Below are 57,671 nucleotides of genomic sequence, written 5' to 3'. Positions count from 1 at the left end.
GCGTTGTGGCACACGGCCCGGCTGGCCCGCAAGGTCGGCCCGGTCGACGTGGTCCACGCCTGCAACCCGCCCGACCTGCTGTTCCTGCCGGCCCTGTGGCTGAAGCGGCGCGGCGCACGGTTCGTCTTCGACCAGCACGACCTGATACCCGAGCTGTACCTCTCCCGGTTCGACCGCGGCAAGGACCTGCTCTACCGCGCCGTGTGCGCGCTGGAACGGCTGACCTACCGGACCGCGGATGTCGTGCTCGCCACGAACGAGAGCTACCGGGAGGTCGCGGTGCGCCGTGGCGGCCGGCGGCCGGCGGACGTTTTCGTGGTGCGCAGCGCGCCCGACATCGAACGCTTCCAACCGGTGCCGCCCGAACCGGAGTTGAAGCGCGGCAAGCCTCATCTGCTGTGCTACCTCGGCGTCATGGGGCCGCAGGACGGCGTCGACTACGCCTTGCGGGCTCTGGCGAAGCTGCGCGACGAGCTGGGGCGGACGGACTGGCATGCGGTCTTCGTCGGCGGCGGTGACACCTTCGACGCGATGGTGGAGCTGTCCCGGCGGCTCGGGCTCGCGGAGCAGGTGCAGTTCACCGGGCGCGTTCCGGACGCCGACCTGGTGCGGTACCTGTCCACCGCGGACGTGTGCCTCTCCCCCGACCCGCGCAATCCGCTCAACGACGTGTCGACCATGAACAAGGTCCTGGAGTACATGGTGATGGGCCGGCCGATCGTCTCGTTCGACCTGCGGGAGGCGAGGGTCTCCGCCGGTGACGCCGCCGTCTACGCGCCCGCCAACGACGAGGCCGAGTTCGCCAGGCTCGTCGCGCTGTTGCTGGACGATCCGGAGCGGCGGGCCCGGATGGGCAAGGTCGGCCAGGAGCGGATCAGCGGGCGGCTTTCCTGGCGGAACTCGCAGGCGTCGCTGCTCGCCGCCTACGCCGCCGCCTGCCGTGACCACACTCCGGTGTCGGCGGGCCACCCGGTCCGGACAGGGAAGAGGCCGGGCCGTTGAGCGAGGACATACGCCTGGTCACGATCGGGCGGATCTTCCGTCGGCGCTGGCGGCTTCTCATCATCGTCGCGGTACTGGGCGCGCTCGTCGGCTACGGCGCCTCCCTGCTGTTCCCGCCGAGTTACACGACGTCGACCTCGGTACTGCTGGCGGGGCAGTGGGAGGAGCGCGAGCTGCTGACCCAGGCGGAGATCGCGGCCAGTTCGGCGGTGGTCGACCGGGCGGCCGCCACGCTCGGCTGGACCGGCGTCAGCGGCAGCGAGCTGCGGGATCGGGTGAGCGCCACGGCCACCGACGGGAACATCATCCAGATCTCGGGGACGGCCGACACCCCGGAGCGCGCACAGCGGCTCTCCGACCAGGTGGCCCGGCAGTTCGTCACCTTCGCCGCGCGGATCGCGGGCGACGGCAGCGCACCCGACGCGGCGGCGGGACCCGAGGCACTGCGGCAGAAGGTGCTGCAGACCGACCGCCGCATCACCGACCTGGCCAACGCGGCCGATCCGGGGAAGACCGTGGAGGGCGTGCAGGCCCGCACCGACCTGGAGAAGCTGCGCGCCGCGCTGCAGGACGCCGTGAAGAAGCTGGAGGCCAACCCGGCGACCAACAAGGCCGGCCTGGTCGTCATGGGGCCGGCGGCCCGGCCGACCGGCGAGGCACCGCCGACGAGGGCGCAGCTCATCGCCGCCGGGGCGCTACTGTTCCTCCTGCTCGCGGTCATCGGCCATCTCGCCGCCGCACGGGTGAACCGCCGGCCGCGCACCGAAGCGGAGATCGCCGCGGCGCTGGGCTCGGTGCTGCTGGGCACCGTCGACGTGCCCGGTGAACATCCCGCGCACCGGCCCGAAGGCCGTGGCCCGCGGGCCCGGATCCGCCGGCTGCTGGGCGTCGACACCCGGTGGGACGTACCGGCCCCGCGGATGTCCGGCGACGAGGCCGGCAGGCGGCTCCGCTACCGGCGGGTGTGCGCGCGCCTCCGGGACCAACTTCCGCTCCCCCGGCGGCTGTTGCTGGTCGTACCCGACGGCGACGAGATCGCCCGGCGGGCCGCCGAGCAGCTCGTCGCCGAGGCCGGGAGCGACCCCGTGCTGCGGGTGGTGGGGGTTTCGGTGGACCGGCCGATGGTGCCGGACCGCGGCGCCGAGTCCGGTGCCCTGGTCGTGCTCAGCGCGGGCAGCTGGAGCGCGGGGGAGCTCACCGGCATCGCCGAGGCGTGTGCGGACGGCAGGCAGGAGGTCGTCGGCATCGTCGTCGCCGGCCCGGTCCGGGCCCGTCCGGCGCGTCCTGTCGGCGAACCTCCGCAGCACGCCAGGCAGGCGATCGCGGTCGGCGGCGACGCGGGGGGAGGTGCGGTGTGACGACGAGCACGACTTCGGAGTCGTCGGCCGCCGCTCCGCTGCTGGACCTGCCGGCGCTGGTGGTGGCGGTGCGCAGGCGCCGACGCCTGTGGTGCTCCCTGGCGCTGCTGGGACTGCTGGTCGGCGCGGCGGTGGCGGTCCTGTTGCAGCCGCGGCCGAGCGCGGTGACCAAGGTGCTGGTCGCACATCAGGAGGACCAGCCGAACGACACCGGAACACTGATCCGCACCGACGTCGAGCTGCTGGGGACCACGCGGATCGCCGGCCAGGCCCTGCACTCCCTCAAGTCACCGGAAAAACCCGAGGACTTCATGCCGGACTACCGGGGTACCGGCGTGACCAACAACCTGCTGCAGATCGATGTGACCGGTGACAGCGACGCACAGGCGGCGGCCCGGGCCAAGGCGCTGGCCGACGCGTTCATCGCGGACCATGTGAAGCGGATGCGGGAAGCCGCGCAGGCCGAGTCCAAGGCCCTGCTCGACCAGCGCGACCGCATGCGGGACGAACTCGCCCAGGTCAACAAGGAGATCGGGGACCGCCCGCCGGCGAGCGGCCCGAAGGCGTCGGCGAGCATCGAGGCGCTCTTCGCCCGCCGGGCCGAACTCACCTCGCGGATCGCCGACTTCGACCAGCGCGCAGCGGACGCGCGCACCGGCACGCCCAGGGTCGTCTCCGGCACCCAGATCGTCGACGCCCCGCGCGCGGTGCGGCATTCCCTGCCCAAGGCCGTCGGCACCAACGCCGCGATCGGCCTCGTCGTCGGGCTCGTCCTCGGGCTCGCGGTGGCCGCGGTCGGCGTGGTGGTGGCGGACCGCCCCGTGCTGCGCCGGGACATCGCGGCGGACCTGGGCGCCTCGGTCATCGCGGAGCTGCCGCGCCGGTCGGGCAGGCGGTGGCAGCGCCGACGGACCCGGGCGGCACGCGAACGGCTCACCGCGTCCCTGGCCCGCACCGTGCGCTGCTCGGCGGAACCGGTGTCGCTGCTGGAACTGGGCTGTGCGCGCAGCACGAGCCTGCTCGCCCTGGACCTCGCCGGGGCACTGGCGGCGGACGGGCCGGTGGTCATCGTCGACGGTCTGCCCGGCCCGCAGCTCGCGGGCCGCCGCGAGCGGCCAGGAGACCCGGCCGTGGTCAGCGGCGAGCGTGCCGCGGCCGTGTCACCCGAGGTGCGCCGGCTCGGCGTGGGCTCTGTCGCGCCCGGCACGGCGTGGACCGACCTCCAGTACCTCGGCACCCGGACCGTGCTCGTCGTGCGTGCCGGGCACGGCAGCGCCGCATGGCTGCACACCGTGGCGCGGCAGCTCGCGGACCAGCACATTCCGGTGGTCGGTGTGGTGCTGATCGACCCCGATCCGCGGGACCGGACCGACGGCACGCTGTGGGACGGGCTACACATCGCACTGCGGGGCCACAGCGAGCGGCCGGCCCGGCAGAGCGGAGGGGGTACCTCCCACGCCGTTCAGGCAGTGGGGGAGGGCCGGCTGCGGACGGAGCGGCGGCCGATGTGGGCCGCGCAAGTCCCGGACAGCGACCAGGAGGCACGGTAGGAATGTGTGGCATCGCAGGCACGTACCGATGGCCGGACGGGAAGGTCGTGACCGACCGGCTCACCGATACCCTCGCCCACCGCGGTCCGGACGGGGCGGGCCGGTACAGCCATCCCGCCGGTGACGGCGAAGTGCACCTCGGGCACCGCCGGTTGGCCATCATCGACCTGTCCGGGACCGGCGCCCAGCCGATGGTCTCGGACGGCCTCGCCCTGACCTACAACGGCGAGCTGTACAACGCGCCGGATCTGCGGGCCGAGTTGGCGGCCGCCGGGGTGCGCTTCCGCGGTACCTCCGACACCGAGGTGGTGCTGGAGTCCTGGCGGCGCTGGGGCACCGACTGCCTGCCCCGGCTGCGCGGCATGTTCGCGTTCGGGATCTTCGACGAGCGGACCGGTGAACTGGTGCTCGCACGGGACCAGTTGGGCATCAAGCCGCTGTTCCTGCTGCGGCGCGGCACGGGGCTGGTGTTCGCGTCCGAGCTCAAGGCGCTCGCCACCGCGACCGGCGGCAAGCTGGAGGTGGACGACGCGGCGCTGGTGGCCTCGCTGCTCTACTACTGGGTGCCGGACTCCCGGTGCGCCTACCGCGAGGCCGAGAAGCTGCCGCCGGGAAGCTGGTTGCGGATCAGGCCCGACGGCGAGGTGCGGCGCGGCCGCTACTGGAACCTCAAGGACGTCGCCCACGAGGCCCGGGGCAGCGCACCGCCGGACCTGGCCGCCGTCGTCGAGGAGTCGACCCGACGCCATCTGCTCTCCGACGTACCCGTGGCGACCTTCCTCTCCGGCGGCCTCGACTCCAGTTACCTGACCGCGCTGGCGGCCCGCGACCGGCCCGGGATCTCCGCTTACACGATCGGGTTCCGCGCCGAGGACGCCAGGTTCGAGGCGATGCCGGACGACCTGCGCTATGCCCGGCAGGTGGCCGAGCGGTTCGGCGTCGACCTGCACGAGATCGAGATCGCTCCGAACGTGCTCGATCTGCTGCCGCGGATGACGTACCACCTGGACGAGCCGATCGGCGACCCCGCCGCGATCAACACGTTCCTGATCTGTACGGCCGCCCGGGAGGCCGGGATCAAGGTGATGCTTTCGGGGATGGGTGCCGACGAGCTGTTCGCCGGTTACCGCAAGCACCTGGCCAACCTGCTCGCGCTGCGCTATCAGCGGGTCCCGCGGCCCCTGCGGCGCGGGGTGTCCGCGGCCGTGGACCGGCTGCCGGTCGCCACGGCCCGCCGGGGGTACCGGTCGGTGCGCTTCGCGAAGCGGTTCCTCTCCTTCGCCGAGCTGCCGGAGGAGACCGCGTTCCGGCGCAGCTACACCATGTACGACCGGGACGAGCTGCTCGCCCTGGTCGATCCGGACCTGGCCGGGACGGTCGAGGACGTGCTGACCGAGCACGCGGACGTCTACCAGGACAACGACCTCGACGACTTCGTCAACCGCATGTGCCTGGGCGACGCCCGGATGTTCCTGCCGGGCCTGAACCTCACGTACACGGACCGGTCGAGCATGGCCGCGTCGACCGAGGTGCGGGTGCCGTATGTGGACGTCGAGGTGGTGCGGGCGGCGTTCGCCGTGCCCGGTGATCGCAAGATCGTCGGACGGCAGGGCAAGGCCGTCCTCAAGGAGGCGGCCGCCTCGGTGCTGCCCCGGGAGATCGTGTACCGGCCCAAGGGCCTGTTCAGCGCCCCGCTGCGGGCCTGGATGAGCCGGGATCTGGCTCCGCTGGTGCGCGAGGTGGTCAACGACGGCGAGCTCGTACGTTCCGGTTTCCTGCGCCGCGACGCACTGGCGCGGCTGGTGGCCGAGGACGCAGCCGGGCAGCGGGACTACTCCAAGCATCTGTGGCACGTACTGACCCTTGAGTACTGGTATCGCGACGCGACCTCTGGGTCCGGTCAGAGCGCTCGGTGAACGGCTGAGGAATTCAGAGGAGTTCGGGTGAAACAGGTTGTGCAGAACTACAAGAGCGGCGAGCTGGCGGTGCTCGACGTGCCGGTGCCGGGGTGCAAGCCGGGGGGTGTGCTGGTCCGCAGCGCCTACTCGCTGATCTCCACCGGCACCGAGCTGATGAAGGTGTCCGAGGCCGGTATGTCGATGCTGGGCAAGGCCCGCTCGCGTCCTGACCAGGTCGCCAAGGTCATGCAGAGCGTGGCCACCAACGGGCTGCCCGCCACCTACCGCAAGGTGATGGGAAAGCTGGACTCCTACACGCCGCTGGGCTACTCGCTGTGCGGGGTGGTCGAGCAGGTCGGCGCCGGGATCGATGACGTGAAGGTCGGCGACCTGGTGGCCTGCGCCGGCAACGAGCACGCGTTGCACGCCGAGCTGAACTGGGTGCCGAAGAACCTCTACGCCCCGGTGCCGGACGGCCTCGCGCCGCGGCACGCGGCCTTCGGCACCGTCGGGTCGATCGCGCTGCAGGGCGTCCGCCGCGGCGAGCCGCACCTCGGCGACGTGGCGCTGGTCATCGGCCTCGGGCTGATCGGGCAGCTGGTGGTGCAGCTGCTGGCCGCCTCGGGAGTCCGCGTCGTCGGGGTCGATCCCGACCCGGTGCGCTGCGAGCTGGCCGAGCGGCTGGGCGCCGCGGCCTGCGGCGACCCCGCGTCCGCGGCCGTGGAGGCCGCCGTCGCCGAGATCACCGGCGGTCACGGCGTGGACCAGGTGTATCTGGCCGCCGGCGGCGGCAGCAACCAGCCCGTCGAACTGGCCGCCCGGCTGAGCCGGGACCGCGGCCGGGTCGTCGACATCGGCAAGTGCCGCCTGGACCTGCCCTGGAACGCGTACTACGAGAAGGAGCTCGACGTCCGGTTCTCGCGCTCGTACGGCCCCGGGCGCTACGACCCGGAGTACGAGATCGAGGGGCGCGACTACCCGATCGGCTATGTGCGCTGGACCGAGCGCCGCAACCTGGCCTGCTTCCTCGATCTCCTCACCCGCGGCAGCGTCGACGTGGAGCCCCTGGTCTCCCACATCGCCGACTTCGAGGACGCCGTCGAGACGTACCGGCGCCTGAAGGACGGCGAGTTGAAGGCCGTGGCCGTGCTGTTCCGGTATCCCGAACAAGGGGTGGAGGCAGCAGCTCCGGCGGTGGCCGTGCCCACGGTGGCTGTGTCCACCAAAAGCAGGAAGCCGAGTCCGGCCCGGGCCGCCAGCACGCCGGTGCGCCTGGCGTTCGTCGGCGCGGGGAACTACGCGACGTCGATGTTGCTGCCGCACCTGGCACAACGCGACGGCGTCGAGTTGTCGACGGTCGTCACCACGACGGCGCTGTCCGCGGCCAACGCACAGCGGAAGTTCGGCTTCGCCGAGGCGACCACCGATCTCGACGCCGTGCTCGGCGACACGTCCATCGACGCGGTGTTCGTGGTCACCCGGCACAGCTCGCACGCCGAACTGACCCGACGGGCGCTCATCGCCGGCAAGACGGTCTTCGTGGAGAAGCCGCTGGCCCTCACCGAGGACGAGCTGGCGGGTGTGCTCGCGGCGGTGGAGGAGTCCGGCAACGACCGGCTGCAGGTGGGCTTCAACCGCCGGTTCGCGCCGCTGCTGAACGAGGCCAGGAAGCGGTTCGGCGCCCGGACCGGCCCGGCGAGCCTCCGCTACCTGGTCAACGCGGGACGGCTGCAGCACGGCAGCTGGTATCTCCAACAGGGCACCGAGGGCTCGCGGTTCGCCGGCGAGGGCGGGCACTTCATCGACACGGCGAGCTGGCTGCTGGACGCCGACCCCGTGTCGGTGTACGCCACCGGCTCGTCCGGCAACGAGGACCTGCAGGTCGTACTGCGCTACCCGGACGGGTCCACCGCCACCATCAGTTACGTCACCACGGGCCCCGCCGGCCTCCCCAAGGAGACCCTCGACCTCGTCGCGGACGGGAAGGCACTGCGGCTCGACGACTTCGTCCGGGCTTCGGTGTATTTCGAAAAGAGCACAGCCGGCCGTAAGAAGTGGGTCAGTTCGCGGTTGCCCAAGGCCCGGGACAAGGGCCAGAACGCCGAACTGGCCGCGTTCATCAAGGCCGTGCGGACCGGCGGGCCGATGCCTGTGCCGCTGGAGTCGCTGGTCGCCACGACTGCGGCGACCCTCGCCGTGCAGGCGGGCCTGGCCGGCGGTGCCCCGGTGACGTTGGCGAGCGCGCGATGACCATGAGCGCGGGCTGGTACCTGCGACGCCTCTCCCGGATGGGACCGCAGGAGATCGCCGGCCGGGTGGGCGACACCGTACGCAGGCGGCGATGGCGGTCGGCGCGGCCGCACTGCCCGAGTGTGGCCGGCGCCCGGTTCACAGCGGTCCTGCCCGCCGGGACGATCGCCGCGCTGCCTCCGGACGCCGCGAAACGTCTCCTCGCCGAGGCGGACCGGCTGATGGACGGGCACGCCGAGTATTTCGGGGTGGTCCGCGACGACCTGGCCGACCCGGACTGGTGGCGCGACCCGAAGACCGGACGCCGGGCTCCGGGGGGCTACGCCTTCGACGTGCCGTACCGGAACGAGGACGCGGTCGGGGACATCAAGCAGATCTGGGAGCCGTCCCGGCATCAGTACCTCACCCAGCTCGCCGCCGCCTACGCGCTCACCGGGAACGAGCGGTACGCCGAGCGCGTGGCCGAGCACCTGCGGTCGTGGTGGGCGGCCAACCCACCGCTGCGCGGCGTGCACTGGATCAGCGGTATCGAGCTGGGCATCCGGCTGCTGTCCTGGGTGTGGATCCGCCGGCTGCTCGACGGCTGGCCGGGCGCGGCCGGGCTGTTCGAGGGCAACCCGGTGGCGCGGAACCAGATCTGGCACCACCAGCGCTGGCTGGCGGCCTTCCCCAGCCGGGGGTCGTCGGCGAATAACCACGTCATCGCCGAGGCCGCCGGGCAGTTCGCCGCGGCCTGTGCGTTCGGGTGGTTCCCCTCCTCGGCGCGCTGGCGAGCCGGCGCGCTGCGGTCGCTGGAGCGGCAGCTGCGCGGCAACACCTTCGGCTCCGGCCTCAACCGCGAGCTGGCCACCGAGTACCACGGACTCGTCCTGGAGTTGGGCCTGGCCGCGGTGGCCGAGGCGGATGCCGCGGGGGTGCCGGTCCCGGCGACGATCCGGCTGGTGCTGCTGCGGATGACCGACGCGCTCGCGGCCGTCGTGGACGACCGGCTACGGCCACCGCGCCAGGGGGACGCGGACGACGGACACGGTCTGGTCGTGGACGGTGCGGGCACCGACCGCTGGGCCTCGCTGCTGGCCACCGGGGACGCCGTGTTCGGGCGGCTCGCCTGGTGGCCCACGGTGACCGGCACCGATGTGCGCACCCCGCTGCTGGCCGCGCTCATCCGGCCGTACGCGAAGGCCGTGCCCCGCCCCGCGAGTCGACCGGCGCACTTCGCCGACGCGGGGCTCACCATCCTGCGCGGTCCGGGGAAGATCTGGTGCCGCTGCGACGGTGGTCCGCACGGCTTCCTGGCCATCGCCGCGCATGCCCACGCGGACGCGCTGTCCGTGGAGGTCCGGCACGACGGGGTCGACGTGCTCGCCGACCCGGGGACGTTCTGCTACCACGGGCAGCCCGAGTGGCGGCAGTACTTCCGGTCGACCCTCGGCCACAACACCCTGCGGCTGAACGGCGGTGACCAGTCCGCCTCCGGCGGCCCGTTCCTGTGGACCCGGCATGCCCGCAGCCGCGTCCTGGTCGCGGAGACGTCCGGTGCCTCCGACGGGGGGACGGCCCGCTGGTGTGCCGAGCACGACGGCTATCAGCCTTCCGTGCACCGCCGCCGGGTGGAACTGGCGGCCGCGAGCTCGGAGTTGCGGGTCGTCGACGAGGTGCGCGGCCCGCGCCGGGCCGTACAGCTGGCGTTCCACCTCGGTCCGGCGATCGCCGCGGACCTGACGGGCAACCGGGCGGTGCTCACCTGGACCCGGGACGGCGAGGACCGCTCCGCGGTGCTCGACCTGCCCGGGCAGCTGTCCTGGCGGGCGCATCGCGGCGAGACCGACCCGCCACTGGGCTGGTACTCCCCCGGCTTCGGGCGCAAGGAACCCTCGACAACGCTGGTCGGCACCGCCCTCCTCGGACAGCACAGCGCCGATGGCACGGAGGGGTTCACCACCGTGCTCAGGTTCCGGGGCTAGGGGGGCGCGTGGGGATCAGGAGGCGGCTCTGGGCGTCGGCGGCGGCACCGCTGGCGCTGGCCCTGCTGGCGGCGACCGGCTGTGACAGCACGTCGGACGCCGCGGCACGGCCGACTGCCGCGCAGTCCACGTCCGGGGCGCCGGCCACGCCCGTGGCCCGGGTGTGCGCCAGGCCCGCGGCGGGGCCGGCGACGGCGCCGGCGGGCGCGGTGACGGTCGACCCCGCGGTCGTCGGTGACCTGGCGGCGAAGACCAAGAGCAGCCCGCCGAACACCACGTTCTGGCTTCGGCCGGGTCGGCACCGGCTCGATCCGGACCGCTATGCCCAGGTCATCCCCAAGGAGGGCGACCGCTACCTCGGTGCGCCGGGCGCGGTGCTCGACGGCGGGAAGACCAACCAGTACGCGTTCGGCGGCACCGCTGCCCATGTCACCCTCCGCTACCTGACCGTGCAGGGTTTCGTCGCGCCGCAGAACGAGGGCGTGGTCAACCACGATTCGGCCGACGGGTGGGTGATCGAACACGCGACGATCCAGGACAACGCGGCCGCCGGGCTGATGGCCGGTTCCCGCCAGCAGGTCCGCGCCAGCTGCCTGCGCGACAACGGTCAGTACGGCATGAACGCGTACAAGCCCGAAGGCCGGATCAGCGGTCTGGTGGTCGAGGGCAACGAGATCACGGGCAACAACACCGGCGACTGGGAGCGGCGGAAGCCGGGCTGCGGCTGCACCGGAGGCGTCAAGTTCTGGGCCGTCAACGGCGCCGACGTACGCGGCAACTGGGTGCACGACAACCGCGGCACCGGGTTGTGGGCAGACACCAACGACAACGACTTCCGCATCGAGGACAACGTGCTGGAGGCCAACGACGGTGCCGCGCTGATCTACGAGGCCAGCTACAACGCGGTCATCCGGAAGAACACGATCCGGCGGAACAACTGGGTCGAGGGCCGCAGATACGCCGACCGTGAGGACAGCTTCCCGCTCGCGACCCTCTACCTGTCGGAGTCCGGCGGCGAACCACGGATCCCCGCCCGCACGGACGAGATCGAGATCTACCGGAACGTCCTGGAGAACAACTGGAACGGGATCACCCTGTGGGAGAACGCCGACCGGTTCTGCAACAGCCCGGCCAACACCTCGTCCGGTGACTGCACATTGCTGGTGCGGCACCCCGACCGCTGCGTGCGGCCGGCGATCGCCTCCGCACCGCTCTACGCCGACTGCCGGTGGAAGACCCAGCGGGTGGACATCCACGACAACCGCTTCGTGCTGGACAAGTCCGTCGTCGACTGCACGGTGAAGTGCGACCGCATGGCGGTGCTGGCCAACTACGGAACCTATCCGGACTGGTCGCCGTACCAGGGCGAGCGGGTGGCCGAGGCGATCACCGGCAGGCAGCGCAACCGCTGGCACGACAACGTCTACGTCGGCCCGTGGAAGTTCGTCGCCCACGACCCGAGCCAGGTGCTCGACTTCGGGCAGTGGCAGGGCACGCCGTACCAGCAGGACGCGGGCAGCACCTTCCGCGCACGGGACGGTGGTTGAGATGGGCGCGCACCACACGTCGAAGATCGTCGGAACGGTCTGGGGGCTGCTGGTCCTCAACACCCTCGGCTCCGCCGGGGCGAAGACCATCATTCCGCTGCCCCGCTCCCTCATCCAGATGGTCACCATGGGCGCGCTGGTCGCCGCGTTCGCGCTGGCGCTCGCGGTCAATCTGCGGCTGCGTATCCGGGCCAGCGCCTATCTGTTCCTGCTGACCCTGCTGCTGACGGCGAGCGTGATCTCCAGCGCGAACCTGGAGTCCGGGTTCGGCGCGCTGTTCCGCTGCGTCCGGCTGGCTCTTTTCGTCGGCACGCTGTGGCTGCTCAGCCGCTGGTGGGACGGCGGCCCTACGTTCGTGCGGCACCACATCCGGATGTACTTCGCGGTGCTCGGGTCGGTGGCCGCCGGTCTGGCCGTCTCACCGGGCGCGGCCCTGCCCGATCTCTACGGCGGGCGGCTGGTCGGCGCGTTGTGGCCGCTCACGCCCCCGCAGATCGGACAGTACGCCGCGGTGATCACCGGGCTCACCGTGCTGCTCGTACTGGGCCGCCGGACCGACCGGGCCGGCGCGGCGGTGATCATCGTGCCGTCACTCGTCCTGCTCGCGCTGACCCACACCCGCACCGCCACGCTCGGCCTGCTCATCGGGCTGGCGCTGGCGATCGGCTCGCTCCTCCTGACCAGCGCCGCCGCCCGCCGGTTCTTCACCTGGGCGGTGCTGTGCGCCGCGGTGGCCGCGGTGGGGTTCAGCTCCGCGCTGCAGACGTGGTTCCTGCGCGGACAGGACCAGGAGAACCTCACCAGCCTCACCGGCCGGGCCAAGGTCTGGGACGCCCTGCTGGCAGCGCCCCGGACGATCTCGGAGCAGCTGTTCGGCGTGGGCCTGGGCGACAAGTCGTTCGGCGGGCTGCCGATCGACAACAGCTGGCTGGCCGTTTATCACGAGCAGGGTCTGATCGGCGTCGCCCTGGTGGCGGCGGTCCTCATCGTGCTGGGCGGCGTGGCGTTGCTGCGGCCACCGTCGCTGCCGAGGGCCTGCGCGATCTTCCTGATCAGCTACTGCGCGATCGCGTCGTACACCGAGGCCGGGCTGGGCGACGCCTCGCCGTATCTGCTGCATCTCGCCCTGGCCGCCTCGCTGTTGGCGGCACCCGCCGCGACCACGCCCCGGCCGGCGCCCGAAGTCCCCCGACGACGTATCCCGCGCTGGGCCCGGGATCGGGAGGTGATCTGAGCATGCACGTCCTCGTGGTGCACAACCGCTACTCCTCGGCGCAGCCGAGCGGGGAGAACAACGTCGTCGACCAGGAGGTGGAGCTGCTGCGCGCGGCCGGCCACCGGGTCGAGGTGTTCGAGCGGCGCAGCGACGACATCGCCGCCCGGTCCCTGCCGGGCAAGGCCGCGGTACCGCTGCTGGTGCCGTGGAACCCGGCGGTCCGCGCGGAACTCGCCGCCCGGCTCCGCACCGAACGGCCGGACATCGTCCACGTCCACAACGTCTTCCCGCTCCTGTCGCCCGCCGTACTGGCCGCCTGCGCCGACGCCGGCGTACCCGCCGTCGCCACGCTGCACAACTACACCCAGGTCTGCCCGCCGGGCACCTTGCAGCGCGACGGGCGGCCCTGCACCGAGTGCGTCGGAACTAAGGCACCGCTGCCCGCCGTCCGACACGGCTGCTACCGCAGCTCCCGGCTGGCGACGGTGCCGCTCGCGGTCAGTCTGTCGGTCAACCGGCGGCGGTGGTGGTCCGGCGTGGCCCGGTTCTTCTGCATCTCCGCGGCACAGCGCGACGTCCTGGTGCGGGCCGGCATGCCCCCCGAGCGGCTGGCGGTGAAGCACAACTTCGTGCCGGATCCGGACGCCGTCCGAGTGGGCGCCGGCGAGCATCTGCTCTATCTCGGCCGCCTCGCGGAGGCCAAGGGCGTGCGGCTGCTCATGGCCGCGTGGGACGAGATCGCCGCGAGCGGCGGGGTGGGCGTGCCGCTCGTGGTCGCCGGCGCGGGGCCGCTGGAGCGCGAGGTGACCGCCTGGGCGGCGGGCCGGGACGACGTGCGCTACGTCGGCCTGTACGACCCGGCGGAGTGCCGGCAGGCCGTCGCGCGGTCGGTCGCCGTGGTGGCGCCCTCGACGTGGCTGGAGGCGTTCGGCCTGGTGGTCGTGGAGGCGATGGCGGCCGGGGTCCCGGCCGTCGCCGCCGGTCATGGCGCCTTCGTCGAACTCGTCGAGGACGGGGTGACCGGACTGCTGCACCGGCCGGGCGAGTCCGCTTCGCTCGCGTCCTGCATACGCCGGATCGCGGCCGAGCCGGCCCGCAACCGGGAGATGGGCCAGGCGGCCCGGCGCCGTTACGAGCAGGGTTTCAGCCCGGCCGTCGGGCTGGAGCGCCTGGTGGAGGGGTACCGCACCGCGATCGCGGGGCGGTTGGAATCAATGGGGACGGAATCCATGGGGACGGAATCAATGGGGGGCACCACATGACACGATGCCGACTCTGCGGCTCGGCGGCGCTGGCGAGCGTCGTCGATCTGGGGGCGACCCCGCCGTGTGAGAGCTTTCTCGCCGCGGACCAACTGGACCGGCCGGAGCCGGCGTACCCGCTGCACCTGCGGGTCTGCACCGACTGCTGGCTGGCGCAGATCCCGCCGCTGATCACGCCGGAGGAGACGTTCCAGGAGTACGCGTACTTCTCCTCGTACTCGACCTCCTGGGTGGAGCATGCGCGCACGTTCGTCGCCGACGCCGTACAGCGGGTGGGGCTCGGCGCCAAAGGCTCCGACGCCTTCGTGGTCGAGGTGGCGAGCAACGACGGATACCTGCTGAAGCACGTGGTGGACCGGGGGATCCGCTGCCTCGGCATCGAGCCGTCGGTGAACGTCGGCGCCGCGGCGCGGGACGCGGGGGTGCCCACGCTCACGGAGTTCCTGAGCCCGGACACCGGCTCGGCCGTCCGTGCCGAGCACGGCCCGGCGGACCTGGTCGTGGCCAACAACGTGTACGCGCACATCCCCGACGTGGTCGGGTTCACCCGGGGGCTGCGCGCCCTGGTCGCCGACGACGGCTGGGTCTCCATCGAGGTCCAGCACCTGCTGACCCTGATCGAGGAGAACCAGTACGACACGATCTACCACGAGCACTTCCAGTACTACACGGTCGCGTCCGCGACCCGGGCGCTGGCCGGCGGCGGACTCGTGCTCGTGGACGTCGAGTTGCTGCCCACGCACGGCGGCTCGATCCGGCTGTGGGCCCGGCCGGCCGAGGTGGCCGGGGAGCCGACGCAGCAGGTGGCCGACATCCTGGCCCGCGAGAAGGCCGCAGGGCTCCAAGAGCTGTCCGGATACGCCGAGTTCGCGGCCCGGGTGGCCAAGGTGCGCCGGGACCTGCTGAAGTTCCTCATCGAGGCGGCCGAGCAGGGGAAGACGGTCGTCGGCTACGGCGCCCCGGGCAAGGGCAACACCCTGCTCAACCACTGCGGCATCCGGTCCGACCTGCTCGCGTACACGGTCGACCGCAACCCGTACAAGCACGGCAGGTTCACCCCGGGCACCCGCATCCCGATCCTGCCGCCCGAGCGGATCGCCGCCGACAAGCCGGACTACGTCCTCGTCCTCCCGTGGAACCTGCGGGCGGAGCTGACCGAGCAGCTGTCCTACGTGCACGACTGGGGCGGCCGCCTGGTCTTCCCCATCCCGGAACTGAGCATTGTCGAGGTCACGTCGTGAATGAGGTAGCAGCATGAAGGTCGTACTGTTCTGCGGCGGCTACGGGATGCGGATGCGCAGCGGCGCCACCGACGACGTGCCCAAGCCGATGGCGATGGTCGGCCCGCGCCCGCTGATCTGGCATGTCATGCGCTACTACGCGCACTTCGGGCACCGGGAGTTCATCCTGTGCCTGGGCTACGGGGCGCACCACATCAAGAACTTCTTTCTCAACTACGAGGAGACGACGTCCAACGACTTCGTGCTGAGGGGCGGGCGGACCGAGCTGCTGTCCACCGACATCTCGGACTGGACGATCACGTTCGCGCAGACCGGCATCGAGTCGCCGATCGGGGAGCGGCTGCGTCGGGTGCGTCACCATCTGGACGGCGACGAGATGTTCCTCGCCAACTACGCCGATGTGCTCACCGATGCGCCGCTGCCCGAGATGATCGACCGGTTCGCGCAGCGCGACGCGGGTGCGTCGATGATGGTCGTGCCGCCCCAATCCTCCTTCCACTGCGTCGAGTTGGGTGAGGAGGGGCTGGTCGGCGGCATCACCGCGGTGAGCGAACTGCCGCTGTGGGAGAACGGCGGCTACTTCGTGCTCCGCCAGGAGGTCTTCGACCACATCCCGGAGAACGGGGACCTGGTCGCCGACGGATGCGCCCAACTCGCCAAGCAGGGACGGCTGGTGGCCCACCAGCACCGCGGCTTCTGGAAGCCGACCGACACCGTGAAGGAGCGGGCCGCGCTCGACGCCGCCTACGCCCGGGGTGACCGCCCGTGGGCCGTGTGGGAACGGGACCGCGTAGGGGCGAACGTCGGGGTGAGCGCGTGATCCGGCTCGGCTACCGGCCCCTGAAGAGCATTGTCGCGGTGGGCGCGCACTGCGACGACATCGCCATCGGCGCGGGCGGCACCCTGCTGTCGATGTGCCGCGCGCGGCCGGGGCTACGCGTCGACGCCCTGGTGCTCTCCGGCGGCGGCACCGAACGGGAGCAGGAGGAGGAAGCCGCGCTCGCCGCCTTCTGCCCCGGAGCCGAACTCCGCCTCACCGTACTGAAGTTGCCCGATGGCCGGATGCCCGTGCACTGGGACGAGGCCAAGGCCGCCGTCGAGGAGCTGCGGGAGCGGACCGACCCCGACTTGATCCTCGCCCCGCGCACCGACGACGCGCACCAGGACCACCGCGGCCTGGCGCAGCTCATACCCACCGCGTTCCGCGACCACCTCGTCCTCGGCTACGAGATCGTCAAGTGGGACGGCGACCTCGGCCGGATGGCCGCCTACCAGCCGCTGTCGCCGGAGGCCGCCGAGGAGAAGGTGCGGCTGCTGCAGGAGCACTACGCCTCGCAGCGGCACCGGCCCTGGTACGACCGGGAAGCCTTCCTCGGCCTCGCCCGGATCCGCGGCATCGAATGCCAGACGCGCTACGCCGAGGCGTTCGCCGTCACCAAACTCACGCTCGATCTGGGCACTTTCCACCTGGGGGGTTGAACCTTGCGCGTACTGCTGACCGGACACCAGGGCTACCTGGGCACCGTGATGGCCCCGGTACTCACGGCCGCCGGACACGAGGTCGTCGGCCTGGACGCCGGCCTGTTCACCGACTGCGTCCTCGGCCCGGCGCCCGCCGACCCTCCGGGACACCGGGTGGACCTGCGCGACGTCACGGCCGAACACGTGGCCGGGGTGGACGCCGTGATCCACCTGGCCGCCCTGTCCAACGACCCGCTGGGATCGCTGGCGCCGCAGCTCACCTACGACATCAACCACCACGCGTCCGTGCGGCTGGCCCGGCTGGCCCGCGAAGCCGGAGTACGACGCTTCCTCTACGCGTCGACCTGCTCCGTTTACGGCGCCGCCGGGGGCGACGAGTTGGTGACCGAGGACGCCCCGCTGCGCCCGGTGACCCCGTACGCGGAGTCCAAAGTGCGGGTGGAGGACGACCTGCACGCCCTGGCCGACGACGACTTCACCCCGGTGTACATGCGCAACGCCACCGCCTTCGGCTACTCGCCCCGGCTGCGCGCCGACATCGTGCTGAACAACCTGGTGGGCCATGCGCTGCTGTCCGGCGAGGTGCTGGTGCTCTCCGACGGCACCCCCTGGCGCCCGCTGGTGCATGCCGCCGACATCGCCCGGGCCTTCGCGGCCGCGCTGACCGCGCCGCGGGAGGCGGTGCACGACCGGGCGTTCAACATCGGCAGCGAGACCAACAACGTAACGGTCGCCGAGATCGCCGGGCAGGTCGCCGAGGCGGTGTCCGGTGCGAAGGTGCGGATCACCGGCGAGAGCGGTGCCGATCCGCGCTCGTACCGGGTGGACTTCTCCGCTTTCCGCGCCGCGATCCCCGACTTCGACTGCGAGTGGACGGTGAAGCGGGGCGCGCTCGAACTCGCCGACGCCTACCGGAAGTTCGGGCTCACCCGGGAGGACTTCGAGCAGCGCTTCACCCGGCTGGCCGTGCTGCGCGCGGCGTCCGAGGCCGGTGCCGTCGACGACACCCTGCGGTGGCGCCCGTGACCGCGCTCGGCGAGGAGATGTACGCACTGGTGGAGCGGATGTACCCGCTCTGCCGGAGCATCACCGGCGACGGTGTGCGCGCCACCCTGGACATCGTCGGCGAGTACGTCCCGCTGCAGGTGCACGAGGTGCCGACCGGGACCCGGGTACTCGACTGGACGGTCCCGCAGGAGTGGAACATCCGGGACGCGTACATCGCCGACACCGCGGGCAACCGGGTCGTCGACTTCGCCGCGTCCAGCCTGCACGTGCTCGGCTACAGCGTGCCGGTGTCGGCGACCATGCCGCTGGCCGCGCTGCGCGCACACCTGCACACCCTGCCGGACCACCCGAAGTGGGTTCCGTACCACACCAGTTACTACCAGCCGGAGTGGGGGTTCTGCCTGGCCCAGGAGACCCTGGACGCGCTGCCGGACGGCGAGTACGAGGTGTGCGTCGACTCCACACTCGCCGACGGCCACCTCACCTACGCCGAACACGTGGTTCCCGGGCAGGTCGCCGACGAGGTGATCGTCTCGTGCCACGTCTGCCACCCGTCGCTGGCCAACGACAACCTGGCCGGCATCGCGGTGGCGACGTTCCTGGCCCGGACGCTGGCGGAGCAAACCCCGTACTACACCTACCGGTTCCTCTTCGCGCCCGGCACCATCGGCGCGATCACCTGGCTGGCCCGCAACGCGGAGCGGATCGAGCAGGTGAAGCACGGCCTGGTGCTGGCCTGCGCCGGCGACCCGGGACAACTGACGTACAAAGAGAGCAGGCGCGGCGACGCGGAGATCGACCGGGTGCTGCGGCATGTGCTGGCCGCCTCCGGACGACCGCACCGCGTCGCCGAGTTCACTCCGTACGGCTACGACGAGCGGCAGTTCTGCTCGCCCGGGTTCGATCTGGGAGTGGGCTCGCTCAGCCGGACGCCGTACGCCGGCTACCCCGAGTACCACACCTCGGCGGACAACCTGGACTTCGTCTCCCCGGAGGCGATGGCGGACACGCTCGCCGTCTGCCGCGAGGCGTTCACCGTGCTGGACCGCAACCGGCGGTACGTCAACCTCAGCCCCTACGGCGAACCGCAGCTGGGCCGGCGGGGGTTGTACGACGCGCTCGGCGGCCGCAGCGACACCAAGCAGGCCCAGATGGCCATGCTCTGGGTGCTCAGCCTCTCCGACGGGGAGCACAGTCTGCTGGATGTCGCCGAGCGGTCCGGGCTGCCGTTCGACACCGTCGCCGCCGCGGCCGGCGCCCTGCACGGCGCCGGACTGATCAAGGCATGACGCGGATGACCACCGAGGGGGAGAAGACGAAGACGACAGCATCGGCGGCCGGGGCCGGGCACGCCCGGTCGTCCGCCAGGCGGGCCGTAGCCGGCCGGCTGTCCTGGGGACTGGCCGACCAGGCGGCCTCCAGCATGACCAACTTCGCGGTGGGGATCTATGTGGCCCGCTCGCTGGGGGTGGCCGCGTTCGGCGTGTTCAGCCTGGCCTGGGTGACCTACGGCGTGGTGCTCAACGTCTCCCGCGGGCTGGCCACCGACCCGCTCGTGGTGCGCTTCAGCGGCGTGCCGGATGCGTCCTGGCGGGCGGCGGTGGCCCGGTCATCGGGTACCGCGCTCGGCCTCGGTGCCGCCCTCGGCGCGGCGTGCCTGGTGGTCGGGCTGGGTCTCGGCGGCCCCGTGGGGCCCGCGTTCGCCTGCCTCGGCGTCGTGCTGCCGGCACTGCTGCTGCAGGATGCCTGGCGCTTCGCGTTCTTCGCCGCCGGCACCGGGCGAAAGGCGTTCGTCAACGACCTCGTGTGGGGCGTCGCGCTCGTCCCGGCCATGGTGGTCGCGGCCCGCGTGGGCAGCGTGGCCGCTTTCGTCCTCGCCTGGGGCGCGTCCGCCGCGGTGGCCGCGGGGTACGGCTGCCTGCAGTCCGGCATCCGGCCCCGGATGGCCCGGGCGCGCGGGTGGCTTCGCGAGCAGCGTGACCTCGGCTACCGGTACCTGGTCGAGAACGTCAGTCTCAGCGGCGCGAGCCAGCTGCGGGCGTACGGGCTCGGCGCGATCGTCGGGGTCGGTGCGGTGGGTGCGGTGCGGGGCGCGGAGCTTCTGCTCGGCCCGTTCCTCGCGCTGCTGATGGGGCTGTCGCTGGTCACCGTCGCGGAGGCGGCACGGGTGCTGCGGCAGGCCCCGCACCGGCTGGGTGCCTTCTGCCTCCTGCTGGGCGGCGGGCAGGCCATCGCGGCGCTGCTCTGGGGCGGGGCGCTGCTGCTGGTGCCGGACGGGCTCGGCGAGCTGGTGCTCGGCGGCGTCTGGCCCGCCGCCTCGGCCCTCGTCGTACCGGTCACGCTCGGCGTCGCGGGCGCCGGCCTCGGTACCGGTGCGGCGGCCGGGCTGCGCGCGCTCGCCGCGGCCCGGCGCAGCCTGCGCTGCCAGCTGTTCGCCTCCGCCTGCTATGTCGGCGGCGGGCTCGGCGGGGCGGCCGTGGCCGGCACGGCCGGCTCGGCCTGGGGCGTCGCCACCGCGACCATCTGCGGCTCGGCGGTGTGGTGGCTGCAGCTGCGGTCCGCCCTGCGCGAGCGCCAACACCACCCGATCCCCGAAGAAGCGAGGACGCCATGACCGCCCACCCCCGACTGAGCATCGGCCTGCCCGTCTACAACGGCGAGGAGTACCTCGCCGAGGCGCTCGACGCCCTGCTCGGCCAGACCTACGAGGACTTCGAGCTGGTCATCTCCGACAACGCCTCGGCCGACGGGACCCAGGACATCTGCCGCACGTACGCCGCACAGGACTCCCGTATCCGCTACCTCCGCCTGCCCCGCAACATCGGCGCCACACCGAACCACAACCGCGTCCTCGCCGAGGCCCGGGGCGAGTTGTTCAAGTGGGCCTCGCACGACGACCTCTACGGCCGCGACCTGCTGCGCCGCTGCGTCGAGGCGCTGGACGAGCGGCCGGACGTGATCCTCGCCCACACCGACCAGGCCGTCATCGACGGCGACGGCCAGGTCACCGTCCCGTACACGTACACGCTCGCCACCGACTCACCGCACGCACCGGAGCGTTTCCGCAGCCTGCTGTTCGAGCCGGGCGGCGACGACTTCTACGGGGTGCTGCGCACCGAGGTGCTGCGCCGCGTGAAGCCGATGGACAGCTACCACCACGCGGACCGCACCTACGTCGCCGAGATCACCCTGCACGGCCGCTTCCACCAGGTCCCCGAGCTGCTGTACTTCCGCCGCGACCACCCCACCCGGGCCGAACGCGCCAACCCGTCCAAGCGCTCCCGGTGCGTCAACCTGGATCCGCGCCGGGCCGGGCCGCTGCACCCGACGCCCCGGCTGCTCGCCGAGTACGTCTGGGGCTTCGCCTCGGCAATCCGGCGGGCGCCGTTGTACCCGGCCGAACGGCGCGCGTGCTACGGCCACTTGGCCGCCTGGATGACCAGCCGGGTCCGTCCTGGCGCCGGTGAGCGGGTCGAGGACCGTGCCCCGGTCGACCCGGCCCTGCTCACCGTCTCCGTCGACGCCCTCGTCGCCGGCCGTGAAGGGCGTACGGCATGAACAGGGCGCCACGGGTAGGGGTGTTCGGGCTGCTCGGCTCCGGCAACCTCGGCAACGACGGGTCGCTCCAGGCCCTCCTCGGGTATCTGCGCGCCGAGCACCCGGACGCGGTCGTGGACGCGCTGTGCGGGGGACCCGAGGCGGTGACGGCGCGATTCGGGATCCCCGCGACACGACTGCACTGGAACCGCGGCGAGTACCGGACGGCGTCACGGGCGGGCGCGATGACGACCAAGGGCCTCGGCAAACTCGTCGACGCGTTCCGCACCGCCGCCTGGGTGCGCCGGCACGACGTGGTGATCGTGCCGGGCATGGGCGTCCTGGAGGCCACCCTGCCGCTGCGGCCGTGGGGCTTCCCGTACGCGCTGTTCCTGCTCTGCGCGAGCGGCCGCCTGCTCGGCACCCGGGTCGCGCTGGTCAGCGTGGGAGCGGCCGGGATCCGCAACCGGCCGACCCGGGCCCTGGTGCGCTGGTCGGCGCGGCTCGCCGCGTACCGCTCGTACCGCGACGCGCAATCCCGGGACGCGATGCGGCAGATGGGCGTGGACACGACGCGCGACAAGGTCTACCCGGACCTCGCGTTCGCCCTGCCGACACCGGAAGCGCAGAAGAAGCCCGACTCCCCAGGCCCTGTCTGCGTCGGCGTCATGGACTTCCACGGCAGCAACGACGACCGCGCCCGCGCCGACGAGATCCACCGCCGTTACCTGGATGGGACCATCCGGTTCGTGCGCACCCTCGTCGAGGAGGGCAGGCCGGTCCGGCTGCTCACCGGCGACGACTGTGATGCGGCGGTGGTCGACGCGATCCGCGACGCGGTGGACTCGCCGCTGGTCACCGCCGCCGAACCGACGTCCCTGGCCGACCTGATGACGGAGATGGCGGCCGCCGACTCCGTCGTGGCGGTCCGCTACCACAACCTGATCTGCGCCGTGCGGACCGGCACCCCGGTGCTCGCCCTCTGCTATGCGGCCAAGAGCGACGCGCTCATGGACCGGATGGGCCTCGGCGCGTACTGCCACCCGGCCCGCGAGGTCGACGCCGACCGGCTCCTGGAACAGTTCCGGACGCTGGAGAAGCGCGCGCCCGAACTGCGGCAGACCCTCGCCGGGCGGAACGCGCTCGCCGACCGTCAACTCCAGGCCCAGTTCGCCGAGTTGACCGCCGTCCTGTTCCCTGAGGAGACCCGATGAAAGCGACCGAAGTCCCGGCCATCTCCGGCGCGTTCCTCTTCGAGCCGACGCCGTACGCCGACGAACGCGGCTTCTTCTGCCGCACCTTCGACGCCGACGTGGTCCGCTCGGTGGGCCTCGACCCGCACGCCTTCGTCCAGGACAGCGTGTCCCGCTCGGTCCGGGGCGTGCTGCGCGGCCTGCACCTGCGCTCCGGCGCCGGCGAGGCCAAGCTGGTGCGCTGCTCGTACGGGAGGATCTTCGACGTCGTCGTGGACCTGCGCCCGGACTCGCCGACCTACCTGGGCCGGGCCTTCTTCGAGCTGTCCGGCGAGACGCAGACGACCCTGTACGTCCCGGCGGGGTGCGCACACGGCTTCCAGGCGCTGACCGACACCGCCGACACCTCGTACCGGATCGACCGCCCGCACGATCCGGCCGAGGACGTGACGATCGCCTTCGACGACCCGGAGCTCGCCATTCCCTGGCCGCTGCCGGTCACCTCGATGTCCCAGCGGGACCGGGAGGCGCCGAGCCTCGCCAAGGTCCTTCAGCACACAGAGAGTTGAGGTCAGCGTGGACACCGAAGAGTTCCGACTGCCCCGGTCGCGGACGACGAACGAGCGGCTGCACGCCCTGATTCCCGGGGGCGCGCACACCTACGCCAAAGGCGACGACCAGTACCCCGAGAACCTCGCCCCGGTCATCAGCCACGGCCACGGTGCCCACGTATGGGACATCGACGGCAACCGCTACATCGAGTACGGCTCCGGCCTGCGGTCGGTCAGCCTCGGCCACGCCCACCCACGCGTGATCGAGGCGGTGCGGCGGCAACTCGACCGCGGCAGCAACTTCGTCAGGCCGTCCATCGTGGAGGTGGCGGCCGCGGAACGCTTCCTGGCCACGGTGCCCACCGCCGAGATGGTGAAGTTCGCGAAGAACGGCTCCGACGCCACCACCGCCGCGGTGCGCCTCGCCCGCGCCGCCACCGGGCGCCCGCGGGTGGCCCTCTGCGCCGACCATCCGTTCTTCTCGACCGACGACTGGTTCATCGCCACCACGCCGATGTCCGCCGGCATTCCGGCGGCGACCACCGACCTCACCGTGGCGTTCCCCTACGGAGACCTCGCCGCCACCGAGGAGTTGCTCACCCGCTACCAGGACGAGGTCGCCTGCCTGATCCTCGAACCCGCCACCCACACCGAGCCCCCGCCCGGGTACCTCGCGGGCCTGCGCGAGCTCGCCGACCGGCACGGCTGCGTACTGATCTTCGACGAGATGATCACCGGCTTCCGCTGGTCCGAGGCCGGCGCCCAGGGCCTTTACGGCGTCGTCCCCGACCTCTCCACGTTCGGCAAGGCGCTGGGCAACGGGTTCGCCGTCTCCGCGCTGGCCGGGCGCCGCGACCTGATGGAGCGGGGCGGGCTGCGTCACTCCCGCGACCGGGTGTTCCTGCTGTCCACCACGCACGGTGCGGAAACGCACTCGCTGGCCGCCGCGATGGCCGTACAGACCACCTACGCCGAGGAGGGCGTCACCGCGCAACTGCACGCCCTGGGCGAGCGGTTGGCCGACGGTGTCCGCGCCGCGGCGGGCGGCATGGGCGTCGGCGAGCACCTCGTTGTCCGGGGCCGGGCCAGCAACCTGGTCTTCGCCACCCTCGACGAGAACCGGCAGCCGTCGCAGGAGTACCGCACCCTGTTCCTGCGCCGGCTCCTCGCGGGCGGGGTGCTGGCCCCGTCGTTCGTGGTGAGCAGCGCGCTTGACGACGCCGACATCGACCACACCGTCGAAGTAGTGGCCCAGGCATGTGCGGTGTACCGGAAGGCACTGGACGCCGGTGACCCCACCCCCTGGCTGGCCGGGCGACCGGTGAAGCCGGTGTTCCGCCGCCTGGCATGACGTGACGTGACGTCACACGTAACGTCACACCTGACTTGACGTGACGTCCGCGGTGGTCCCGTCGACCAGCCACGCGGTCGCCGGTACCACCGCCAGCGCGGTGCACCAGCCGCCGAGGACGTCGGTCGGGTAGTGCGCGCCCAGGGCGACCTGCGCCCAGCCCATGGCGGCGCCGGCAACCAGCGCCGCACCGAGCACGAGTAGCGTGCCGGCCGTCCTGCCGAGGCCGAGCCGGCCGGTCGCGAGCAGCGCCACCACGAGGGCGACCGCGGTGAGGAAGGCGGTGTGGCCGCTCGGATAGGACAGGTTGCCGTCGCCGTGGATGGTGCGCCCCACCAGGTGCTTGAGCAGCGTCGCCGCGCCCGCCGACATGCCGACGCCGGCCACGGCGAACACCGCCGCGCGAGGACACCGAAGCAGCAGGCAGCCCGTCACGATGGCCACGACGAGCACCACCGCTCCTCCGGGCTCCCCCAAGAAGTCCATGGCCAGGGCGCCGTACCGCCACGGCGGCCGCACACCGTCCACCGCCGGCTGGATCCACCCGTCCACCATCCCGGGCTTGCCGTCACCGGCATACAGGACCCCGACCACGACGACCACCAGCGCGGCGAGCACCGCAATCAGCCCGAGCCGCGCGCGCAGGTCCCTTCCGGCCAGGCGATCCACCGCGAGCCCCCTGTCGTGTCCGACCGTGTTCGATCATGTCCGCCCCACCCTCAGGACAGTTGGGGGTGAGTATCCCAGGACGCGGCGGCGTCGGGGACGGCTCGGGCTCAGTAGCCGCCCAGGAGCACCCGTACCCTGCGCAGGGCTTCGGGGCCGGCGGTGCTGTGCCAGCGGGACGGGTCCGCGGGCGGGACGGCCTTCGACGCGCTCGTCGGCCCCAGGTCCAGACCGGCGCTCCCTCGGACCAGCAGCGGCCGGCCGACCGACACCACGGGCACCTGCACGGTTCGGCCGGTCCAGGTCACCTCGGTGTGAACGCCTGGAGCACCCGGGTCAGTTCCTCTGCGTTGCCCGGTCTGGTGGGCCAGGACGTCACGTACCTACCGTCCACGCCTCGCACCAGGTGCCGTCGTCGGGCCTGCGTACCTGGACCGCATGAACGAAGGGCGCCAGCTCGGGCAGCGTGTCGTCGACCTGAGAGGGAATCATGCGCCATGGTGCTTGAAGGCGTCCTTGCCCTTCTCCATTGCCTGGCGTGCCCGGGCCCTGGCCTTTTCGGCCTTGCCCTTGAGTTCCAGGCTCTTGTCGCCGGTGGCCTTTCCGGTGGCTTCCTTGGTCTTTCCCGTGACCGTCCTGCTGACGCTCTTGGCCTTCTTGCCGATGCCCATGGCTGCGCTCCTTGCGGGCTCGGCCGATCCCTTGCGGTTCGGCCGCCCTCCCTGGAATCCTCCGGGAGAGATATAGCCGAATTGTCTCATTTGCCCTGGCGTCATGCCCAGCCTTGCCTGGCGTCATGCCCAGCGCATGGAACGGGACGGCCGGCTCCGCACAACGTCGATAACTGTCTGCCACGAGCCGAGGACGGCCCGGAGCCGGCGCCCGCGTGCAGTGCACCGCGCGGACCCCGTACGGTCGAAGGGTGACCGAAGGAGGTCGAAGAGCGCCAGCCCGGCCGCGCTCGTGGACCAGGTACGCGTGGCCGAGCCTTCCGGCGCACCGGTTCCCCAAGTCCTGGCCACACCAGGTCACTTCGAGCAGGCCAACGAGCCGGTCACCACCGAGAGGTTGGCGCAGGCGGTGCCACCGCGCCCGCCGGGCGTTCGTCCGGTCGTGGCTATCTGCGTGCCGAGGTGTTACGGCCGCATGTGTTCGGGAACGCGTGGGGCGGGCGCGCCGGGTCGGCCGGGCGCCCACCGGCACACGGAGGCGGAGGCGTATGGGACACGACGGAGATGTCATCGCCGAGCTGACTTCCGACCACAGGGAGGTCGAAGCGCTCTTCTCGCGGTTCGAGGACACGCCACCCGGCAGCGACGACCGCAAACGCCTCGCGGACGAGATCACGATCGAGCTGGTGCGGCACGCGGTGGCGGAGGAAGAACACCTGTATCCGGCGGTGCGCCAGCACCTTGAGGGCGGTGCCGCCCTGGCCGACCGGGAGATCGCCGGCCATGAGCGGATCGAACGGCTCCTGAAGGAGCTGGAGGGCCGCGAACCCGATGACCTGGACTTCGGCCGGCTCATGGTGAAGCTGCGGACCGAGGTGACCGCGCATGTGCGCGACGAGGAGCAGAGCCTGTTCCCGCAGCTCCGGGAGGGTGTCCACTCCTTCATCCTGGAAAGCCTGGGCAGAAAGGTCCGGGAGGCGAAGAAGAGCGCGCCCACCCGGCCGCACCCGTCGGCGCCGAGCATCCCGCCGGCCAACAAGCTGCTCGCCCCGGGACTGGGCCTGGTGGACCGGGTCCGGGACTTCCTCACCGGACGCGGCCAGGGGCAGCCATGAGCGGCCCGGAGAACGCCTCGGCGGAGCCCGGGGAGGGGCTGCGGTACGACGCCACGCCGTATCTGCCCCGGCGCGGAGGGCTACCGGCCCATCGGCGTGCCGCGGCGGACTGCCAGGGCTGTCCGCTGTTCCGGAACGCCTCGCAGACCGTCTTCGGCGAGGGCAGCACCTCGGCACGCATCATGCTCGTCGGTGAGCAGCCGGGCGACCAGGAGGACCGGCAGGGGAAGCCGTTCGTCGGGCCGGCCGGCGGCCTGCTGCGGAAGGCGTTGCGGGAGGCGGGCCTGGACGAGGACCAGGCGTACTTCACCAACGCCGTCAAGCACTTCAAGTTCTCCGCGGCGACGCGGGGCAAGCGCCGCATCCACAAGCCGCCCAGCCTGCGGGAGATGACCGCCTGCCGGCCCTGGCTGACCGCCGAACTGCGGCTGGTCGCCCCCGAGGTGGTGGTGGCCCTCGGGGCGACCGCGGGCAGGGCGCTGCTCGGCCCGTCGTTCCGGGTGACGAAGGATCGGGGCATCCTGATCCCCCTCGCTCAGGAGAGCGCCCCCGGGGGCAAGGCCGCACCGGGCGCGGCTGCCGACGGCCAGGCACATGTGGTCGCCACGCTCCACCCGGCGGCGATCCTGCGTGCCGAGGACCGCGAGGCGCCGTATGCGGGGCTGGTGTCGGATCTGCGGGTGGCGGTCGGGGCGCTGGAACGGGACTCCTGACGGACGGACGCGGGATACCTGTACAGACGTCGTCGCCGGACGTTCTTCGGTGGCCGGATGCCGTCGCGGAGGCCATGGTGGAAGGTGGCGGCCGGCGGCTGCCCGCCGTGGTGACGAGCCGGCGACGGGCGAGGTGTACGGCGCGCGACGCCGCACGGGTTCTACGGAGCCGGGTCCCGGACCCGGCTCCGGGTTTCCTCACCGCGTACGGGAAGGACACCACATGGCACGGAACGGCGCTCCCCACTCCTCCCCCTCCCCCGCAGGGTTCGACAGCGCCCGCACGGCCGCGCTGGTCCGGGCGCTGCGTGAACGGGTGGGCGGCGAGGTGCGCTTCGACGCCGGCAGCCGTGGGGCGTACAGCACCGACGCGTCGAACTACCGCCAGGTGCCGATCGGTGTGGTGGTGCCCCGCAGCGTCGAGGCCGGTGCCGCGGCCGTCGGTGTCTGCGCCGAGTTCGGTGCGCCGGTGCTCTCCCGTGGTGGTGGGACGAGCCTGGCGGGGCAGTGCACCGACACTGCTGTCGTCATCGACTGGACGAAGTACTGCGACCGCCTGGTGTCGCTCGATGCGGAGCGGCGGCGCTGTGTGGTCGAGCCCGGCATCGTCCTGGACGATCTCAACCGCCAACTCGGCGGCGAGCGGCTGAAGTTCGGGCCGAAGCCGGCCATCCCCGGGGACGAACGGGCGGTGCTGCTCTGGCCCGACACCTTCACCAACCACTTCCACCCGGGCATCGCACGGGCGGCGGTGCGGCTGCTGGAGGACGCCGGGTTCCGGGTGGCGGTCCCCGTCCGCCCGGTGTGCTGCGGACTGACCTGGATCTCGACGGGCCAACTCGCCACCGCCGCCCACGTGTTGCAGCGGACGGTGGAGGTGCTGCGGCCCTGGATCGCGGCCGGTACGCCGGTCATCGGGCTGGAGCCGTCCTGTACGGCGGTGTTCCGGTCCGACGCGCCGGATCTGTTCCCCGAGGACCTGGACGTCGAGCGACTGGCCGGGCTGTTCCGGACGCCGGCCGAGCAGCTCGTCGGGCACGCCCCGGAGGGCTGGCGGCCGCCCGCGCCGAACCGGCGGGCGACAGTGCAGACACACTGCCATCAGCACGCGGTGCTCAAGGACGACGCCGACCGGGAGCTGATGCGGCGGGCCGGCCTGGACGCGGAGGTGCTCGACGCCGGATGCTGCGGCCTGGCCGGCAACTTCGGCTTCGAACGGGGTCATCAGGAACTGTCCATGGATATCGGCGAGTTGGGTGTCCTGCCCGCCGTCCGCAGGACTCCGCCACCGGACCTGGTGCTGGCCGAGGCACTGGCCCTGAGGCTGGACGGGCCGCTGCCGGCGGACCACCCGGAGCGTGCCGTCGACCGGCCGGCGGTGCCGGCCCGCGATGCCCGGCTGGCCGGCTGTGCGGTGGCCGCGCTGGGCGTCCTGGGCGGTGCCGCCGCCGGCGCCGTACTGCGTCATCGAGGTTCCGCCGCCCGCGCCCCGGCAGGCAAAGGCCGCAGCGTCCGCTGCCCCTGACCCATAGGAAAGAGGAAGCACCGTGTCGATGAAGGTCTCCGACTACATCCTCCGGCGCCTGCGCGACTGGGGCGTCGAGCACGTCTTCGCCTACCCCGGCGACGGCATCAACGGGCTGCTCGCCGCCTGGGAACGGGCCAACGACAACCCACGGTTCATCCAGGCCAGGCACGAGGAGATGGCCGCGTTCCAGGCGGTCGGGTACGCCAAGTTCTCCGGCCGGATCGGGGTCTGCGCGGCGACGTCCGGGCCGGGTGCGATCCATCTGCTCAACGGCCTCTACGACGCCAAGCTGGACCATGTGCCCGTGGTGGCGATCGTCGGCCAGACCAACCGCAGCGCCATGGGCGGCTCCTACCAGCAGGAGGTCGATCTGCAGAGCCTGTACAAGGACGTCGCCTCGGACTTCTGCGACACGGTGATGGTGCCCGAGCAGCTGCCGAACGCCATCGACCGCGCCATGCGCACCGCGTACGGGCGGCGTTCGGTCACCGCGGTCATCGTCCCCGCGGACGTCCAGGAGCTGGACTACTCGCCGCCGACGCACGCGTTCAAGATGGTCCCCTCCAGCCTGGGCCTGTCCTCCTACGCGCCGGTGCCGGCGGACCGCGAGCTGTCCCGCGCGGCGGACGTCCTCAACGCGGGCCACAGGGTGGCCATGCTGATCGGCCAGGGCGCGCGCGGCGCCCGCGACCAGGTCGAGGAGGCCGCGTACCTGCTCGGGGCCGGTGTCGCCAAGGCACTGCTGGGCAAGGACGTGCTGCCCGACGACCTGCCGTATGTCACCGGGGCGATCGGGCTGCTGGGGACCCGGCCCTCGTACGAGATGATGCGGGACTGCGACACCCTGCTCGTGGTGGGTTCCAGCTTCCCCTACACGCAGTTCATGCCGGATCTGGACCAGGCAAGGGCGGTGCAGATCGACATCGATCCGCACATGGTGGGGATGCGCTACCCGTTCGAGGTCAATCTCGTCGGTGACGCCGCGCAGACCCTCAAGCACCTGCTGCCGCTGATCAGGCACAAGCAGCACGGCAGTTGGCGCCGGAAGATCGAGAAGGACACCGCGCGGTGGTGGGAGGTGATGGAGCGCCGGGCCGCCGTCGCGGCGGATCCGATCAACCCCGAGTATGTGGTCCATGCGCTGGACGCGCTGCTGCCGGACGACGTCATCCTGACCGCGGACTCCGGGTCGGCCGCGAACTGGTACGCCCGCCATCTGCGGATGCGCGGCCGGATGCGCGGTTCGCTGTCCGGGACGCTGGCGACGATGGGCCCGGGGGTGCCGTACGCGATCGGGGCGAAGTTCGCCCACCCGGGCCGGCCGGCGCTGGCTCTGGTCGGGGACGGCGCGATGCAGATGAACGGCCTGGCCGAACTCGTCACGGTGGCGAAGTACTGGCAGGAATGGGCGGACCCCAGGCTGATCGTCGCGGTCCTGAACAACCTCGACCTCAACCAGGTGACGTGGGAGATGCGGGCCATGTCCGGCGCTCCCCAGTTCCTGGCCTCCCAGTCACTGCCCGACGTGCCCTACGCCGACTTCGCGCGGTCCATCGGCCTGGAAGGCGTCCGGGTGGAGGAGCCCGGCGGGGTGGAGTCCGCCTGGCGCCGGGCACTGCACGCCGACCGGCCGTTCGTCATCGACTTCCGCACCGACCCCGCCGTCCCGCCCATCCCGCCGCACGCCAGTCTCGACCAGATCGAGGCCGCGGCGGCCGCCGTCCTCAAGGGGGACAGCGACCGCGTCGCGATGGTCAGGCAGGGGTTCAAGGCAAAGGTGCAGGAGATGCTGCCCGGGCACCACCACCGCGGCTCCTGACCGGGGATCCGGCATGCCCGCTCCCCGGACCGGGGCCTCGGAGCCGCTGGTGGACAAGGTGACCACCGCCGTCTACACCGTCCCCACCGACGCCCCGGAGGCCGACGGCACCCTTGCCTGGGACTCCCCACCCTGGTGGTGGTGCACGTCCGCGCCGGCACCACCACCGGGCTGGGCTACACCTACGGCGCACCGGCCACGGCACACGGCGGGCGGAGCCGCCCGGACCGTGAACAAGGAGCGGGCCCGCTCCGGCGAATCCCGCACGGCGAGCCGGGTCTCCACCCAGGGCCCCAAGTCCGCCCCGCAGCGCGGCGGCGAACGCTCGCACCGCGGCGCCCAGGGGCCGACCAGGGACCAGCTCTACGAGGAGGCGAAGAAGCGCCACATCGAGGGCCGCTCGTCGATGAACAAGGACGAACTGCGCAGGGCCCTCGGCCGCTGGTCCGGGGGGCGCCTGCCGTCCGGCCGTGCCTTGCCCCCGTTCTGCGTAATGCCCGGCGTCCGGCGAACGGCCAGGCAGGGTGCGGTGGAGCGAGCACCGCCGGTGTGCCATGGACCGCAGCGCCGAGGAGGGCCGGACATGCTGTTCCGGAGGACGACGGAAAGGGTGGAGCACAAGGCCCGCCAGGTCACCCTTTCCGCCTACACCGCGGTGGACGGCCGCGCCCCGCTCTCGGAGGCCGCGCGGGCCCTGTTGCGGAAGGCGTTCCCCGACCACTGGTCGTTCCTCCTGGGCGAGATCGCCCTGTACAGCCTGGTGGTGCTGGTGCTGACCGGCAGCTACCTGACGATGTACTTCGAGCCGAGCATGTCCCGCAGCGTCTACCACGGATCGTACGAGCCGCTGCGGGGACTGAGGGTGTCGGACGCCTACGCGTCGACGCTGCACATCAGCTTCGACGGCCGGGGCGGCCTGCTGATCCGCCAGATCCACCACTGGGGGGCGCTGGTCTTCGTCGCCGCGCTCGGGGTACACATGCTGCGGGTCTTCTTCACCGGAGCGTTCCGCAGGCCGCGCGAGGGCAACTGGATGATCGGCGTGACGCTGTTCATGCTGGCCCTGCTGGAAGGGTTCGGCGGCTACTCCCTCCCCGACGACCTGCTGTCCGGCACCGGGCTGCGGACGGCGAACACCATCGTGCTGTCGCTGCCGATCGTCGGCACCTATCTGAGCTACTTCCTCTGGGGCGGCTCCTATCCCGGGCACATCCTGCTGGCCCGGCTCTACACCGTGCATGTGCTGTTCGTCCCGGGGCTGCTGATCGCGCTGATCGGGCTGCATCTGCTGCTGGTGGTGTATCTCAAGCACACCCACTGGCCGGCGCCCGGCCACACCAACCGCAACGCCGTCGGGCAGCCGATGTTCCCGCACTTCGTCGCCAAGTCCACCGGACTGTTCCTGATGGTCTCCGCGGTGCTCACCCTGCTCGGCGGACTGGCTCAGATCAACCCCGTCTGGGACTTCGGGCCGTACCACAGCGACCAGGACTCCACGGACGCCCAGCCCGACTGGTACGTGGGATTCCTCGAAGGGGCGCTGCGCCTGATGCCGGCGTGGGAGACCAATGTGGCGGGCCACACCTTCATGTGGAACGTCCTGATCCCGGCCGTCATCCTGCCCGGCCTGCTGTTCATGGCGCTCTACGCCTATCCGTTCTTCGAGCGGTGGGTCACCGGCGATCCGGCCGAACACCATCTCTGCGACCGGCCCCGGGACTTCCCCACCCGTACGGCGCTGGGCGTGGCCGCCATCGTCGGCTACGGCGTGCTGCTGGCGGCCGGCGGCAACGATGTGTTCGCCAGTCTCTTCCTGGTCTCGGTGGAGGCCCTGACCTGGATCTTCCGGGTGTTGTTCGTCCTCGGGCCGGTCGTCGCGTTCCTGGCGACCAAGAGGATCTGCCTGGCTTTGCAGGATCGCGACCGGCAACTGCTGACGGAGGGCCGCGAGACGGGTCATGTGGTGCAGAGCGTGTACGGCGGGCTGCGCGAGACCCATGAGCCGGTGGCGGCCGGCCGGCGCTACCGCATGCTGGCCAGGGACGTGCCCGTGCCGCTGCCGGCCCCCGGCGACCGGGCGCCCCGGCGGGACCGGCTGCGCGCCGCGCTCAGTGCGTGGTACTTCCGCGACCGGGTCGAGATGCCGGTGGCTCTTGAGGAGCAGCGCCGGATCGGGGAAACGGTGGCGGGCCCGGCTCTCGGCACCGACGAGAAAGGCAAGGGATAAGAGATAAGGGATTGCGTGCCGGGAACGGCCGGTCCGCCTCTCAGTGGTCGCGCTGGGCGAACTCGAAGACCATGCCGAACACCGAAGCGCCCGTGACACCCGCCCCGATCAGGAAAACCCACACGCCGTACACGAGTCCCAGGGCGAGCAGGGTCACGCCGAAGGCCACCGCGATCGGATAGCCGCTGCGCGGCGGGAAGAAGTCGACCTCTCCCGTGCGTTCGTGGATCGCCGAGTCCTCGGTGTCCTCCGGGCGTTCTCCTTTGCGGCGGTAGTTCATGGCGCAGAAGAACGAGATGACCGACGCCATGCCGAAGGAGACGGCGAGCGCGGCGGCGCCGGCCGGCTCCCGCGCCAGCCAGATGTAGAAGGTGTCGGTGACGAGGAAGAAGGCGGCCACGCCCGCGAAGAGATACGACTCCGGTTTCATGTGCTCTGTTCTCCGGGGGTGTCGGGGTTGGGTTCGACATTGCCGCGCTCGCCTTCCGGCAGCGTCCGCACCTGGGGGTGGTGCAGATCGAACGCGGGCGAATCGGAACGGATGCTGGGCAGCGCCTCGAAGTTGTGCCGGGGCGGCGGACAACTGGTGGCCCACTCCAGCGAACGACCGAAGCCCCAGGGGTCGTCGACGTCGACCTTGGGCGCGTGCCGGGCGGTTTTCCAGACGTTGTAGAGGAACGGCAGGGTGGAAAGACCCAGCAGCAGCGCGCCGGTCGACGAGACGGTGTTGAGAAGCGTGAAGCCGTCGGCGGCGAGGTAGTCGGCATAGCGGCGCGGCATTCCGCTCTCGCCCAGCCAGTGCTGGACGAGGAAGGTGGTCTGGAAGCCGACGAAAAGGGTCCAGAAGTGCAGTTTCCCCAACCGCTCGTCCAGCATTTTCCCGGTCCATTTCGGCCACCAGAAGTAGAAGCCGCCGAACGTGGCGAAGACGATGGTGCCGAACAGCACATAGTGCAGGTGGGCGACGATGAAGTAGCTGTCGGTGAGGTGGAAGTCCAGGGGCGGTGAGGCGATCAGGACGCCGCTGAGCCCGCCCAGGAGGAAGGTCACCAGGAAGCCGATCGCCCAGATCATCGGCGTTTCGAAGGAGACACTGCCGCGCCACATCGTGCCGATCCAGTTGAAGAACTTCACCCCGGTCGGCGCGGCGATGAGGAAGGACATCAGGGAGAAGAAGGGCAGCAGCACCCCGCCGGTGGCGAACATGTGATGCGCCCACACCGACGCCGACAGCATCGTGATGGCAATCGTCGCGCCGACCATCCCCACGTAACCGAAGACCGGTTTCCGGCTGAACACCGGAATGATCTCGCTCACCACCCCGAAGAACGGCAGGGCGACGATATAGACCTCCGGATGACCGAAGAACCAGAACAGGTGCTGCCACAGCAACGCGCCGCCGTTGGCCGGGTCGTAGACATGGGCGCCCAGTTTGCGGTCGGCGAGCAGGGCCAGCAGTGCGGCGGTCAGGACCGGAAAGGCCAGCAGGGCCAGGATGGAGGTGAAGAGAATGTTCCAGGTGAAGATCGGCATGCGGAACATCGTCATGCCCGGGGCCCGCAGCGTGATGATGGTGGCGATGAAATTGACCGCGCCCAGCGTGGTGCTCAGACCGGCCACGACCAGTCCGGCCGCCCACAGGCTCCCACCGGCGCCCGGTGTGTGGTCCGCGCGGTTCAGCGGCGCATAGGCGAACCAGCCGAAGGAGGCCGCGCCGCCCGGCACGACGAGCCCGGAGACCACGGTCAGGCCGCCGAAGAGAAAGAACCAGTACGTCAGGGCGTTGAGGCGGGGAAAGGCGACATCGGGCGCCCCGATCTGCAGCGGCATGACGGCGTTGGCGAAACCGGCGAAGGTGGGCGTCGCGAAGAGCAGCATCATCACCGTGCCGTGGATGGTGAACAGCTGGTTGTACTGCTCGTGGCTGAAGATCTGCATACCGGGCCGGGCCAGTTCCGCGCGCATCAGCATCGCCAGCACACCCGCGAAGAGGAAGAATCCGAAAGCCGTCGCGAGATACATGTTCCCGATCACCTTGTGATCGGTGGTCGTCAGGTATTTCATGATCCGGCGGCCTGCCCGGACCCGCGGATTACCGGACCCGTCGAGCAGTTCACGGTGAATGGTCTGGCCTACGTGTGACATGGCTCCTCCGGAGCACGGTGACCGGGTACGGATTCCGGCGCGACGGCCCGATTCGTGTGTAGCCGGTCGCCGCCCCCGCCCCCTGCCGCGCCACACCGGCAGCACCGGTTGTTGCTCCGTACAGCCCGTTTGGGCGCAGCGGGCAACGGTGCAGCAAATCGTCGTCATCACCGGTGCCAGTGGCGGCATCGGCCGCGCCACCGCCCGCGCTACGTCGGCGGCTCGACCGTGGCCACCCTCCTCGCCAACCGCGCCGCGGGCGCCCTGCTCGACCGCTACCTGGCCCGCACCGGTTACGACGCGCAGCAGACGGACCAGCAGGTGCCCCCCGGCCGGCCCGACAACCTGTGGCTACCGCTCGACGGCGAGGACGGCCACGACTTCGGCGCCCACGTCGTCTTCGGCGACCGCGCCCACGAACGCGCCCCGCAGCAGTGGGTGATCCGCCATGCCCGGCTGCTGCTCGGCGGCCTCACCACCGCCGGCGCGCTGGCGGCCACCCTGCCGCGGTGCGGGAGAACCAGCCTGCGCCGGAATGACCTGTGACCTCACCGGGACCGGCGGCGGCAGGCGGTGAGGCGGCCCGGCGCGGGACGGGACGTCACTCGCCGGGGGCCAGGGTGCGGGCGACGATGCGTGCCGCGTCCGCGATCAGGGCGTTGTCCACGGGCGCGTCCTTGGTGGTCTTCGACGTCAGCACGGCCAGCACGATCGGGGTCTGCCTGCTGGTCCAGGCAACGCCGACGTCGTTGGCGGATGCGTAGTCCCCGGTGCCTGTCTTGTCGCCGACGGCCCACTGGTGCGGCAGGCCGGCGCGCAGGCGTTCCGCGCCGGTGGTGTTGCCCTTGAGCCAGGCGACCAGTCGCTCGCGGTCGCCGGCGGCCAGGGCCCGGCCCACCGTCAGCTTCCCGTAGCTGCGGCCGATCGCCTCCGGGGTGGTGGTGTCGCGCGGATCGCCGGGCAGGGCGGAGTTCAGGTCGGGCTCCCAGCGGTCGAGCCGGCTGACCGGGTCGCCGATCGAGCGGAAGAACCGGGTGAGGCCGGCGGGGCCGCCGATCTGGCGCAGCAGGAGGTTCCCCGCCGCGTTGTCGCTGTACTGGATCGCGGCGGCGCACAGGTCGCCCACCGTCATGCCGGTGTCCACGTGCTCCTTGGTCTTCGGGGAGTACGGCAGGATGTCCGCGGCCGGATAGTGGATCACCTTGTCCAGCGGTGCGCAGTGTGCCTGGTCGCGCAGGACCGCGGCGGCCACGACCGCCTTGAACGTCGAGCACATCGCGAACCGCTCCTGCGCGCGGTGGCCGACGGTCTGCCCGGTGCGTACGTTGCGCGCGTACACGCCCAGGCGTGCTCCGTACCGGCGCTCAAGGGCACGGAATTCACGCAACTCGCCTGCTACGCCCCGGACTTGCCGTGGATCGGCGGCGGCCGCCGGCGACGCGGCGGAGGCGAGCAGGGCGGTGGTGGACGCGGCGAGGCCGGCCCTGAGCAGGCGGCGACGCGGCAGAGGGGTGGCGCTGGTCATATCCGAAGGTCTCCCGGTTCGTCCGTCGTTCGATGCGTCGTTCGTGCCGTCGTTGCGGTCCGCGAAGCCACGGAAAGCCACGGCCGTGCGCGGCTTCGACGAGGCACAGCGAAGCAGCCGCGCCGCACTCATGTCCAAGAGTGAACTTTGAAGGACTCATAACTTCCTGATATGAATCCAGGGTGGACCTACTAGCGCACCTTGAGGCATACGTCGCGGCTGTCGACGAGGCGAGCTTCTCGCGCGCCGCCGAGCGGCTCGGAATCGCCCAGCCGCTCCTGAGCCGTCGCATCAAGACGCTGGAGGCACACTTCGACGGCCGGCTCTTCGACCGCTCCCGGCGTCAGGTCGCGACCACCGAGCTGGGCGTGCTCCTGCTGCCGTACGCCCGGGACGTGCTGGACCGGGCGCAGCGGCTGCGGCGCGTCGCCGGGGCGGCCCGCCGGTCGGCGGTGCAGGCCGTCGGGGTGCCGGCGGACTGCGGTCCGGACGCGCTGGCCCGGGTCATCCGTGTCGGCGCCGAGCGCGGCACCACGTTCGGTGTGCGGGAGCTGCCGCCGGAGGAGCGCCTGGCGGGCCTGGCCGACGCCTCGCTGGCGTATGCGCTGGTACGCGTCGCGCCGGAGAACGCCGCGCTGCGGGTGCCGCTCGGTATGGCCTCCGCGCCCTCGGAAGCGGCGGACGACGCCCGCCCTACACCGCACACCGATAGATTGCGGACGCGTCGGCGCCCGATCCACCTGGAGGATCTGCGCCCGCGGCGCGGCAGCGGCGCGCGCTCCGGGCGGGCGGCTGCCGGCGGGCGGGCGGCTGCCGTGCCGATCCTGACCATGACGGAGGATCAACTCCCCGACGCGGGTGCCCGGTTGCTTCGTGCCCTGGCGCGCGCCGGGCTGCCGGAGGGCACGGTGCGCCCGGCCGGGCCCATGGCGACGGCCCTCGCGGAGACCCTCGCCGGACAGGCCCTGCTGCTGTGCACCGAGCCGTTCGCCCGCCGGCACGGGGCGCGGTGGGCGCCGCTGGGCGACACCACACTGCACCGCGGGTACGACCCGCGCGCGGCACACCGGGACCGGGGCCCGGCGCAGGTGCCGCACTGGCTGGCGGCGCTGTTGGCCGCCGCGGTCGGTGCCGTGGCGGCCGAGTCGGCCACGGCGGCGGCCCGGAGTGCGGGCGGCGACGCCCCGTCCCGACTGGCGGCGCACGGATGAGCGCCCGACAGACAGCCCAGGCAGCCCGTCCGGTCTGCGTCGCCGATGACGCGGACCTCTTCGACGTCGCCGAGGCGGTGGTCGCGGAGTGGGCGGCCGTCGGTATCCGCGGCGCGTTCCTGGCCAGGAACCTCGACACCGGTGAACAACTCGGCTTCGACGTCGGGGAGTTGGTGCCCCTGGCCTCGGTCGCCAAGGTGCCGCTCGCGCTCGTCGCGCTGGACCGGATCGCGACCGGGGAACTCGACGCGGCGCGTCCCGTGGTCGTCGACCCGGCCACCAGCAGCGTCGGACCCACCGGACTGGCGGCGTTCCGGCACCCGGCGACCGTCGCCGTCGGCGACCTGCTCCTGCTGATGCTCTCGGTGAGCGACAACGCCGCCGCCGACGCGCTGTTCGGCCTCGTACCGGCGGAGGAGGTCGACGCGCGCCTGCGCGCATGGGGATGCGAGGGCCTTCGCCTGCGCCACCGGCTGAACCGCATGTACGAGTGCGCCGCCGGGGCCGCCGGCAACGACTTCTCGCTCGCTCTGGAGCTGGCCCTCCGCGATGACCACGCGGGGCGGCACGCCATCGAGATGCTGGACCCTGCCCACGCCAACGTCGGCACCGCCACCGGCCTGGTCGACCTGCTGGCACGGGTCTGGCGGGACGACATCGCCCATCCCGACGCCTGTGCGGAACTGCGCCGGCTGATGGGACTGCAGGTGTTCACCCACCGCCTGGCGGGCGAACTCCGGGCGGACACCCTCAAGGTGAGCGGCAAGACAGGCACATTCCTGCACCTGCGGCACGAGATCGGCGTGGTGGAATCCGAGGCCGGCGACCGGATCGCGATGGCCGCCCTCACCCGCTCCGGCCGCCGCGCCAACCTCGCCCCGGACATCGATCTCACCATCGCCACCAGCGCCCGCCTGGCCTTCGAAGCGCTGCGCCGCTGAGCGGGCGAGGTCTGCCGCCCGGCTTTGCCTCATCGCGCCGCTGCCGGCGCCGGCGCAGGGGCGCCGTCCACCTCCTCGAACGTCCGCGCCGCGCGGACGGCGGTGGCCGAGGCGCGGCGCCCGGTGCTGAGGACTGCCAGGACGACGACGGCCAGGCCGAGTCCGAGCACCATCCACCACACGCCGTGCGCCGCGCCGGTGAACTCCGTCGCACTGCGGGTGGCGGTCGCCCCCACGATCGTTCCGGAGACGGCAACGCCCAGGGTGGTGCCGGTCTGCCGGCCCGCGGAGGCCAGCGACGTGGCGACCCCGGCCATCGAACGGGGCATGCCGGAGACCGCCGTGTTGGTGATCGGCGGGTTGACCGTGCCCAGGAAGACGCCGAAGAGGAGGTAGACCGCGAGCACGGCCGGAAGGGGGGTGGCCGGGCCGAGTCGGAGCGAGGCGCCGCCGGCCAACGCCAGCGCACTCCCCGCCACCACCAACGGCAGCCTGGGACCGCGCTTTCCGACGAGCCGGCCGGTGAACGGGGACAGCACGATGACCAACGCGCCCACCGGCAGCAGGCACAACCCGGCCGCCAGCGCGGACATGCCCCGTACGTCCTGCAGATACTGCGTCGTCACGAACAGGAACGCGCCGAATCCGGACAGCGCACACACCGCCATCGCCAGCGCCCCGGTGAACGGCACACTGCGGAACAGCCGCAGCTCCAACAGCGGGTCGACGCGGCGTGGTTCGTAACGGAGCAGGCCGAGCACACCGAGGGCGGCCGCGGCGAGCAGGCCGAGGATGACCGGCGAGGTCCAGCCCAGGCTCCTGGATTCGATGAGGGCGAAGACGACGCCGCCCAGCACCAGGATCATCAGGGCCTGGCCCACCGGATCGAAGCGACGCGCCCGCGGAGCGCGGGATTCGGGGACGAACAGCGCGGTGCACACGAGCGCGGCGACCACGATCGGCACATTGATCCAGAAGATGGCGTACCAGCCGATCCCGTCGACCAGGGCCCCGCCGAGGATCGGGCCGAGCGCCAGCGCCAGGCCGCTCATCGAGGCGAACACGCCGATGGCCCTGGCCCGCTCGGCCGGCTGGGGGAAGGTGGTCGCGACGATCGCCATGGCCACCGGATTGAGCATCGTGCCGCCGACGGCCTGCAGCGCACGGGCCGCGATCAGCCACCCGACGCTCGGCGCCAGGCCGCACAGCAGCGACCCCAACCCGAAGGTGGCCAGGCCGATTTGGAAGATCCGCCGACGGCCCATCCGGTCGGCGGTGGACCCGGCCAGGACCAGGAAGCCGGCGAGCACCAGGGTGTACGCGTCGACCGTCCACTGCAGACCGGACTCCGAGGCGTGCAGGTCGTGGCGGATGGCGGGGAGCGCGACATTGACGATGGAGATGTCCATCACCACGACGATCACGCTGGCGCAGCAGATCGCGAGCACCAGCAGTCGGCGGCGAGGAGTGAGCAAAGGAATGTGTTCGGGCATGTCCGGGACGCTAGTTTTTAGAGCGTGGTCGAAGTCAACGGACATCCGCACGAGCCCGTACCCGAGGCGGGGCTGAGCATTGCCGAGGCCGCTCGCCGTACGGGAGTGAGCGTGCACACCCTGCGTTACTACGAACGCGCCGGCCTGGTCGTCACGCCCGTCGACCGCACGTACAGCGGCCGGCGCCGCTATCGGGCGCTCGATCTGAAGTGGATCGTCGTCTGCACCAAGTTGCGGGCGACCGGCATGCCCATCAAGGGCATCCGTCGCTATGCCGAGCTGGTCGCGGCGGGCCAGGGCAACGAAGCGGAGCGGCTGGAGGTGCTGGAGTCACATCGTGACCAGCTGCTCGCCGACTTCGCCGAACTCCAGGAGCATCTGCAACTCATCAACCGCAAGATCGACGTCTACCGGAGCCGTCTCGCCGCCGGCGACGCCGGTGAGCTGTGGGCGCCGACTCGGGCCGCCCGCACACCGGATGACCGCTGAGGCCGTTCACCGTTCGGGCCGGCCGGGCACACCGCACGCCCGGGCGACCCGACGGCCGTGGCAGCGGTCACAGGTTGGGGTAGTCGGGCACGGGCGAGGCCGCGACGGCATCGTCCAGGATCTTCTCCCGCGCCATGGTGATCAGGTGGTTGAGGCTGGTGGCGACGGAGAGGATCTCACCGGAACTCTCCCAGCCCGTGATCGGGTCGGTCGACTCCTCCAGGAAGGCCATCGCCTTCCGCATCAGGCTGCGGGCCTCCGGGGTGGTGGGCAGCGCATCGGCCTTGATCAGGTTGAGCATGGTCTCCAGTGCGTCGGCCAACGCCCGGACCGCTTCCCGCATCTCGGTTTCTTCGGAACTCATACCCCATACGATCGCGGACCCCGGCCGAGCCCGCCACGTCGCCGCCGGCCGGACACCCGACCGTGCGACTCCTGGGCGGACGTCCCTCGGCCGCCAGGCAGCATGTCGGCGTTGGGGCGAACTTGTATCGAACTCGCCGCAATGGAACGGGCGTTCACCGGACCTTGCCGCCCTTGACGTCCACCGGGCGGTCGTCGTGAAGTTCGCGGAACAGGCGTCCGGCCCGTGCCTGGTCCCACCGTACGGTGCTGCCCTCGGCAGTGGGGATGCCGATACCGGACACCGGGACGTTGAGCTGGGTGCCGTGTCCGCCGGTGACTCCCCGGAGCGCCTGGAACATCGCGGTGAGGTCCAGCAGACCGGTGTTGCGGTCGACGAGCAGGGTGTCCAGGCCGGCGTCGAGGGCGGAGTACACAGCGAGCGGGTTGAGCACCGTGCCCGGCTCCGCCGCCCGGTGGGCGAGGGCGGAAAGGAACTTCTGCTGGTTGCGGGTGCGGCCCAGGTCGCCCTGGGCCTCCTGGTGGCGCTGGCGGACGAAGGCGAGCGCCGCGGTGCCGTTGAGGGTGTGGCAGCCCTTGGTGAAGTCGGCGCCGGACTTGTCGTCCTTGAGGTCCCGGTCCAGGCAGATCGGGACGCCGCGGACGGCGTCGACCAGATTGACGAAGCCCGCGAAGCCCACCTCCACGTAGTGGTCGATCGTCAGGCCGGTGTTGTGTTCGATGGTGTTGACCAGCATTTTCGGGCCGCCGATCGCGAAGGAGGCGTTCAGCTTGTGCGGGGCCGGGGCGTGCCGCTTGCCCGTCATCGGGCTGGTGTAGGCCGGGACGGTCAGCCATGAGTCGCGCGGCAGGCTCACCATCGTGGTGCCGGCCGTACCGGTGTGCAGCAGGATCATCGAGTCCGTGCGCCGGCCGCCGGCCGAGCCGGTGTGCAGTTGCTGCTTCTCCCGGTCGGTGAGGCCCTCGCGGCTGTCGGACCCGACGAGGAGGTAGTTGGTGCCCTTGCCGGTCCTGTCGTCCCGGTCGTCCTGGCCGGAGGTTCCGAGGTCGACGGTGTTGTGGAGCTTGCCGTCGGCCCAGGCGAAGGCGCCGGCGGGCACGGCGAGGAGGACGACCAGCAGCGCGACGACCAGGCGGCGCACCGGCCGCCTGCGGCGGGAGCGGTGCGCGCGGCGCCGCGGCGCGGGTCCGCTCACCGTGGACGCCTCGTCGTCCGTGGGCGCCTCGCCGTCCCAATGGCCCCTCGTGCTGCTCATCTACTCACTCTCCTCGGTCACTTCGGGGGTCACTTCGGCAGTCGCTTCGGCAGTCACTTCGTCGACAGGGGGCTCGGTTGGGGGGCCGGTTGGGGAGCCGGTTCGCCGCCGAGCAGATGCTGGTTGGCGGTGCCGGAGCGGTGCATGCGGTGCCAGGTGAGGCGGGTGCCGAGCAGCGCGGTGACCACGGACTGGATCACGACGAGGTACAGCAGTTGCCGGTAGAAGAACAGCTGGAGCGGCAGGGCCCACAGCACGCCGAGCCGTTCGTGGTCCAGGCGCAGCGCGTACGCCGCGGTGCCCATCTGGACGGCGAGGAATCCGAGCCAGACACCGAGGGCCTGCGCGGTGTTGCCGAAGCACAGCCCGTAGAGGGCGAAGACGTCGACGACCGGGGCGAACAGCGGCAGCAGGATCTGGAACAGGGCCAGGTACGTCAGCCCGCGGCGGCCGAAGCGGCCGGCCGGCCCGAACTCGATCAGGGCGTGGCGGTGCTTCCACATCGACTGCAGCGTGCCGTAGCACCAGCGGTAACGCTGGCTCCACAACTGGCGGAAACTGCTGGGGACTTCGGTCCAGGCGACGGCCCGCTCCTCGTAGACCACGCGGCGGCCCGCGCGCCACAGGGCCATGGTGAGGTCGGTGTCCTCGGCCAGGGTGTCCTCGCTGACGCCGCCGATCGCGGTGAGCGCGTCGCGGCGGAACGCCCCGATGGCACCGGGGACCGTCGGCATGCACTCCAGCACCTCGAACATCCGCCGGTCCAGGTTGAAGCCGAGGACGTACTCCAGGTGCTGCCATTTGCCCAACAGCCCGTCGCGGTTGCCGACCTTGGTGTTGCCGCTGACCGCGCCGATCGTCGGGTCGGCCAGTGGCTGGATCAGCTGGTGGAGGGCGTCCGGTTCGAAGACCGTGTCGGCGTCGATCACGACGATGATCTCGTGACGCGCGTAGCGCAAGCCGGTGCTGAGCGCCCTGGGCTTACCGGAGTTGGGCTGCCGCACCACGGTCACCCGCGGGTCGCCGATGGACTGGGCGAGCGCCGCGGTCCGGTCCGTCGACCCGTCGTCGATGACGAGGATCTGCAGGTCCCGGTGGGTGGAGGCGAGCAGCGAGCGCACGGTGGCCTCGATGCCCGCCTCCTCGTTGTACGCCGGGACCAGCACCGTCACCGGGTCGGTCACCTTGCGCAACCAGGGTGCACCGGACCGGTGCCGGTGCCGACGCCGCACATGGACGCGGGCGAGGAAGGCGACCACCACCAGCCGGAGCACGCCGAGCGCGCCGGCGATACCCAGCGCCCAGGTCATCCCGGCCGCGAAGGTGTGCCCGAGGGACTGGATCCGGATCAGCGCACGGCCCTGGATGCGCTCCAGGAGGGGAGCCTGCGTGGTCGGTGCGGGCCGCCCGAGCCCGTCGGTGATCGTGGTGAAGCGGCCCACTTCCGGGTCGGCCAGCAGCTTCGTCGCCTCCTGGTACCCGAGCGCGGTGTGGCTGAACTGCCGCACCACGCCGAAGGGCGGTTTGCGGGCGGACGAGGTGGCGGCGACGAGCAGATACCCCTGGTCGGTGGCGCGTTGGGCGGCCGTCCACTCCGCGCCGCACATCGTGTCGGCGGTGGTGGTGTGCGGCAGCCGCAGCAGTCGGGGGGTGACGCCAGCGGCGCCGGCCAGCGCGGTCCGGGTGAGGGAGAGTTCCCACCGGGCGCGGAGCGGCGAGGCGCTGCCCAGGTCGCCGCCGGTGTAGGTGTACGAGCCGATCTCGTGGCCGGCCTCGCGGATCCGCCGGACCAGGTCGGGGTGGCGCGCCGCCTGGATCCCGTAGAGGAAGAAGGTGGCGTGTGCGTGGTGCACGCGCAGCAGGTCGAGCAGGCGCGGGGTCCATACCGGGTCCGGGCCTCCGTCGAAGGTGAGCGCGGCGGTGCGGAACGGCATCTGTGCGGTCTGGGCGGTTTCCGCGCCGGTGACCCGCAGTACCGGCGCCCCGTTGTCGGCGGATCTGGGTATGGGACTGGTGCAGGCGCGCCGTGTGCGGGCGCCGTCGACCTCGTGGGTGGTCCAGCCTTCGAAGAGCAGCGAGGCCGCGACTATGGGGAGGATCAGCAGCAGTAACAGCCAGTGCCGGTGTGGGGGGTGACGCAGCGCGTGCCGCCCCTGCCCTGACATAGCCACGAGGGGCCCTTTCTGTCGTTACGGGGCAGGGACGGTGGCGTCCGCGGGGACGGCGGAGGGGGTGTTGCGCTGCCTTACGGGCACGGCGGGCCCGGGCGTGCGGGACGGTGCGGTGCGGTGGGGGCCGTCGGAACCGTGTGGCGGCTGGTGCCCGGCGCGTTCCGGGAGTTGGACGGCGGTGTCCGGTGCGGGTTTCCCGGCCGATTGCAGAAAGCCGCTGAACACGACGACGAGAAGCACGATATATCCGGTGCACAGGCACCCCAGGGTCACCGCCATGCGCCCCAGTAAGCGTCGGCGCCTGCCTGAGGTGTCGACAAATACGGGACGATTGCGCTGTTTACCGGGGCGAATGCTGTGGGGGGTAGCGGTTCGCATGGGGGGTGAGTGTATCCAGCTGCGCGGAAAGCGGAACAGAAAGATCGGCCGGCGCCTCCCCGCCGGTGAAGTCGGCCTGGAGGCCGCGTCGACGAGGGTCGCCACTTCTACCCAGCCCTGCCGTACTCATTCATCGCCACCCGGAATTCCAACGGCCGGTGTCCCTTTCGTCCGGCCGCTTCCGATGGGCCTTCACACCCCGTTCGCAATGGGGATCATGATGTGAAGTCACTCACGTCGTCCGGTGATAGCGCCGGACAATTGCGCTGTTCAATACGGGTGGTGGCGGCGTTTTGTGCGGTATTTGCCTCCGGGGCAGGTCCGTTGGCGGCTTCGCGGGTGCGGCGCAGCAGCGGGTGGAGTACGGCCAGCAGGGCCGCGGTGGCCAGTGCGCTGTGCCAGAGGAGGGCGTCCAGACGGCCGGCCGAGAGGTAGCCGCCCGCGGCGACGGCCACCAGGGCGCACACCGCCCGGTCGACGATGCTCTCCAGGGAGAGCAGGGTGGCGCGGGGCGCCCCTGCGGGGATGGCGTCGTTCACCAGCTTCCGCTGCAGCGGATAGCCGAGGCCGGTGACGGCCGCGAACAGGCACAGCAGGGCGACGACGGTCCAGGGCCCGCCGAGCGTGCTGCCCGCCAGGGCCGCCGCCATCACCAGACTGAGCAGCGACACCCAGGTCACCGGGGACAGCCGGGTGGTGAGCCAGTGCGGGCGGGCCGAGGCCACCGCTTCGGCGACGGTCATGGCGGCCAGCGCCGCACCGTGCGCGCTGGTGGGAACGGCGTGGGCGAGCAGGACCGGCTGGAAGAGGTTGACCTGGCAGATCCGGGCCAGGGTGAAGAGCGCGACGCCCTGCACCATCACTAGGGCGAGCCAGGGCGTGGCGCGGACGGTCCGCAGCGCGGCCACCGCCTCGTGGCGGACGGTGCCGGCGCCGCGGGAGCCGGAACCGCCGCCCCGCTCCCGGCCGTCGGGGGTGTACTGGCGCGGCAGCAGGACGGCGCACACCAGCGAGCCGCCCGCGCTCGCCGCGCTCAGGACGTACGGCGCGGGGTGCGCGAGGTCCATCAGCGGGCCGACCAGCGGCCAGCACAGCACCTTCGCGGCCAGGCCCCACGCCCGTGCCTGGCCCTCGGCCTTCAGGTAGTGGCCGGAGGCACCCTCGGCCCGCAGGCCGTCGTAGAGGTAGGCGCTGGCGGCGCCCGAGGTCAGCGAGCGTCCGGCGGCGATGAGCAGGAAGTGGACCAGGAAACCGGAGTAGTGCGGGGTCAGCACCGGGACGAGGTTGGCCGCGGTCATCACGACCGCGCCGGCCCGCAGGCAGTTGCGGGTGCCGATGCGGTCGGCGATCAGTCCGGTGGGGATCTCGAAGAGGCAGAAGGCGAGGTAGTAGATGCTCTGGATGCCGAAGATCTGGCCGTCGGTCAGGCCGGCCTGCCGCTGGTACTCGTAGAACACCGGCATCCACCACAGCAGGTTGAACAGCAGCTGGAAGCCGTTGTTGAGGCGGATGATGCGGCGGGCTCCCGGCGTGAGGGGCACGCCGTCGGGGGTACGGGGCGTGCGGGTACGGCCGGCGCCGGGGCGGCCGGTCACCGGGCGTACGGGCGGATCTGGACCAGGTGGAAGGCGCCCTGATCGGTCATCAGCCATTCGATGTCCAGCGGCCGGTCCACGTCCTCGTCGCTGAAGTGTGACTGGAGGAGCCGGCCGGCCAGCGCCAGTCGGGCCAGTCGCTGTCTGGTCGCGGCGGGCAGGTCGTCGGCGCGGGAGCCCAGGGAGACGGTGCGGCCACCGCCCTCGACCGTGTTGTAGAGGTACTGCAGCGGCAGCGCGGTGCCGTCGACGACGGACTCGGGCGAGCCGGGAGAGCAGTTGAGGCAGACGTTGCGGAAGTCCGTGCGCCGGGTCGGGTTGCAGGTCACCAGCACGCCGCCGAGGTCCGCCGGGCGATAGCGCTGGATGATCACCCCCATGCAGGCGTCGTCGAGCGGGATGCCCGCCTGGTGGCGCAGCCGGACGCTGCGGGGCGAGAACAGGGACGCCCACACCTGCCTTACCGCGTCCAGGAGTTGGGCCGTGCCGTGCACATCGGTGACCGAGTCGTAGACGCCGGCGGCGGAGAAGCCGGGCAGGTCCTCGGCGTTGGAGGAGGAGCGCACCACCAGGCGGCCGGCGCCGTCCGGGCCGGCGGGCAGCGCCGCGGTGATACGGCGGGCCAGTCCGTCGGGTATGGGGGTGTGCCGGATCAGGTGTTGCAGTGTGCGGCAGAGCGGGTCGAGCGCGGCTGTCTCGTCGCGTTCCAACGCGGTCCTCAGCTCGCCGATGCCGCGTTGGAGGGCGGGGCCGGCGGCGAGGAAGCGGTGGTGCAGGGCGAACGGGAGGGCGACGCCGTCGGGGGCCGCGACCGTGGCACGGGTGAACGCAGCGGCAGCGGACCGCAGTTCCGCGCCGCGGGTGGTGGGCGCGAGGCCCAGGCGGGCCGCGAGGTGGCTGAGGAGATCCGTTCGCGGCGGCCGGGGGCGGCCGTGGTACGCGGTCAGGTCGACGTCGTGTGCGCCGAGGACGTGGTGCAGTTCTCCGAGGTTGGCCGCCTTGGTGCCGTAGCGGTCCTGGTCGGTGCGGCGCAGTCGGTGCAGCGGCAGTGCGGGCAGATCCGCCAGCCGCGGGGGCCTGACCCGGATCGGCTGCCGCTGCCACGCGGGCGCCGTGAGCGTCGGTGCCCGGTCCAGGCGCAGCAGGGTGATGTCGTCGTCGCACACCTCGTAGCGGACCCATGCGCCGTCCAGTCCGTCCGCCGTGATCAGCTGATCCAGGTCGCGGACGATGGCGTTGGGGATGCCCCAGCCGGAGGCCAGGACGTTGGTGTGCGAGAGCGGGGTGGTGGGGGCGGTGTTGATGAAGCCGGCGACCCGCGGCACGTCGTCGGGCAGGCGGGGCATGGCGACGATGTCGGCCCAGCCGAGGGAGTCCGCGGCGGCCGCGTAGGCGTCGGCGGTCCGGAAGTGGCGCAGCCGGCCGACGGCCGTGCCGGGGTTCAGCGGGGTCCGGGTGCGGCTGCCGAACAGCTGATGACTGTGGATGCGCGGCACCCGGACGTCGCTGATCGTGGCGAGTTCGTGTTCCTGCCCGTGGTTGGCGGGCTTCAGCAGCAGCGGGAGCCGGGCGTCCAGCCGGTGGCGGACGGAGGTGTAGAACTCCTCCAGCAGCGGGCCGGACATGGTGTCGGCCTCGGTGGTCTCCAGGACGAGGAAGGGCCGCTCCCGGCCGTCGGTGCCGGGGCCGGTGTCGGGGTCGGTGTGCAGGGAGAGCACGCCGAGCAGGAACCGGCGCTCGGGGTCCGTGTAGACCGAGGCGTTGACGGCGTCCAGCCGGGCGTCGAGCTCCGCCGGCCGCATACCGAGGATGCGGGTGGCGAGGTAGTCCACGTGGAAGGGGTGGACCGCGGTGTCCAGGAGGTGCCAGGTGTTCTCGGCGCGGTCCACCACGACCTTGAGGTACGGGTGTCCGGCGAGGGTTCCGGCCAGGGTGTGGAAGAGGGGGAGGGCGAGCTGTTCCCCGACGGCCGTGCGGTCGGCGGCGGGGCGCGGCGCGCCGGAGGGCCCGTCGGGACGGGCCGCGGGGGTGGTGGGGGTGGTCACGACACTGCTCATGAGCGGGCCTCCATGGGCTCGTTCGCGTCCCCGGCCGCGGGAAGGAGGTGCGGCAGGGCGTCGACCAGGGTGCGGAAGTCGTGCAGCACGGTCTCGGGGTCGATGGCGGACAGCAGGCACAGCGCGGCCATGGTGTTGGCGCCGGCGGCGGGGTCGTAGACCGGTACCGGCGTGCCGTCCGGCAGCGAGTTCTCGGCCACCACGGACAGCGTGCTGCCGGGGCTCAAGGGGGCCGCGTCCCGTACGGCCGCGAAGTCCCAGCGTCGGCGGTCCGGCCAGGCGGCGCCGGCGCCGTCCACGGCCAGTACGACGAGGGAACCGGCCGCGCCGCGCGCCTCCTGTGCCAGGCGGGCCTCGGCAGGCCAGTTCACCGGGCGTCCCAGCAACTGGTCGACGAGCATGCCGATGAGGTCCAGGCCGAAGACCTCCTCGATCTGCGGGACGGTCATCGCCCCGCCGAACCGGGCGGCGGTTTCGATCACCCACATCCGGCCGCCGGTACCGAGCTTGATCTCGGTGTGGGTACCGCAGTTCTCCAGGCCGAGTGCGTCCACGGCCTGCCGCGCCAGGGCCACCACGCGCCGCTGGGCGTCGGGCGGCAGCGCGGCCGGGGTGATGCCGGCGCGCTCGGTGAACGGCTCCACGGTCGGCATCCGGCCACTGAGGCAGACGGGATGGAAGACCCCGTCGACGACGGCGCCCTCGACGCTGACGTAGTCGCCCCAGCCGGGCTGGGCGAACCATCCCCCGGCGGTGCCCGGCACGATCTCCTCGACGAGGAAGTCGGCGTCGGCACCCGCCACATGCAGTTCGGCGTAGCCCAGTCCGGCGGATTCGGCCATCACCTCGCGTGCCCGGCGCCAGGCCGCCGGCACCTCGTCGGTGGCGCGGATGATCCGGTGCGCGGTGGAGCCGGCGCTCCAGGCGGCCTTCAGCAGCAGCGGGGCGCGGAGCGCGGCGGCCGCCTCGTGGAGCTCCCGCTCATCGGCCACCGGCCGGAACCGGGGCTGGGGAATGCCCTGTTGGGCCCAGGCGCGGCGCATCAGCCGCTTGTCGCGGGCGAGCGCACCGGACCGGCCGGCGCCGGCCAGGCCGAGCTTGGCGCACGCCTCCGCGACCGCGACAACCGCGTACTCGGAGAAGGTGACGACCGCGTCCGCGGCCACCTCCTGGGCCCGGTCGACGATCAGGGACACCAGGTCGCCCCGTTCGGGCCCGGTGGCGGTCGTCACGGAGGCGCACCGGTGCCCGGCGGTCGCGGCGATCGCGGGCGGCAGCGGGCTGAGCGCCAGCAGGTGCACCGCCGCGCGGGCGGCGACCCGTGACAGGGCATACCCCAAGGGCGGTCCGCCCTTGGCATACACGAACAGCACCGAGCTCACTGGAATCCGACTCCTTCACAAAGGGGTTGGGGGCCGTCTCTCTGGCGGCGGTCGGCGTCCGCGGTCCGATACCCGGACGCCCTGACTCCAGCGAACCAGTCGGACGGCCGCTGCCGGGCCGTCACAGGCCCCGACCCCTCAGGCAAATGCCAGAGTCGAGGGGTTCGTAGGGCGACTGTGAAGGTTCCGTGATGCCGTAGGAGAATGCCGGCCCGCGAGAAGGCGCGTCAGATCGGCCGAGAACCGGGCATACGCCATGCGGGCCGGGGATACGGATGCCACGGATGCCCGTGCGGGCGGCCGCAGACCGCCGCCGCGGGCACACCCCGCCAACTCCTCCGCACAGAGAGGCAGTCGTGGACGAGACCGGTCTGAAGTCACTGCTTGAACACCTCCCGGTGTCCTGGTGGGAGGCCGACCGCGACCTCCGGGTGATCGACAGCGGCGGAGGGGCCTTCGACGACGCCGGCACCGCCCAGCGCTTCCTGGACGCCCTGCGCCGGGAGCCGCCCGCGCCCTCCGCCGCGCCGGGGAACCCGCACCGCCAGGCACGGTTCGACGGCCGGCTCTTCGACGTGAACTGGCCCCTGGACGCCCCCCGTCCGGACCGCACCCGCGGAGTGGCCGTCGAGGTCGCCCCGGCCGAGACCACCGGCCGCCGCTTCGACGCCTTCGCCGACCTCGCCCCCGCCGCCGCCTTCATCCGGGACGCCGCCGGCCGCTACCGCTGGGCCAACCACGCCTACGCCCACCTCTACGGCACCACGCCCGAGCACGTCATCGGCAAGTACGTCCGCGACGTCGACGCCCCGGTCGACGCCGACCGGGTACTGGCACTGGACCAGGACGTGCTCGCCCGCGGCACACCGGTCCGGCACACCCTCACCTACCACCGCGCCGACGGCACCAGCGGCCACGCGGCCGGGCACCGCTTCCCGGTCCGCGAGGGCACCGAGACCTGTGTGGCCGGAATCTATATCGACATCAGCGACTACACCCGCGCCCTGCACCAGCGCCGGGAGGCGGAGGACAGCCTCTGCGCGCTGCGCGACCACAGCGGACTGCCGTGCGCCCTGCTCTCCGCCGGCGGACGGATCCTCCAGGCCAGCGCGGCCGCCGCCGAACTGCTCGGCACCCGCCTCTCGGAACTCGTCGGCAGCCGGGCCGACACCCTGCTCGCCCCCGACTCGCAACTACCGGCGCTGGAACGGGACTGGCGCGCCCTGATCACCCGCCGCCACCGCCGCCTCCAGACCTCCGCCGTCCTCCTCGACGGCCGCGGCCGGCAGCGCCGCGCCCGTCTGCACCTGACGACGGTGGGCCGCGGCAGGTCCCGCGCCGTCGGTGTCTGGGCCGTGGTCACCCACCAGGCACTCGCCCACGAGCCGCACCCGCCGCTCACCGCCAGCCAGGTCCGCATCCTCTCCCTGCTCGCGACCGGCCGCAGCAACGCCGAGATCGCCACCCGGCTCCACCTGTCCCGGCAGACCGTCGACTACCACCTCAGCCGCCTCCGGGACCTGCTGGACGCCCCGACCCGCTGCGCCCTGGTCGCCCGCGCCTACGTCCTGGGCATCCTCGCTCCTCAGGCATGGCCGCCCCGCGCGGCGACACCGTAGATTCGGAGGCGCGACGGCCCGGCGGCGCTCCCCGCTCACCGCGCCGGCGCACCATGTGCCGTATCCCGTGGCGGGACACCACCCCACGCCCGCAGCAGCAGGAGGAACGACCGCGTGACCAGCCGCCTCACCCTCATCTCGCCGGCGATCAGCGCATCGCTGCGGCAGGCCCGCTTCGACGACGGCTCGTCGCTCGACGACGGCGGGGCGGCCCGGGCCCGCGCGGCGGCCGGTTCCCTGCCGACCGCCGCGCGGGTCCGCGTCTCCCCCAGCGTGCGCTGCCGGGAGACGGCCTCGGCACTCGGCCTCGACGCCTCGGCGGCCCAGGAACGGTCCGAACCATCCGAACTGTCCGGCCTGAACGTGGGCCGCTGGACGGGCCGCACCCTCGACGAGGTGGGCGCCGCCGAGCCGGACGCGGTCGCCCGGTGGCTGGCCGATCCCGGCGCGGCACCGCACGGCGGCGAGTCGGTACGGGACCTGTGCGAGCGGGTCACGCGGTGGCTGGACGACTGTGGTGGGACCGACGGACGGACGCTCGCCGTGGTCGAACCGGAGGTCGTACGGGCCGCGGTGCTGCACGTGCTGGGCGCGCCGGAGACGGCGTTCTGGCGGCTCGACGTGCCTCCGCTCGCGGCCACCGAGCTCACCGGACGGTCCGGGCGCTGGAACCTGCGGCTGGGACGTGCCCTCGCAGCCGAGGCGGAGCCGGCGACCGAGGCATAGGGATGCCCGGCCGCACGGTCCGCATGCCCTCGCGGTGCCTAGGGACTCAGTGCGCGGCGGATACGCCCGGCGCCGTCGCCTCCGACACCGGCTCAGGGTTCAGCTGCCGTTCGGCCAACTCCCCGAAGAGCAGGCCGAATCCGCTCCACAGGACGGTCTGGATGGCCAGTGCCGAGAGCCGGAACCGCCACAGCAGCGTGGCCGGGAAGTCCTTCGGCACCTCGTTGACGACCGGCAGCACCGCATACGCCAACCCGACCACGACGACGAACGCGGCCACCGCCACCACCGTCGCCCACCAGGTGCCCAACCCGGGCGCGAGGCGCTTGCCCAGCATCGTGGCGCCGATCGCCAGCAGGACGCCGAGCAGCATCATCAGGAAGTACAGCGTGGTGCGCTTGCCGATGGTGTCCGGTTCCCCGACCGAGGGCGGGTTGGCCGGGTACTTCAGGAACGGGACCACGTAGCCGGCCAGCAGCGCGCAGCCCGACAGCAGCAGCGCGGTCGCCCGCGGACCGAACCGCCCCACCCGGCCCAGGGCGAAGCAGTAGGCGAGGGCGGCGATGCCGCCGAAGGCGATTCCGTAGACCAGGACGCCGGTGGCCAGGCCGGCGGTGGACTGCAGCGAGCGGGAGACGACCTCCATCTCGTGTTCGTGGGAGTGGGCCGCCTCGAAACCGATGGCGCCGTTGACGTTCGGTTCGCCGAGGAAGTAGGCGACGACGAGGGCGAGCCCGCCGGCGGCCAGGCCGGCGAGCATGCCTCGTACGAGCAGGTTTCGGACCGTTGCGGAGTTCATGATGTGCGGCGTCCCCGTGTGTGTCAGTGGCAGGGGAAACCGAGCAGGTGGCGGGCGTCGTGCACCCACTCGTGCACGTCGGTGCCCTGGAACACGGAGGTGGCGCCCTGCTCGGCGCCGACGAAGTACAGCAGGACCAGCATCAGGATGCCGAAGAACACCGCCCACGGGGCGATCGCCTTCAGCGGCAGCGTGACGGGGGCGGCGGAGGTGGTGACGGACGGCCGGGCGATGGTCTGCGCCATGGCAGAGCCTCCTTCTGGGAGTTCGCGTCCCATTTCGGTGGTGCACAAGACGACGGCCGCGGGTCTGACTCACGCGACGCCCGAGGCGTCCCGCACACAGTGGCGCGACCGTGCCGGAGTCCCACCGGCTTCCGCTTCTCCGTCGTCGATATCGAAGAGAAACTACCGCGCGGCGGATGGCCCGCCAAGGCCGGACGGGCCACTTGTCCACGAAGGCGCTTGTCGACGAAGGCGCACGCCTCCGGCTGCCGTTCCGGGCGCCCGCCGCCACAACCCACATCCGTGACATCCGTCATACCGGCGCACGCCGGAAACTATCGTGCCTAGTAGTGACCACCGCGGCGACAAATGAGAATTTGTCCGGCTTGATCTGGCGATGAGGTGCGCCCGGGGCCTCGGCGGTCGGCCCGCCGCTCCGCTTCGGTCGTTCACCAGCGGAGTCCACGCCCCTGACGTCGTGCCAGACGCATACGAAGCCGCGCGGAGCGAGGCAGCACGATCACCCGCACACCGCAAGAGGCAAAGGATCAACTGTCCCGTTTAGTAGTAGTGCCCATTGCTCGCCCTGCCGGCACTTCCCAGAATGTCGGCCATCGGCGCAACGAGCGAGTGAGGTCAGGCATGAAGAAGCACCGTAGGAAGAGCAACCACCGGCGGCTGACGCTTGCCGCCCTCGCCGTAGCCGCCCTGGGTGTCCCCTCCGTCGCCATGGCGGCTTCCGCCGCCCCCGCCTCCGTCGACACGGCCCGTGTGGTGGAGCTGGTCAACAAGGAGCGCAGCAAGGCCGGCTGCGCCCCGCTGACCGTCAATGCAAAACTGGCAAAAGCCGCCCAAGACCACAGCAAGGACATGGCAGACCACCGCAATATGTCACATACCGGATCCGACGGCTCCGACCCGGGCGCCCGGATCAAGGGCGCCGGCTACAACTGGAACAGCTACGGCGAGAACGTCGCCTACGGATACGCCACCCCGGAGAGCGTGCTGGCCGGCTGGATGTCGAGCCCCGGACACAAGCGCAACATCCTCGACTGCTCGTTCAAGGAGACCGGCATCGGCCTCGCCCAGCCCGGCGACTACTGGACGCAGGATTTCGCCACCGCTCAATAACCCCACGGGAGAACCGCCCAATAACCCCATGGGAGAGGAGAGCCCCATGGGAGAGGGGGGAGGGACGCCCTACCGTCCGCCGTTGACGACGGCTCGCTCCACCGCGCCGTCCTGAAGGTGCCACCGCTGGAGGATCTTCGCGTAGGCGCCGGTCCGGATGAGTCGGTCGAGTGCCTCGCGCACGGCGTCGCGCAGTGCCGTACCGGTCTTGGCGACGGCGATGCCGTAGGGGACGGAATCGATCTGTCCGCCGACGAGTTGGAAGGCGCCGCCGCCCGTGTGGGTCGCCGCGGTGTAGGCCGCGACCGGGAAGTCGTCGAGGCAGGCGAGGGAACGGCGCTGGGCGACATCGTCGTAGACCTCGGCCGTCGAGTCGAATTTCCGGAGCGTCGGCTGCGCGGGGAGCCGCCGGCTCAGTTCGTCGAGGTAGTTCTCGGCCGCGGAGCCGCGCTGAACCGCAACCGGCTTGCCCGACACGTCCTCCAGTTTGCCGAGGTGGTCCGGATTGCCCTTGCGCACGACGAGCGACAGCCCCGCCTGGAAGTAGTCGATCAGGTCGACCCCTCCCCCGGTCTTCGCCCCGCTCGCCTGCCCGCCCTGGCGGTCCTTGGTGTCGACCATCGCCGAGATGACCAGGTCGAACCGGCCCTGGCCGAGGCCGGCGAGCAGGGAGTCGAAGGTCGCGTTCCGGAACGTGCAGCGGACGCCCAGCTCACGGCCGAGGGCGTCGGCCAGATCGACGTCGAGGCCGGCGGGCTTGCCGTCGCTGAGGAACTCCATCGGCGCATAGGCGATATCGGAGCCGACGGTGATGATGCCCTTGTCCGCGATCGCCTGCGGCAACCGGCCGGACGGTTTCGCGCCCCCGCCGGGCTTGCCCGCCGCACCCCCGCCACCCGTGCCCGCCTTCCCGCCCTCCGGCCACAGCGTCCAGGCCAGCGCCCCGCCACCGGCCGCGACACCGGCGAGGGACAGCGCCGCAAGCACACGGCGACGGCTCGGGCCCGAGGGCGCGGGCGGGCCGTACGTCCCAGGCAGCGGACCGGGGCGCGTGGGGACCTGCGGTGGGGCGGTGGGCGACGGGGACTTCGGGGGATCGGCCATCGTGCGGGTCGGCAGCGCGCCGAGGTCGAAGGCGGCGCCGGCGGGCTCTGCGGCCGACGGGCCCGCGGGGGAGGTGTCGTGGGATCTGTCGTGGGATCTGGGGTCGCCGAGCTGTGCGGACAGGCGGTGCAGCTGCCCGGCGAGGGGGTCCGGCAGCCAGTCGTCGTACGGGCCCGGTGCGCCGACCCGCGCGACGAGCTCGGGGAGGGCCGGTCGCCGCGCCGGGTCCTTCGCCAGGCACGATGCCGCCAACCCACCAAGTTTCACCGGGAGTTGACCGAACTGCGGCTGTTCGTGCACGGTGCGGTACATCAGCACCTGCGGCTCGGCGTTGCCGTACGGGCCGTCGCCGGTCGCCGCGTAGACGATCACGCCACCGAGCGCGAAGACATCCGCGGCGCCCGTGATGTCGGGTCCGCTCATCACGAGCTGTTCGGGGGCCATGAACCCCGGGGTGCCGAGGGCGGTGCCGGTCGCCGTCAGCGCGGTGTCCGCCGCGGAGTGCGCGATGCCGAAGTCGATGACGCGGGGGCCGGTGGCGGTGAGCAGGATGTTGGACGGCTTGAGATCGCGGTGCACCAGGCCGTGCGCATGCACCGCCGACAGCGCCTGGAGCAGGCCGGCCGTCAGCAGCCACACGGTGCGCTCGGCCAACGGTCCCACGTCGTGCACCGCGGAACTCAAGGGGACGCCCGGCACGTACTCGGTCGCCATCCACGGCACGTCGTCCTGCGGCGCGGCATCGACCACCGGCGCCACGAACGGTCCCCCGACCCGCCCGGCCGCGGCCACCTCACGGGCGAAGCGCTTGCGGAAGCCGGGGTCGTCGGCGAGTTCGGAGCGTGCGGTCTTCACCGCCACGGTCCGCCCGTCCCCCGCGCGGCCGAGATAGACCCGGCCCATTCCGCCGCCGCCGAGCAGCCCAATGATCCGGAACGGCCCGATCTGTCGCGGATCGCCCTTCGCCAGCGGTCGCACCCGTACCCCCACCCGTGCCGGCAATTACGGGGGAACAGTATCCCGCACCCGTCCGCCCGGCTGAGCGTCGGACGGGGCCACCGCGGCAGCACCGGGCGCCCTGCAAGCCGCCACGGCGTGAAAGTCGCGTGAAAGTCCCTTGTGCCGGCCCGCCGGCCCGTAGTGCGCTGCCCCTCATGAGGAGCATGCGGAGCATGAGAAAGCGGAGTATTCGGGCGGCGGCCGCACTGGTTGCCGTCCTGGTCACGGGCTCGCTGTGCGCGGCCGCGCCGGATTCATCCGCAGACGCGACCGGGGCCGGCGCCGGCACTGGAGGTCCACCACCGGCGGGCCGTACACCCACAAGTCCGTTGTCGACGCGTGCGGAGTCGACTCGCCTGGGCGTCGATCTCGACACCGTGACGATTCCGCAACTCCAGGCACGTATGGCGGACGGAGCGCTGACCTCCCAGGCACTGACCGCCGCCTATCTGCGGCGGATCCAGGCCGTCGATCCGAAGGTCCATGCGGTGCTGCGCACCGACCCGGCGGCGCTGCGCCAGGCAGCCGCCAGCGACGCCAGACACCGGCACGGTGCGACCCGCGGCCCACTCGACGGCATCCCCGTCCTGCTCAAGGACAACGTGGACACCCGCGATATGCCCACCAGTGCCGGGTCGCTGGCACTGGCCGGCCGCCCGCCACACCGCGACGCGGCGCTGGTGGTCCGACTGCGGGAGGCGGGCGCGGTGATCCTCGGCAAGACCAATCTGTCCGAATGGGCGAACTTCCGCTCCACAAAGCCGACTTCGGGATGGTCGGCGGTGGGCGGGCAAACCCACAACCCGTACGTGCTGGACCGCAATCCCTGCGGCTCGTCCGCCGGTTCGGCCGCCGCGCTGGCCGCGTCGTTGGCGCAGGTGGCGATCGGCACCGAGACGGACGGTTCCATCGTG

General features: G+C 72.0%; 49 protein-coding genes and 1 riboswitch (2 of these 50 running past the window's edge). Of the genes, 32 read left to right on the top strand and 17 right to left on the bottom strand.

The genetic code is table 11. The features are described 5' to 3' along the window. The 19 genes in view from ACRAS8_RS32090 to ACRAS8_RS32000 are tightly spaced (at most 27 nt apart) and all read left to right on the top strand, a layout consistent with a single transcriptional unit that may run on beyond the window. Positions 1-1,002, top strand: the 3' portion of a protein-coding gene (locus ACRAS8_RS32090; protein ID WP_438489487.1) for a glycosyltransferase family 4 protein. Its footprint begins 264 nt before the window's first position; the window shows 1,002 of its 1,266 coding nt (coding positions 265-1,266); the start codon falls outside the window, past its left edge; the stop codon is at positions 1,000-1,002. After that, complete coding sequence (locus ACRAS8_RS32085) at positions 999-2,360, top strand: Wzz/FepE/Etk N-terminal domain-containing protein (protein WP_438489486.1); 1,362 nt, start codon at positions 999-1,001, stop codon at positions 2,358-2,360. Before ACRAS8_RS32090 ends, ACRAS8_RS32085 begins: the two co-directional genes overlap by 4 nt. Continuing rightward, positions 2,357-3,910, top strand: coding sequence for a Wzz/FepE/Etk N-terminal domain-containing protein (locus ACRAS8_RS32080; RefSeq protein WP_438489485.1), 1,554 nt, complete (start codon positions 2,357-2,359; stop codon positions 3,908-3,910). The genes ACRAS8_RS32085 and ACRAS8_RS32080 overlap by 4 nt, the downstream gene beginning before the upstream one ends. Positions 3,911-3,912: 2 nt before the next feature. After that, positions 3,913-5,826 carry an asparagine synthase (glutamine-hydrolyzing) gene (gene asnB / locus ACRAS8_RS32075; RefSeq protein WP_438489484.1) on the top strand — a complete coding sequence of 638 codons (1,914 nt, stop codon included), beginning with the start codon at positions 3,913-3,915 and terminating at the stop codon, positions 5,824-5,826. 27 nt (positions 5,827-5,853) lie between these two features. Then, positions 5,854-8,058 (top strand): bi-domain-containing oxidoreductase, encoded by a 2,205-nt coding sequence (locus tag ACRAS8_RS32070; RefSeq protein WP_438489483.1) that lies wholly within the window; start codon positions 5,854-5,856, stop codon positions 8,056-8,058. Further along, positions 8,055-10,022, top strand: coding sequence for an alginate lyase family protein (locus ACRAS8_RS32065; RefSeq protein WP_438489482.1), 1,968 nt, complete (start codon positions 8,055-8,057; stop codon positions 10,020-10,022). Before ACRAS8_RS32070 ends, ACRAS8_RS32065 begins: the two co-directional genes overlap by 4 nt. An 8-nt stretch (positions 10,023-10,030) precedes the next feature. After that, on the top strand, positions 10,031-11,569 hold the full coding sequence (locus ACRAS8_RS32060) for a right-handed parallel beta-helix repeat-containing protein (protein ID WP_438489481.1): 1,539 nt from the start codon (positions 10,031-10,033) through the stop codon (positions 11,567-11,569). 1 nt (position 11,570) lies between these two features. After that, positions 11,571-12,803, top strand: coding sequence for an O-antigen ligase domain-containing protein (locus ACRAS8_RS32055; RefSeq protein WP_438489480.1), 1,233 nt, complete (start codon positions 11,571-11,573; stop codon positions 12,801-12,803). 2 nt (positions 12,804-12,805) lie between these two features. After that, entirely contained in the window at positions 12,806-14,047 is a 1,242-nt protein-coding gene (locus tag ACRAS8_RS32050; RefSeq protein WP_438489479.1) for a glycosyltransferase, read from the top strand. Continuing rightward, complete coding sequence (locus ACRAS8_RS32045; RefSeq protein WP_438489478.1) at positions 14,044-15,288, top strand: class I SAM-dependent methyltransferase; 1,245 nt, start codon at positions 14,044-14,046, stop codon at positions 15,286-15,288. The genes ACRAS8_RS32050 and ACRAS8_RS32045 overlap by 4 nt, the downstream gene beginning before the upstream one ends. Before the next feature lie 13 nt (positions 15,289-15,301). After that, a complete protein-coding gene (locus ACRAS8_RS32040; RefSeq protein WP_438489477.1) occupies positions 15,302-16,108 on the top strand; it encodes a sugar phosphate nucleotidyltransferase in 807 nt (268 codons plus the stop codon). Continuing rightward, positions 16,105-16,767, top strand: coding sequence for a PIG-L deacetylase family protein (locus tag ACRAS8_RS32035; protein WP_438489476.1), 663 nt, complete (start codon positions 16,105-16,107; stop codon positions 16,765-16,767). The genes ACRAS8_RS32040 and ACRAS8_RS32035 overlap by 4 nt, the downstream gene beginning before the upstream one ends. A 3-nt stretch (positions 16,768-16,770) precedes the next feature. Then, a complete protein-coding gene (locus ACRAS8_RS32030; RefSeq protein ID WP_438489475.1) occupies positions 16,771-17,796 on the top strand; it encodes an NAD-dependent epimerase/dehydratase family protein in 1,026 nt (341 codons plus the stop codon). Continuing rightward, a complete protein-coding gene (locus ACRAS8_RS32025) occupies positions 17,784-19,067 on the top strand; it encodes a DUF4910 domain-containing protein (RefSeq protein ID WP_438489474.1) in 1,284 nt (427 codons plus the stop codon). Before ACRAS8_RS32030 ends, ACRAS8_RS32025 begins: the two co-directional genes overlap by 13 nt. A gap of 5 nt (positions 19,068-19,072) precedes the next feature. After that, a complete protein-coding gene (locus ACRAS8_RS32020) occupies positions 19,073-20,392 on the top strand; it encodes a hypothetical protein (RefSeq protein WP_438490663.1) in 1,320 nt (439 codons plus the stop codon). Beyond that, a complete protein-coding gene (locus tag ACRAS8_RS32015; protein ID WP_438489473.1) occupies positions 20,389-21,336 on the top strand; it encodes a glycosyltransferase family 2 protein in 948 nt (315 codons plus the stop codon). Before ACRAS8_RS32020 ends, ACRAS8_RS32015 begins: the two co-directional genes overlap by 4 nt. Beyond that, positions 21,333-22,529, top strand: a complete 1,197-nt coding sequence (locus ACRAS8_RS32010; protein WP_438489472.1) for a polysaccharide pyruvyl transferase family protein — start codon at positions 21,333-21,335, stop codon at positions 22,527-22,529. The genes ACRAS8_RS32015 and ACRAS8_RS32010 overlap by 4 nt, the downstream gene beginning before the upstream one ends. Beyond that, positions 22,526-23,077: a dTDP-4-dehydrorhamnose 3,5-epimerase family protein gene (locus ACRAS8_RS32005; protein WP_438489471.1), complete on the top strand. Its 552-nt coding sequence runs from the start codon at positions 22,526-22,528 to the stop codon at positions 23,075-23,077. Before ACRAS8_RS32010 ends, ACRAS8_RS32005 begins: the two co-directional genes overlap by 4 nt. Before the next feature lie 7 nt (positions 23,078-23,084). Continuing rightward, entirely contained in the window at positions 23,085-24,410 is a 1,326-nt protein-coding gene (locus ACRAS8_RS32000; protein ID WP_438489470.1) for a glutamate-1-semialdehyde 2,1-aminomutase, read from the top strand. 24 nt (positions 24,411-24,434) lie between these two features. Here ACRAS8_RS32000 and ACRAS8_RS31995 read toward each other — a convergent pair whose 3' ends face one another. The 3 genes from ACRAS8_RS31995 to ACRAS8_RS31985 all read right to left on the bottom strand — a co-directional run bounded on the left by ACRAS8_RS31995 (position 24,435) and on the right by ACRAS8_RS31985 (position 25,747). Next, a complete protein-coding gene (locus ACRAS8_RS31995) occupies positions 24,435-25,079 on the bottom strand; it encodes a phosphatase PAP2 family protein (protein WP_438489469.1) in 645 nt (214 codons plus the stop codon). Positions 25,080-25,186: 107 nt separating this feature from the next. Then, positions 25,187-25,384 (bottom strand): hypothetical protein, encoded by a 198-nt coding sequence (locus ACRAS8_RS31990; protein WP_438489468.1) that lies wholly within the window; start codon positions 25,382-25,384, stop codon positions 25,187-25,189. Positions 25,385-25,564: 180 nt separating this feature from the next. Next, entirely contained in the window at positions 25,565-25,747 is a 183-nt protein-coding gene (locus ACRAS8_RS31985) for a CsbD family protein (protein ID WP_438489467.1), read from the bottom strand. Positions 25,748-26,295: 548 nt separating this feature from the next. Between ACRAS8_RS31985 and ACRAS8_RS31980 the strand changes: the two genes are divergently transcribed. From ACRAS8_RS31980 to qcrB, 5 genes are all read left to right on the top strand, one after another. Beyond that, the gene (locus ACRAS8_RS31980) at positions 26,296-26,862 is read left to right on the top strand and encodes a hemerythrin domain-containing protein (RefSeq protein WP_438489466.1); all 567 of its coding nucleotides are present in this window, start codon (positions 26,296-26,298) and stop codon (positions 26,860-26,862) included. Continuing rightward, positions 26,859-27,575, top strand: a complete 717-nt coding sequence (locus ACRAS8_RS31975; protein ID WP_438489465.1) for a UdgX family uracil-DNA binding protein — start codon at positions 26,859-26,861, stop codon at positions 27,573-27,575. The genes ACRAS8_RS31980 and ACRAS8_RS31975 overlap by 4 nt, the downstream gene beginning before the upstream one ends. Beyond that, positions 27,457-29,100 carry an FAD-binding and (Fe-S)-binding domain-containing protein gene (locus ACRAS8_RS31970; RefSeq protein ID WP_438489464.1) on the top strand — a complete coding sequence of 548 codons (1,644 nt, stop codon included), beginning with the start codon at positions 27,457-27,459 and terminating at the stop codon, positions 29,098-29,100. Before ACRAS8_RS31975 ends, ACRAS8_RS31970 begins: the two co-directional genes overlap by 119 nt. A gap of 28 nt (positions 29,101-29,128) precedes the next feature. Next, positions 29,129-30,922, top strand: a complete 1,794-nt coding sequence (locus ACRAS8_RS31965) for a thiamine pyrophosphate-requiring protein (protein ID WP_438490662.1) — start codon at positions 29,129-29,131, stop codon at positions 30,920-30,922. Positions 30,923-31,505: 583 nt separating this feature from the next. Beyond that, entirely contained in the window at positions 31,506-33,149 is a 1,644-nt protein-coding gene (qcrB, locus tag ACRAS8_RS31960; RefSeq protein WP_438490661.1) for a cytochrome bc1 complex cytochrome b subunit, read from the top strand. A gap of 40 nt (positions 33,150-33,189) precedes the next feature. On the opposite strand, the gene ctaF is transcribed toward qcrB, so the two are convergent. Next, complete coding sequence (gene ctaF / locus ACRAS8_RS31955; protein ID WP_438489463.1) at positions 33,190-33,579, bottom strand: aa3-type cytochrome oxidase subunit IV; 390 nt, start codon at positions 33,577-33,579, stop codon at positions 33,190-33,192. Then, positions 33,576-35,294 (bottom strand): aa3-type cytochrome oxidase subunit I, encoded by a 1,719-nt coding sequence (gene ctaD / locus ACRAS8_RS31950; protein ID WP_438489462.1) that lies wholly within the window; start codon positions 35,292-35,294, stop codon positions 33,576-33,578. The genes ctaF and ctaD overlap by 4 nt, the downstream gene beginning before the upstream one ends. A 228-nt stretch (positions 35,295-35,522) precedes the next feature. Between ctaD and ACRAS8_RS31945 the strand changes: the two genes are divergently transcribed. After that, positions 35,523-35,840: a hypothetical protein gene (locus ACRAS8_RS31945; protein WP_438489461.1), complete on the top strand. Its 318-nt coding sequence runs from the start codon at positions 35,523-35,525 to the stop codon at positions 35,838-35,840. Between the two features lie 55 nt (positions 35,841-35,895). Here the strand turns inward: ACRAS8_RS31945 and bla are convergent, their stop codons facing one another. Continuing rightward, a complete protein-coding gene (bla, locus tag ACRAS8_RS31940; protein ID WP_438489460.1) occupies positions 35,896-36,819 on the bottom strand; it encodes a class A beta-lactamase in 924 nt (307 codons plus the stop codon). A gap of 182 nt (positions 36,820-37,001) precedes the next feature. Here bla and ACRAS8_RS31935 point away from each other — a divergent pair, with 182 nt between their 5' ends. Beyond that, complete coding sequence (locus tag ACRAS8_RS31935) at positions 37,002-38,030, top strand: LysR family transcriptional regulator (RefSeq protein ID WP_438489459.1); 1,029 nt, start codon at positions 37,002-37,004, stop codon at positions 38,028-38,030. Beyond that, positions 38,027-38,971: a serine hydrolase gene (locus ACRAS8_RS31930; RefSeq protein WP_438489458.1), complete on the top strand. Its 945-nt coding sequence runs from the start codon at positions 38,027-38,029 to the stop codon at positions 38,969-38,971. Before ACRAS8_RS31935 ends, ACRAS8_RS31930 begins: the two co-directional genes overlap by 4 nt. 29 nt (positions 38,972-39,000) lie before the next feature. Here ACRAS8_RS31930 and ACRAS8_RS31925 read toward each other — a convergent pair whose 3' ends face one another. Continuing rightward, positions 39,001-40,464: an MFS transporter gene (locus tag ACRAS8_RS31925; protein ID WP_438489457.1), complete on the bottom strand. Its 1,464-nt coding sequence runs from the start codon at positions 40,462-40,464 to the stop codon at positions 39,001-39,003. A 24-nt stretch (positions 40,465-40,488) separates the two neighbouring features. On the opposite strand from ACRAS8_RS31925, the gene ACRAS8_RS31920 reads away from it, so the two are divergent. Beyond that, positions 40,489-40,953: a MerR family transcriptional regulator gene (locus tag ACRAS8_RS31920; RefSeq protein ID WP_438489456.1), complete on the top strand. Its 465-nt coding sequence runs from the start codon at positions 40,489-40,491 to the stop codon at positions 40,951-40,953. A 67-nt stretch (positions 40,954-41,020) separates the two neighbouring features. Here ACRAS8_RS31920 and ACRAS8_RS31915 read toward each other — a convergent pair whose 3' ends face one another. From ACRAS8_RS31915 to ACRAS8_RS31885, 7 genes are all read right to left on the bottom strand, one after another. Continuing rightward, complete coding sequence (locus tag ACRAS8_RS31915) at positions 41,021-41,317, bottom strand: hypothetical protein (RefSeq protein WP_438489455.1); 297 nt, start codon at positions 41,315-41,317, stop codon at positions 41,021-41,023. A 154-nt stretch (positions 41,318-41,471) separates the two neighbouring features. Then, positions 41,472-42,572, bottom strand: a complete 1,101-nt coding sequence (locus ACRAS8_RS31910; protein ID WP_438489454.1) for an LCP family protein — start codon at positions 42,570-42,572, stop codon at positions 41,472-41,474. Positions 42,573-42,625: 53 nt separating this feature from the next. Continuing rightward, positions 42,626-44,737 (bottom strand): bifunctional polysaccharide deacetylase/glycosyltransferase family 2 protein, encoded by a 2,112-nt coding sequence (locus ACRAS8_RS31905; protein WP_438490660.1) that lies wholly within the window; start codon positions 44,735-44,737, stop codon positions 42,626-42,628. Between the two features lie 24 nt (positions 44,738-44,761). After that, the gene (locus tag ACRAS8_RS31900; protein ID WP_438489453.1) at positions 44,762-45,022 is read right to left on the bottom strand and encodes a hypothetical protein; all 261 of its coding nucleotides are present in this window, start codon (positions 45,020-45,022) and stop codon (positions 44,762-44,764) included. Between the two features lie 314 nt (positions 45,023-45,336). Then, positions 45,337-46,773: an MFS transporter gene (locus tag ACRAS8_RS31895; RefSeq protein ID WP_438489452.1), complete on the bottom strand. Its 1,437-nt coding sequence runs from the start codon at positions 46,771-46,773 to the stop codon at positions 45,337-45,339. Further along, entirely contained in the window at positions 46,713-48,773 is a 2,061-nt protein-coding gene (locus ACRAS8_RS31890) for a PEP/pyruvate-binding domain-containing protein (protein WP_438489451.1), read from the bottom strand. Before ACRAS8_RS31890 ends, ACRAS8_RS31895 begins: the two co-directional genes overlap by 61 nt. Next, positions 48,770-50,155 (bottom strand): ATP-grasp domain-containing protein, encoded by a 1,386-nt coding sequence (locus tag ACRAS8_RS31885; protein WP_438489450.1) that lies wholly within the window; start codon positions 50,153-50,155, stop codon positions 48,770-48,772. Before ACRAS8_RS31885 ends, ACRAS8_RS31890 begins: the two co-directional genes overlap by 4 nt. A gap of 356 nt (positions 50,156-50,511) precedes the next feature. On the opposite strand from ACRAS8_RS31885, the gene ACRAS8_RS31880 reads away from it, so the two are divergent. Beyond that, positions 50,512-51,774 (top strand): PAS domain-containing protein, encoded by a 1,263-nt coding sequence (locus ACRAS8_RS31880; protein WP_438489449.1) that lies wholly within the window; start codon positions 50,512-50,514, stop codon positions 51,772-51,774. A gap of 114 nt (positions 51,775-51,888) precedes the next feature. Continuing rightward, a complete protein-coding gene (locus ACRAS8_RS31875) occupies positions 51,889-52,500 on the top strand; it encodes a histidine phosphatase family protein (protein WP_438489448.1) in 612 nt (203 codons plus the stop codon). A 46-nt stretch (positions 52,501-52,546) separates the two neighbouring features. Here the strand turns inward: ACRAS8_RS31875 and ACRAS8_RS31870 are convergent, their stop codons facing one another. Both ACRAS8_RS31870 and ACRAS8_RS31865 read right to left on the bottom strand, forming a co-directional pair. Next, positions 52,547-53,299: a CbtA family protein gene (locus ACRAS8_RS31870; RefSeq protein WP_438489447.1), complete on the bottom strand. Its 753-nt coding sequence runs from the start codon at positions 53,297-53,299 to the stop codon at positions 52,547-52,549. 23 nt (positions 53,300-53,322) lie between these two features. Continuing rightward, positions 53,323-53,544 (bottom strand): CbtB domain-containing protein, encoded by a 222-nt coding sequence (locus tag ACRAS8_RS31865; RefSeq protein WP_438489446.1) that lies wholly within the window; start codon positions 53,542-53,544, stop codon positions 53,323-53,325. Positions 53,545-53,582: 38 nt separating this feature from the next. Beyond that, positions 53,583-53,725: riboswitch (cobalamin riboswitch) on the bottom strand. Between the two features lie 440 nt (positions 53,726-54,165). On the opposite strand from ACRAS8_RS31865, the gene ACRAS8_RS31860 reads away from it, so the two are divergent. Then, positions 54,166-54,654: a CAP domain-containing protein gene (locus tag ACRAS8_RS31860; protein ID WP_438489445.1), complete on the top strand. Its 489-nt coding sequence runs from the start codon at positions 54,166-54,168 to the stop codon at positions 54,652-54,654. 69 nt (positions 54,655-54,723) lie between these two features. On the opposite strand, the gene ACRAS8_RS31855 is transcribed toward ACRAS8_RS31860, so the two are convergent. Continuing rightward, positions 54,724-56,736 (bottom strand): protein kinase domain-containing protein, encoded by a 2,013-nt coding sequence (locus ACRAS8_RS31855; RefSeq protein ID WP_438489444.1) that lies wholly within the window; start codon positions 56,734-56,736, stop codon positions 54,724-54,726. Between the two features lie 194 nt (positions 56,737-56,930). Here ACRAS8_RS31855 and ACRAS8_RS31850 point away from each other — a divergent pair, with 194 nt between their 5' ends. After that, positions 56,931-57,671 carry the start of an amidase gene (locus tag ACRAS8_RS31850; protein WP_438489443.1) on the top strand. 963 nt of this gene lie beyond the right edge of the window, so the window shows 741 of its 1,704 coding nt (coding positions 1-741); it begins with the start codon at positions 56,931-56,933; its stop codon lies beyond the right edge, outside the window.

This window comes from Streptomyces sp. S186 (genome assembly GCF_051603415.1).
Taxonomy (GTDB): domain Bacteria; phylum Actinomycetota; class Actinomycetes; order Streptomycetales; family Streptomycetaceae; genus Streptomyces.
The sequence above is the reverse complement of the archived record's forward strand: the minus strand, read 5'-3'. Positions and strand labels throughout refer to the sequence as shown.

Excerpts from the sequence above, each read along its gene's own strand:
- asnB (WP_438489484.1), top strand. The coding sequence starts at position 3,913 with ATGTGTGGCATCGCAGGCACGTACCGATGGCCGGACGGGAAGGTCGTG.
- ACRAS8_RS32065 (WP_438489482.1), top strand. The coding sequence starts at position 8,055 with ATGACCATGAGCGCGGGCTGGTACCTGCGACGCCTCTCCCGGATGGGA.
- ACRAS8_RS32055 (WP_438489480.1), top strand. The coding sequence starts at position 11,571 with ATGGGCGCGCACCACACGTCGAAGATCGTCGGAACGGTCTGGGGGCTG.
- ACRAS8_RS32050 (WP_438489479.1), top strand. The coding sequence starts at position 12,806 with ATGCACGTCCTCGTGGTGCACAACCGCTACTCCTCGGCGCAGCCGAGC.
- ACRAS8_RS32045 (WP_438489478.1), top strand. The coding sequence starts at position 14,044 with ATGACACGATGCCGACTCTGCGGCTCGGCGGCGCTGGCGAGCGTCGTC.
- ACRAS8_RS32040 (WP_438489477.1), top strand. The coding sequence starts at position 15,302 with ATGAAGGTCGTACTGTTCTGCGGCGGCTACGGGATGCGGATGCGCAGC.
- ACRAS8_RS32020 (WP_438490663.1), top strand. The coding sequence starts at position 19,073 with ATGACCACCGAGGGGGAGAAGACGAAGACGACAGCATCGGCGGCCGGG.
- ACRAS8_RS32015 (WP_438489473.1), top strand. The coding sequence starts at position 20,389 with ATGACCGCCCACCCCCGACTGAGCATCGGCCTGCCCGTCTACAACGGC.
- ACRAS8_RS32010 (WP_438489472.1), top strand. The coding sequence starts at position 21,333 with ATGAACAGGGCGCCACGGGTAGGGGTGTTCGGGCTGCTCGGCTCCGGC.
- ACRAS8_RS32005 (WP_438489471.1), top strand. The coding sequence starts at position 22,526 with ATGAAAGCGACCGAAGTCCCGGCCATCTCCGGCGCGTTCCTCTTCGAG.
- ACRAS8_RS31985 (WP_438489467.1), bottom strand. The coding sequence starts at position 25,747 with ATGGGCATCGGCAAGAAGGCCAAGAGCGTCAGCAGGACGGTCACGGGA.
- ACRAS8_RS31980 (WP_438489466.1), top strand. The coding sequence starts at position 26,296 with ATGGGACACGACGGAGATGTCATCGCCGAGCTGACTTCCGACCACAGG.
- ACRAS8_RS31975 (WP_438489465.1), top strand. The coding sequence starts at position 26,859 with ATGAGCGGCCCGGAGAACGCCTCGGCGGAGCCCGGGGAGGGGCTGCGG.
- ACRAS8_RS31970 (WP_438489464.1), top strand. The coding sequence starts at position 27,457 with ATGTGGTCGCCACGCTCCACCCGGCGGCGATCCTGCGTGCCGAGGACC.
- ACRAS8_RS31965 (WP_438490662.1), top strand. The coding sequence starts at position 29,129 with ATGAAGGTCTCCGACTACATCCTCCGGCGCCTGCGCGACTGGGGCGTC.
- qcrB (WP_438490661.1), top strand. The coding sequence starts at position 31,506 with ATGCTGTTCCGGAGGACGACGGAAAGGGTGGAGCACAAGGCCCGCCAG.
- ctaF (WP_438489463.1), bottom strand. The coding sequence starts at position 33,579 with ATGAAACCGGAGTCGTATCTCTTCGCGGGCGTGGCCGCCTTCTTCCTC.
- ctaD (WP_438489462.1), bottom strand. The coding sequence starts at position 35,294 with ATGTCACACGTAGGCCAGACCATTCACCGTGAACTGCTCGACGGGTCC.
- bla (WP_438489460.1), bottom strand. The coding sequence starts at position 36,819 with ATGACCAGCGCCACCCCTCTGCCGCGTCGCCGCCTGCTCAGGGCCGGC.
- ACRAS8_RS31930 (WP_438489458.1), top strand. The coding sequence starts at position 38,027 with ATGAGCGCCCGACAGACAGCCCAGGCAGCCCGTCCGGTCTGCGTCGCC.
- ACRAS8_RS31925 (WP_438489457.1), bottom strand. The coding sequence starts at position 40,464 with ATGCCCGAACACATTCCTTTGCTCACTCCTCGCCGCCGACTGCTGGTG.
- ACRAS8_RS31915 (WP_438489455.1), bottom strand. The coding sequence starts at position 41,317 with ATGAGTTCCGAAGAAACCGAGATGCGGGAAGCGGTCCGGGCGTTGGCC.
- ACRAS8_RS31910 (WP_438489454.1), bottom strand. The coding sequence starts at position 42,572 with ATGAGCAGCACGAGGGGCCATTGGGACGGCGAGGCGCCCACGGACGAC.
- ACRAS8_RS31905 (WP_438490660.1), bottom strand. The coding sequence starts at position 44,737 with ATGTCAGGGCAGGGGCGGCACGCGCTGCGTCACCCCCCACACCGGCAC.
- ACRAS8_RS31900 (WP_438489453.1), bottom strand. The coding sequence starts at position 45,022 with ATGGCGGTGACCCTGGGGTGCCTGTGCACCGGATATATCGTGCTTCTC.
- ACRAS8_RS31895 (WP_438489452.1), bottom strand. The coding sequence starts at position 46,773 with ATGGCTGATGACCGATCAGGGCGCCTTCCACCTGGTCCAGATCCGCCC.
- ACRAS8_RS31890 (WP_438489451.1), bottom strand. The coding sequence starts at position 48,773 with ATGAGCAGTGTCGTGACCACCCCCACCACCCCCGCGGCCCGTCCCGAC.
- ACRAS8_RS31870 (WP_438489447.1), bottom strand. The coding sequence starts at position 53,299 with ATGAACTCCGCAACGGTCCGAAACCTGCTCGTACGAGGCATGCTCGCC.
- ACRAS8_RS31865 (WP_438489446.1), bottom strand. The coding sequence starts at position 53,544 with ATGGCGCAGACCATCGCCCGGCCGTCCGTCACCACCTCCGCCGCCCCC.
- ACRAS8_RS31860 (WP_438489445.1), top strand. The coding sequence starts at position 54,166 with ATGAAGAAGCACCGTAGGAAGAGCAACCACCGGCGGCTGACGCTTGCC.